The following is a 57,543-nucleotide window of genomic DNA, read 5'->3' as shown; positions in this document are numbered from 1 at the left end:
GTCCATTGAGGCATTCCCACGCAGACGGTTCGACGCCTCGACGTGGGAACGATCAGGTTGAGCGGGTTAACTCAGTTGCTCTTCACCGCATAATCCGGCTTCTTGTCGTTACCCGGAATGAACGGGCTCCACGGCTGCGCACGAATCGGCCCTTCGGTCTGCCACACGACGTTGAACTGACCGTCGCTCTGGATCTCGCCGATCATCACCGGTTTGTGCAAATGGTGATTGGTCTTGTCCATGGTCAGGGTGTAGCCGGACGGCGCGGCGAAGGTCTGGCCGCCGAGGGCTTCGCGGACCTTGTCGACGTCAGTGGATTTGGCTTTCTCGGCCGCCTGCGCCCACATGTGGATGCCGACGTAAGTGGCTTCCATCGGGTCGTTGGTCACCGCTTTGTCGGCGCCCGGCAGGTTGTGTTTCTTCGCGTAGGCTTTCCAGTCATCGACGAACTTCTTGTTCACCGGGTTCTCCACCGACTCGAAGTAGTTCCACGCCGCGAGGTTGCCCACAAGCGGCTTGGTGTCGATGCCGCGCAGTTCTTCTTCGCCCACCGAGAACGCCACCACTGGTACTTCGGTGGCTTTCAGGCCCTGGTTGGCCAGCTCTTTGTAGAACGGCACGTTGGAGTCGCCGTTGACGGTGGAGATCACAGCGGTCTTGCCGCCGGCCGAGAATTTTTTGATGTTGGCGACGATGGTTTGATAGTCGCTGTGGCCGAACGGGGTGTAGACCTCTTCGATGTCCTTATCAGCGACGCCTTTGGAGTGCAGGAACGAACGCAGGATCTTGTTGGTGGTGCGCGGGTACACGTAGTCGGTGCCGAGCAGGAAGAAACGCTTGGCGCTGCCGCCTTCTTCGCTCATCAGGTATTCAACCGCCGGGATCGCTTGCTGGTTTGGCGCGGCACCGGTGTAGAACACGTTCGGCGACATCTCTTCACCTTCGTATTGCACCGGATAGAACAGCAGGCCGTTGAGTTCTTCGAACACCGGCAGCACCGATTTGCGCGACACCGAAGTCCAGCAACCGAACACCACCGCGACCTTGTCCTGGGTCAGTAGCTGCCGACCCTTTTCCGCGAACAGCGGCCAGTTCGACGCCGGGTCGACCACCACCGGCTCCAGCATCTTGCCGTTCACCCCGCCCTTGGCGTTGATCTCGTCGATGGTCATCAACGCCATGTCCTTGAGCGATGTTTCGGAGATCGCCATGGTGCCGGACAACGAATGCAGAATCCCGACCTTGATGGTCTCGGCGGCCTGTACGGTCCAGGTCATGCCCATCGCGGCAATGGATGCCGTGAGTGTGAAAGCCTTGATCAAACTGCGACGCTTCATTGTGCGATCTCCATGAACGTTAAAGTTTTTTATGGTTGGCAGATGCGAACGACTGAAGGGGGTTTTGCAAGGGCTGTGCCCGGTCGGGTTTGGGCAGGGAAATGTCGGTTTAGAGCGGTCGCGCGCGAAGGCGGCGCACCATGAGGGGACGTGTTGCATGCAAAGGTGCAACGAGGTGCGCCAGATTGGGGCGCACCCGGAGGATTCAGCGGCGGCGCATCAGGCCGATGAAAAACAGGCCGCCGAGGGCTGCGGTGGCAACGCCGATGGGCAGGTCTTCCGGGGCAATCAGTGTGCGTGCGGCGACGTCCACCCAGACGAGGAAAACGCTGCCGAGCAACACGCACACCGGCAGCAGACGCCGATGCTCGGCACCGATCAGGCGCCGGGCAATGTGCGGCACCATCAGCCCGACAAAACCGATGGAGCCGCTGATCGATACCAGCACCCCGGTCATCAGCGAAGCGATCACGAACACCCGCAGACGCACCGCGCGGGCATTCAGGCCGAGGGTGACGGCGGTCTGTTCGCCGGCCATCAAGGCGTTCAGCGGACGGGCCATGCCGATCAGCAGAATCAGGCCGAGCAACACGCTCAGCGCCGGCACGGCCAACAATTCCCAGCGTGCCAGACCGAGGCCGCCGAGCATCCAGAACATCACCGCCGAACTGGCCCGGTGATCGCCCATGAACAACAGCAGATTGGCGATCGCCATCATCACGAACGACACCGCCACGCCGCACAGCAGCAGACGATCACTGTCCAGCCGACCCTGCCGGCTGGCGATGCCCAGCACCAGAAACATGCTCAACAATGCGCCAATGAACGCGGCGATCGGCAAAGTCAGCAGGCCGACGATTTCACCGACGTGCAGCACCACGATCACTGCACCGAGCGTGGCACCGGAAGTGACGCCGAGCAGATGAGGATCGGCCAGCGGATTACGCGTCACCGCTTGCAGCACCGCGCCGATCAACGCCAGTCCGGCGCCGACCAATGCACCGAGCAGCATGCGCGGCACGCGGATCAGCCAGACGATGTGTTCCTGGCCAGCGCTCCAGTCCGGCGCGCCGAGGCCGAACAGCTTGTGCAGCAGAATCCGCCACACCACGTCCACCGGCACCCGCGCCGGGCCGAAGCCCAGCGACACCACGCACGACACTAGCAGCACCGCGCCGAGGGCAATCAGCAGCCAGCCGTAACCACGACTGATCATTCGCCGTGGAACCCTTTGGCCAGGGTTTCAACCGCCAGCACGTTGTCGATCCCCGGCGTGGCCTGCACGTAAGGGATGACGATGAAGCGCTGGTTCTTGATCGCGTCCACCGACTGCAGAGCCTTGTTCTTCAGCAGGAATTCAATCTTCTGCTCGGCGGTGATTTCGCTGTAGTCGACGATCACGATCACCTGCGGATTGCGCTCGACCACGGTTTCCCAGTTGACCCGGGTCCAGCTCGCTTCGACGTCATCGAGAACGTTGCGCCCGCCAGCGGCGTCGATCAGTGCTTGTGGCATGCCGAGGCGGCCGGAGGTCATGGCGCGGTCTTCGCCACTGTCGTACAGGAATACTCGGGGTTTCTCGGCGGGCAGGTCTTTGCGGATGTCCGCAACCTGACTTTGCATATCGGCGATCAGCGCGTTGGCGCGGTCCTGCACGTCGAAAATCTTTCCGAGATTGCGCAGGTCGTTGTAGGTGTCGTCCAGCGTGGCGGCCGGTCGCTTCATCACGAAGGCGCAGGATTCGGTCAGCTCATAGACGTTGATGCCCAGCGGTTGCAGGGTCTGCGGCGTGAGATCGCCACCCACGCGCATGCCGTAATCCCAGCCGGCGAAGAAAAAATCGACGTTGGCGTTGAGCAGGGTTTCCACCGACGGGTACTTGGCTGCCAGTTCCGGCAACCCGTCGAGCAGCGACTGCATTTGCGGTGTCACCGACTTCCAGCCACTCACGCCGCTGTAGCCGGCCATTTTCGACTTGAGGCCGAGGGCGAGCATCATCTGGGTCATGTTGATGTCGTGGCTGACCGCGTGTCTGGGCGCTTCCTTGAAGGTCACTTCGCGGTTGCAGCTGTGGATCGTCAGCGGGTACCGGGTGGCCTCGGCGAAGGCGTGGGTGGTGCCCAGCAACAGAGCGAGGCAAAGCAGGGAGCGCACAGTCATGGTCGGGTTATCCAGGTGATTCGCGGGTAGCCGTGGAGGGGGTGAGGATCGATCAATGCTTCGACGCCGAACACGTCGCGCAGCAGGTCGACGGTCAGGACTTGTTGCGGGGTGCCGCTGGCGACGATTTGTCCGTGGTTGATCACATACAACCGGTCGCAGAATGCGGCGGCCAGGTTCAGGTCGTGAATGCTCGCCAACGTGCCGATCTGCAAACGCTTGACCAGTTGCAGAAGCTCCAGCTGATAGCGCGGGTCGAGGTGGTTGGTCGGCTCGTCGAGGATCAGCAGTTGCGGTTGCTGGGTCAGGGCGCGGGCCAGGATCACCCGTTGTTTTTCGCCGCCGGACAGCGTGGCGAAGGCGTGATCTTCGAAGCCATCGAGGCCCACCGATTTGAGGGCCTGGGTGGCGACCTGGCGGTCTTCCAGCGTGTCGCTGTCGAACAGGCCTTTGTGCGGCGTGCGACCCATGGCAACCACTTCTTCGACGGTCAGGCCGAAGGCATCCGGGAATTCCTGCAGAACCACGGCGATGCGCTGCGCACACCAGCGTGAAGGTTGCTTCCAGATGTTGTGGTGATCGAGTCTGACCTCACCGCGTTCCGGCTGACTGAAGCGATAGGCGCAGCGCAACAGGCTGGTCTTGCCGCTGCCATTGGGCCCGATCAGCCCGACAAACTCACCGGCGGCCACGTGCAACGAGGCGTCATGCAGCTGGAACTGGTGATGGCAGTGATCGTGGCCCAAGGGTGACCAGGCGAGATCGGTGAGGGACAGTGAGGTCATGTGTTGTTCAGCTTGAAGTCCATGAAGTGAATCCGGCCGTTCCATCGCCCGCAGTCGGTCAGCGCAAAAGAAAGCCCGCAGCGTGGACGGCGGGCAATGAGCTGAAATTTGGTTATACAGTAACACTTAAATCGGCCGAATATCAGGTCCGGCAGTTTAAGGACTTGTCTGAAACCTGCATCTCGCCAGTCTCATGATGAAGTTGAGGCAGATTCAGCTTGTCGGCCCAGACGCGACAGCAGCAGTCGATCCAGCACCCACACCACCACCAGCGAAGCGCCCACCAGCGGAAACACCACCGCCAGCACCAGCATGATCGCCACCCCGGTTTTCCACTTCGGCAGATCGTGGCGCAGCGGCGGCACGCCGAACTTGCCCTGTGGCCGGCGCTTCCACCAGATCACCACGCCGCTGACGGCACTGAGCAGGATCATCAGGCAGATCAGCAGCACGATGAGCTGGTTGAAGGTGCCGAACATCTTGCCTTCATGGAGCATCACGCCGATCTCGGTAGCGCGGGCAACAGCGCCGTACTGCTCGAAGCGCACATCGGCGAGAACCTTGCCGGTGTACTGATCGATGTGCAGGGTCGCGTCGTTGCGTGGGTCGTCGGCGAACACGGCGATGGTGAATACGCCGGTGGCAGTGGTCGGCAGGGTGATGCTGTAGCCCGGCTCGACCTGGCGCTCAACGGCGATGTTCTGCACGTCCTGCAGGCGGATGGTCGGTGCGGCCGGCCCGTGTTGCATGCCGCCGTGGGCCATGTGTTCGGCGTGGTCGCCCGACATCGGCATCGGAGTGTTTTCCATCGCCCAAGGCACAGTCTGGCGGGCGGCGTTGTTGAGGCTGCCGGCCTCGACGTCGGAGGTCGGCACGTTGTCCCACATCGCCGCCGGGAACACGTTCCACACCTGCGCGTACTGCTTGCCCCAGAAGCCGGTCCAGGTCATGCCGCTGAGCAGCATCACCAGCAGCAATGCCGCGCCCCAGAAACCGGTGACCGCGTGCAGGTCACGCCACAGCACGCGGCCGCGACTGCTCAGGCGCGGCCACAGAATCCCCGCGGCCTGACCGCGCGGCCACCACAGGAAAACCCCGGACACCACCAGCACCACGCCCCAGCCGGCGGCCATTTCGATCAGTCGGTCACCGACGGTGCCGATCATCAGTTCGCCATGGATCGCCCGTGCGATGGCTTGCAGGTTCTGCCTGGCATCCTGCTCGCCGAGGATGTCGCCGTGGTACGGATCGACGAACACGTTCAGCTCATGGCCGGCATTCTTCACCACGAATTGCGCGCTGCGTTCGGCGTTCGCGGGTGGCAGGTACTGGGTGACCTGGCCTTGTGGATAAGCGCTTTTGACCTTTTGCAGCAGGTCATCGGCCGGCACGGTGTGATGCCCGGCCGGGACGTTCAGCAGGCTGCTGTACATCAGCGAATCGAGCTGCGGCTTGAACAGGTAAATGATGCCGGTCAGGGCCAGCATCACCATGAATGGCGCGACGAACAATCCGGCATAAAAATGCCAACGCCAGGCCAGGTTGTAGAAATTCGGTTTGGGCTGTTTCATCACGAGTGCTCCGCTTGGCTTGGATCTTCTAGTTGTTCTGCAACCCTTGTGGGAGCGAGCTTGCTCGCGAAGGGGGCGGCACATCCAACATAAATGCCGCCTGTTACACCGCCTTCGCGAGCAAGCTCGCTCCCACAGGGGGAAGGGTTAGAAACTCATGTCCACCTTGGTCCAGAGCGTGCGCCCCGGTTCATTGATGGCTTGCGGGTCGTTGGCCGGGTAGCCGAACCCGGCGTTGCCCGCCAGGTTCAGGTGTTCGGCGTAAGCCTTGCCGAACAGGTTGTCGACGCCGGTACTGACCTTCCAGTTCTTGTTGATCCGGTAGGCACCGTTGAGCGAGAACACGCCGAAGCCCGAACTCTTGTCGTAATCCTTGCCGACCACGTTGCCCTTGTTCCGGTCGATCCGGTTTTGCGCGGCAACCACCCTCCACAGTGCGCCGGCGCTCCAGTTATCTTCGCTGTAGGTCAGGCCGAAACGGGCATCCAGCGGCGGCATCTGCGGCAGGGCCTTGCCGTCGCTGCTGTTCTTGCCCCAGGCGTAGGCCAGGGTCGCATCGGCTTTCCAGTTGTCGGTGAGCTTGTAAGCGGCACCGAGTTCACCGCCCATGATCCGCGCGTCGATGTTCTCGGCGCGGGAAGTGCTCATGCCCATCATCCCCGGGGTGTAGTCGAACAGGATGTAGTCGCGCACCTGGCCGATGTAGCCCGAGGCCCAGGCTTCGAGTTCGGCACTCTTGTAGTTCACGCCGAAGTCGAGCTGAGTGGTCTTTTCCGGCTTGATCGAATCGAACGCATTGACCGAACCCGCCGGGCCGGACTTGGGCGAAAACAGCTCCCAGTAATCCGGAAACCGTTGCGCGTGGCCGAGACCGGCGTAGAGCGTGGTCGGGCTGTCGGCGAGGTCATGCTCGTAACGGATGAAGCCGCTCGGCAAGGTGTCGGCACGGGTATCGCCGGCGGTCGGGTTCGGCCGGGACATCATTCCTGAGCCGGTGGTCTGCCGGAAATCCCTGGCCGAGGCGCGGTCGACCCGGGCGCCGGTGATCAGCCGGTCGCGGTCGGCGGCGTACCAGGTCATTTCGCTGAACACGCCGTAGTTGTGGAAGTCGGCGTCCTTGGTGAACGGCTGATCCTTGTAGGTATCGATACCCATGCCGCTGCGCTGACGGTGTTCGTTGGTCTGCGCGTCGAGGCCGGTGATCAGCTGGATATCGGCCCAGCGCCAGGTCGCCTTGATCCGCGCGCCGAGGGTGCGGCGGTCGACGTTGGACGCCATGGGCCCTGCCATCATCCCGGTGCCGGACGGCGTGCGCAGGGTGTAGTTGTCCATCACGTGGTCGGCGTAGTTGTAATAGACCTGAGCTTCGAGCTTCTCCAGCACGTCGGTGATGTTGGATTTCTCGACGCGCAGACCGAGGCTTTCACGCAGGAATTGCGAGCCGTCCATGCCGCGTCCGGCGTAGCGTGCTTCACCGTCGCCCTTGCCGGCGGTCAGTTCGATCAGGGTGTCGGCGTCCGGGGTCCAGCCCACCGCTACATCGCCGTTCCACTTGTCATAGCGCGAGGCAACGATGTCGTTGTTGCCGTCCCGGTAATCGTCGGAGTGCGCGGTGTTGCCGATCACCCGCACATAGCCCAGCGAGCCGCCGGCTGCCGCATCGACGACTTTGTCGAAGCGTCCGTGAGAGCCGGCCAGTACGCTGGCGTTCACGCGGGTGCCGAGTTCGCCGAAGCTTTCCGGCTCGCGGTCGAAGAGGATCGTGCCGGCCGAGGCGCCCGGTCCGTAGAGCACGGTTTGCGGGCCTTTGATCACCGTGAGCTTGTCGTAGGTCTCGGGTGAAATGTACGAGGTCGGCGCGTCCATCCGGCCGGGGCAGGCACCGAGCATCATGCTGCCGTTGGTGAGAATGTTCAGGCGCGAACCGAACATGCCGCGCAATACCGGATCACCGTTGGTACCGCCGTTGCGGACCAGGGCGAAGCCGGGAATCGTCTTCAGATAGTCGCCGCCATCGCTGGCGGGCACCGGTTGGCGCGGGTCTTTCGGGTTGGTGACGATGGTCAGCGGCGAGCTCGGGGCGATGGCGGTGATCACCGTCGGGCTCAATTCGTCAGCGTGGCCGGCGTGTTCGTCGGCATGGACCAGCGGGGACAGCAGGACGCCGCAAAGGACGGCGCCAGCGTGCCTGAAACGAACACGGGACTCGTTCAGGGCAAAGGACGCCGGGGCAGAACCCAAGCGTGGGACAGCAGAAAACCTGGACATGACAATTTCCATCAAACAGTCGTAAACGACACGGCCGGCAGCCTGAAGCTGTCTTCTCAACCGTGTGCAATCAGAGTCAGGTGTTTACGCTGCGACGGGCGGGGCGCGGGTGCGGGCGCCGGGGAAGAAGGTCTGCCGGGCATGGCCCAGACGCGGGGAGGGTGGGGTGAAGGTGTTGACGAGAGGAATGCTGAAAGTGGCGAAGCTGCCGCCGCCAGTCAGCGCCGGGCAATTGAACAGCAGGCTGCAATAGCCGCATTTTTCCCACAGCACGTGGTGCGAGGATTGTGGCGGACAGTGTTCGGCGGTGGGCTGTGCACCGTGCCCGGAATGATCCATCCCCGGCATGTCCATCGACATGTCCATGCTCATCGGCATGGAGGTCGAGGCGTGCTGATCCATCGGCATCGACTGGGAAATCAGCGGGCCGATGAAGATCATCAACATGGCGAACAGGGCGATCCAGCTGCCGCGAGTCAGGTGTTCAGTCTGACGACGTTGCAGGGAGGGCCTGGCGCTCAGGGGGCGCATGGGCGGAGCCTGCCGGAACGGTTACTGGGCGTGCGCGTGAGCTTGCGTGGCTTCCGGCGGCTTCTTCTGCACGGCAACTTCGACGGTCACGTCACCGGCCTTCTCGAAGTGCATCGTCAGCGGGAAGCGCTTGCCGTCGGTCAGCAGGCTGCGGTCGGTCGGATTCATCAGCATCACGTGATAGGCCATCGGCGCGAAGGTCACGTTTCCGCCGGCCGGGATGGCCACGTTCGGCACCTGTTGCATCTTCATCAGATCGCCCTGCATCACGTGCTCGTGCAGTTCGGCCGTCGGGGCGATCGGCGAGTCGACGCTGAGCAGGCGGTCAGCCGTCTTGCCGGCGTTGTGAATGATGAAATACGCGGCAACGGTCGGCGCGTTCGGCGGCAGTTCCTGCGACCACGGGTGGACGATTTCCAGCTCGCCGGCCTTGTATTCGTGGGCATGGGCGAAGCACGCCGGCAGCAACAGCGCAGCGATGACGATGAATTTGTTCAACATGACAGTTCTCCAGAACGATTTGAAACGCAGGTCAAATGCGGGAACAAATCAAACCAGAGGGGACGCGCGGGGATTGAGGCTCGGCCATTGCTGGCGCGGTGTCGGAGTTTGCAGCAAGGCGGGCGCCACGCTGCGATTGCTTTCGTATTGGGCGAAATACAGTTGCGGCGAATGCCCCGGCAACGCCACCACCGGCGCCGATCCGGAACAGCACCAGCAATGCTGCATGGTCGAATGACTGTCACCGCTCTGCGGCGCTTTCTGATCAAGGCTACCGATGTCGATCGCCACCATCTTCGTCCCGCTGCCGGTGCAGAAACTGCTCCACAGCAACTGCTCGGCCGGCGTCTGCGCCGCCTGCGCCATCGCTCCCGTCAACGGCATGGCGAGCATGTTGAACAGCACTGCAAAGCAGGCGATCCAGGCAAATGCGAGCCGGTGTCGGTTCATGGGACAGATCCGTAGGGTGGGCGATCAGGCGCGGCTATTTAGCCTGATCAGGGCCGATAAGTAAAAAAGCGTCGTGCGGTTTGGTGTCGCAGAGGATTCAGCCTGCTACGGCATGCAACCGCAAACCCAGTGCCTTCATGACTTTCATGATAGTCGCGAATTCCGGATTTCCAGTGCTGCTCAGCGCTTTATAAAGGCTTTCGCGACCCAAGCCTGCATCTCGTGCAACCTGGGTCATGCCTTGGGCGCGGGCGATGTCATTAAGTGCTGCACGGATAAGAACGCCATCGCCAGCATCTTCGTCAAAACAAGCGTTCAGGTAAGCCGCCATTTCCTCGGGTGTTTTAAGAAACTCTGCAGCGTCGAAGCGAGTGCGTCCCGAGGCAGGTTGATATTGCAAAACGTATGCTCGGGAGACTGCTGCAGGTAGTCAGTCGGGCTTTAAGTTGTTGTGCGTAGCGTCCGATTGACTGGTAGGACTCAAGTTTTTCGCTGTGAGAGCCGGCGCCATCGCGGGCAAGCCCGCTCCTACAGGATTAGCGTTGGACATCAGTTTTGTGATCGGCGTTAACCACTGTGGGAGCGGGCTTGCCCGCGAAGGCGTACTCAAGAGCGCAAAAGGCTCAGGGCTGTAAGTTGATGGTGAGTGCGCTGATGGCTTCATCCACCGTCGCAAATTCCCGATCAACCCCCGCCAACTCCGGCCGCTTCAACACCATCACCGGCACCCCGAGCTCCCGCGCCACGTCCAGTTTCGGCTCGGTCGCGGTGCTGCCGCTGTTCTTGCTGATCAGCACGTCGATCTGCCGGCGTTCGAACAGCGCCCGTTCATCCTCCAGCAGAAACGGTCCACGGGCGCCGATGACTTCGCAGCGTTCGTTGCCGGGGTAGACGTCGAGGGCGCGAAGAGTCCAGAACTGGTGCGCAGGGATTTCGTCGAGGTGTTGCAGCGGTTCGCGGCCAAGGGTGAACAGCGGGCGATGGAACGGCGCGAGAGCGGTGATCAGTTCCGCCCAGTCGGCAACTTCGCGCCAGTCATCGCCCGGCTGTGGTCGCCACGCCGGGCGGCGCAGGGCCCAGCAGGGAATGCCGGTGAGTTGCGCAGCGGTGGCGGCGTTGTGGCTGATTTGCGCGGCGTACGGATGGGTGGCGTCGAGCAAAAGCGTGATGCCTTCGTCGCGAATGAACTGCGCCAGACCTTCCGCTGCGCCGTAGCCGCCGACGCGCACCTGACACGTCAGATCGGTCGGCACCCGGCCCACCCCGGCCAGGCTGTAAATGTGTTCCGGCCCCAAGGTGCGCGCGATGGCTAACGCTTCAGTCACGCCGCCCAGCAACAGAATCCGTTTCATACAAAAGCCCCCGCATGGCCGACGATGCCGCCCTGACGATCGATCGCAAACACTTCGACCTGAACCTGCGCCGGCACCACGCTGCGGGCAAATTCAAGAGCATGGCGGCAGACCTCATCACCCAGCGCAACACCCGCCGCACTGGCCATCGCCAACGCCTGCTGGCTGGTGTTCGCCCCGCGAATGGCTTGCTGCAACGCATCGTCAGCGCCAATCGCCGCCGCCCACTCGGCCAGTTGCGGCAGGTCGATGCTCGAATGACGCGAGTGCAGGTCCATGTGCCCGGCCGCCAGTTTGCTGATCTTGCCGAAGCCGCCGCACAGGCTGAGTTTATCCACAGGCACTTTGCGCAGATGCTTGAGCACGGCGCCGACGAAGTCGCCCATTTCGATCAGGGCGATTTCCGGCAGGTCGTAAACCCGGCGCATGGTGTCTTCGCTGGCGTTGCCGGTGCAGGCGGCGATGTGCAGGTAGCCGTTGGTTTTCGCGACGTCGATGCCTTGATGAATCGAGGCGATGTAGGCCGCGCAGGAAAACGGCCGGACGATGCCGCTGGTGCCGAGGATCGACAGGCCACCGAGAATGCCCAGGCGCGGGTTCATGGTTTTCAGCGCCAGGGCTTCGCCGCCCTCGACGTTGACCGTTACCTCGAAGCCGCCGCGATAGCCGGTTTCTTCGGCGAGCAGGGTCAGGTGATCGCTGATCATCTTGCGCGGAACCGGGTTGATCGCCGGTTCGCCGACGGCCAGCACCAGCCCCGGGCGAGTCACGGTGCCGACGCCTTTGCCGGCAATGAAGCGGATTCCCGGCTCGGCTGTCAGTTGCACGCGGGAGTAAAGCAGGGCGCCGTGCGTCACGTCCGGGTCGTCACCGGCATCCTTGAGGGTTCCGGCTTCAGCGCCGTTTTCGGTCAGCCGGCAGAACTCCAGGCGCATCTGCACCTGCTTGCCCTTGGGCAACACGATCTGCACGGCGTCGGCCGATGGGCCGCCGAGCAGCAGGCGAGCCGCGGCGAGGCTGGTGGCCGTGGCGCAGCTGCCGGTGGTCAGGCCGCTGCGCAGGGGCGCGGGTTGCTCGGCGGTTTCGTCACGCATCGAAGGGCTTGACCAGATCGAGCAGGGTGATCGGCAACGCCTGGCGCCAGGTGTCGAACTCGCCCAGCGGCTGCGCCTGGGCAATGTGGATGCGGGTCAACTCACCGCCATGGCGTTCGCGCCAGTTCATCAAAGTCATTTCGCTTTGCAGGGTCACGGCGTTGGCGACCAGTCGGCCGCCAGGTTTGAGTTGTTCCCAGCAGGTGTCGAGCACGCCTTCGCGGGTGACACCGCCGCCAATGAAAATCGCGTCCGGACGCTCCAGTCCTGCGAGGGCCTGAGGAGCACTGCCGCGAATCAGTTGCAGGCCGGGAACCCCCAGCGCATCGCGGTTGTGTTCGATCAGCTGCTGGCGACCGTCATCGGCCTCGATGGCCAGCGCACGGCAACTCGGGTGAGCGCGCATCCACTCGATACCGATCGAGCCGCTACCGGCGCCGACGTCCCACAGCAAATCGCCCGGTGTCGGGGCGAGGCGAGCGAGGGTGATTGCGCGCACGTCGCGTTTGGTCAGTTGGCCGTCATGCCGAAAGGCGGAGTCCGGCAGGCCGGCCAGGCGGGACAGGCGAGGTGTCTGCGGATCGGCCAGGCATTCGATGGCGATCACGTTGAGGTCGGCAACGCGCGGATCGTTCCAGTCGTTGGCGGTGCCGTCGATCCGGCGTTCGGCGTTGCCGCCCAGATGTTCCAGCACACTAAGGCGACTGGCGCCGAATCCACGTTCGCGCAGCAATGCCGCAACCGCTGCCGGGCTTTGGCCGTCATTGCTCAGCAGCAACAGGCGCACGCCGCCGAACAGTTGTGCATTGAGAGCCGCCAGCGGGCGAGCCACCAGCGACAGCACGCTGACGTCCTGCAACGGCCAGCCCAGTCGGGCTGCTGCCAGCGAGCAGGACGACGGCGCCGGCAGGACCAGCATCTCGGCCCCCGGCACCTGCCGCGCCAGACTCGCGCCAACGCCGTAGAACATCGGATCTCCGCTGGCCAGCACGCACACCGCTTCGCCACGGCGCTCAAGCACCGGGGCCAGGGAAAACGGGCTCGGCCACAACTGGCGCTCGCCACGGATGCACACCGGCAACAGATCCAGCTGACGCTGACCGCCGATGATCCGCGAAGCGCCCATCAGGGCGCGCCGGGCATTCTTGCCCAGGCCCTTGAAGCCGTCTTCACCGATTCCTACTACTGTCAGCCAGGGTGACATCTGTAGCCCCTCAAAAAAGTGTCCGCAAACGCGCCGTTCCGACGGGCAGACTTTTCATGCCGTCGGACAAAGCAGGCATAATACCGCGCCTTCGTCCGCGAAGCGCCTTTCCCACAGAGCTGCCAGCCCTTGAACGAACGCCCGATGTCCAACGCCATACGCCCCTCGGCCTGTCCGGGGTTGCTGCGTATCGTCCAGGCGCTGGATGGCGGGATCTGCCGGATCAAGCTCGATGGCGGGTCGATCACGGCCGATCAGGCCGATGCGGTGGCCAACACCGCCGAGCGATTCGCCGGCGGGGCTATCGAAGCGACCAACCGGGGCAATCTGCAGATTCGTGGCATCGGCGATCAGTCCGCCGCGCTGATCGACAGCCTGCTGGCCGCCGGTCTCGGGCCACGAACCGCGGCGGGCGACGATGTTCGCAACCTGATGCTCAGCCCGGCGGCCGGCATCGACCGGCAGATGCGCTTCGATACCCGTCCATTGGCCGGGCAGATCCTCGAGACTTTGCAAAGCCATCCGCGCTTCCATGAACTGAGCGCCAAGTTCGCCGTGCAACTGGACGGCGGTGAAGCGCTGGCGATGCTCGAACATCCCCATGACTTGTGGCTGTCGGCATTCAAAAGCGGTGAAGACACGCTGTTGGCGTTCGGTCTGGCGGGTTGTCCGACGGACCGGCCGCTGGCTGCCGTGGCGCTGGCGGATGGGCATGCGCTGGTGGTTGCGGTGCTGGAGCTGTTCCTCGATCTGGCCCGGCCGGAGCAGACGCGAATGCGTCATCTGCTGGATGAATGCGCGGCGCCGGTGTTCCTCGAAAAACTCGGTCAACGGATCAAACTGCAAGCCGCCACAGATTGGCAGCGCGAAGCCGGACCCGAAGGTTTGCACCTCGGCATTCATCCTCAACCCTCGGCCGGTCAGGTGTATGTCGGTGCTGCTCCGGCACTCGGCCGGCTCGATCCGGACATGCTGCGTGGCGCTGCGCAACTGGCCAGAAACTTCGGCGATGGCAGCTTGCGTTTCACCTCTTGGCAGAGTCTGTTGCTGCCCGATGTGCGGGAAACCGATGCGGCTCAAGTGCTCGACAAATTGGCCAGGCTGAACCTGCTGACCCATGTCGAAGACCCGCTGTCGCACCTGATCGCCTGCACCGGCGCCAACGGCTGCGGCAAAGGCCTGGCCGACACCAAGCACGATGCCCGCCTGCTGGCTGCGCTGTTGCCACATGCCGTGGATGTGCACCTGTCCGGCTGCCCGCGCTCCTGCGCTGCTGCACACCGTGCCCCGGTCACGCTGCTGGCGGTCGGCCCCGGTCACTACGATCTCTATTTCCGCGATGCAGCGCTGCCGGGTTTCGGCGCGCTGCACGCTCACAACCTTACTATCGAAGCGGCCGCGACCCTGCTCGCCGCCCGCTCACGGAGCCCCCTTGATGCTTGATTACATCCGCGACGGTCAGGAGATCTATCGCAATTCCTTCGCGATCATTCGCCGCGAGGCCAACCTCGCGCGCATCCCGGCCGACCTGGAAAAACTTGCGGTGCGGGTGATCCACGCCTGCGGCATGGTCGAGGCCATCGACGGGCTGCAATTTTCCGAAGGAGCCGGCAAGGCGGGGCGTGATGCGCTGGCCGCTGGCGCGCCGATCCTGTGCGATGCGCGGATGGTCTCCGAGGGCGTGACCCGTGCGCGCCTGCCGGCCAACAACGAAGTGATCTGCACCCTGCGCGACGACAGCGTGCCGGAGCTGGCGCGTGAGCTGGGCAATACTCGCTCCGCTGCCGCTCTGGAACTGTGGCGTCCCCATCTGGCGGGCAGCGTGGTGGTGATCGGCAATGCGCCGACTGCGCTGTTCTATCTGCTGGAAATGCTCGACGCCGGCGCGCCGAAACCGGCGCTGATCCTCGGCTTCCCGGTCGGCTTCGTCGGCGCTGCCGAATCCAAGGCCGAGCTGGCCGCCAACAGCCGTGGCGTGCCGTTCGTGATCATGCAGGGCCGCCTTGGCGGTAGCGCCATGGCCGCCGCTGCGGTCAATGCCCTCGCCACGGAGGTCGAATGATGCAGGCTCAAGGACGTTTGATTGGTCTGGGCGTCGGCCCCGGTGATCCTGAACTGATTACCGTCAAGGCCCTGCGCCTGCTGCGCGAATCGCCGGTGGTGGCGTACTTCGTGGCCAAGGGCAAGAAGGGCAACGCATTCGGCATTATCGAAGCGCACCTGCAGGACGCGCAGAACCTGCTGCCGCTGGTGTACCCGGTGACCACCGAAGTGCTGCCGGCGCCACTGTCCTACGAGCAGGTGATCAGTGATTTCTACGATGACGCGGCAGAGGAAGTGGCCGCGCACCTGGATGCCGGTCGCGATGTGGCGGTGATCTGCGAAGGTGATCCGTTCTTCTACGGCTCCTACATGTACCTGCACGATCGTCTTGCCAGCCGTTACGAAGCCGAAGTGGTGCCGGGCGTCTGCTCGATGCTCGGCGGCGCATCGGTGCTGGGCGCGCCGCTGGTGTATCGCAATCAGAGTCTGTCGGTGCTGTCCGGCGTGCTGCCTCATGACGAGCTCAAGCGTCGCCTGGCCGATGCCGACGCGGCGGTGATCATGAAGCTGGGACGCAACTTTCCAAAAGTGCGTGAGGTGTTGGGCGAGTTGGGCCTGGCCGGGCGTGCGCTGTACGTCGAGCGCGCGACCATGGCCAACCAGAAGATCGTGCCGCTGGATGAGGTCGAGCCGATGTCGTCGCCGTACTTCTCGCTGATCATTGTTCCCGGCGAACGGTGGCAAGGCTGATGACCCATTCCACACCGGCCATCGTCATTCTCGGCCAGGGCGCGCTGGCCACGGCCCGTCGCCTGCAGCAGGTCTATCCGGCTGCACAGATTCATGGACTGAAAGGGCGCGTCGAAGGCGCCGACCTGACCTACAGCGAATTCGGTGCGACCCTGCGTGAGCTGTATCAACAGGACACGCCGATCATTGCCTTGTGCGCGGCCGGCATTGTCATCCGCACCCTGGCGCCGCTGTTGCTGGAGAAAGGCGTCGAGCCACCAGTGCTCGCCGTGGCTGAAGACGGCAGCGCCGTGGTGCCGTTGCTCGGCGGCCTCGGCGGGGTGAATGTCATGGCCCGCGAGATTGCAGCAGCGCTTGAAGTCGCTGCGGCGATCACCACCAGCGGCGAGTTGCGTTTCGGCACCTGTCTGCTCAACCCGCCGGGCGGTTACGCGCTTGGCGATCTGGAGCAGGGCAAGCGCTTTGTCTCCGACTTGCTCGCCGGCCACAGCGTGCGCATTGATGGCGAGGCGCCGTGGCTTGAGCAGGCGCAGCTGCCGGAGGATCCACACGCGCAGCGCTCGATTCATGTGGGCAGCGATGCCCGCGCGGCGAGCGCCAGTGAGTTGCTGATTTATCCGCGCAGCGTAGCGGTGGTGGTCGGTTCAGAAGTGACCGATCTGCCGCACGCAATTCGCGAGGCGTTGCAGCATGCCGGTGTGGCGATTCAATCGCTGGCCTGTCTGGTGGCGGTTGATGTTCAGATGGCCAGCCCGGTCTTGCGTGAGGCAGCGCTTGAACTGGCGGTGCCGTTGCGCTTTGTCGCGCCGGCCAGTGACATCGGTGAGCTGGCTCGCGACGCCGTCCCCGACGCTCGAATCATCACGACATCCCAAGACCTTGCCATCGCCGTGGCCGGACAGCCGCTGGACGTTTCGCGGATCGGGCGCCCGCGCGGTCGTCTGGCGGTCATCGGCCTCGGTCCGGGTGCGGCAGAGCTGATGGTGCCGGCGGTGAAAGCCGAACTGGCACGCGCCACCGACGTGCTCGGCTACGAAACCTACGTGCGCATGGCCGGCCCGTTCCGCGATGATCAGGTGCAGCATTGCACCGATAACCGCGAAGAAATGCAGCGTGCCCGTCATGCCTTCAGGCTGGCCGCCGAGGGCCGTTCGGTGATTGTCGTTTCATCGGGTGATCCGGGCGTGTTCGCCATGGCGGCGGCGGTACTCGAAGCGTTGCACGAGTCGACGGATCCGGCATGGCACAGCGTCGACCTGGAGATCCTGCCGGGTGTTTCCGCGTCACTCGCCACCGCTGCTCAGGCGGGTGCACCGCTGGGTCACGATTTCTGCGTGATGTCGCTGTCGGACAACCTCAAGCCGTGGTCGATCATCGAAAAACGTCTGGATCTCGCTGCCGAGGCCGATCTGGCATTGGCGTTCTACAACCCGATTTCCCGTGCCCGTCCGTGGCAACTGGGGCGAGCGCTGGAAATCGTCGCGCAACACCGCACGCCGGAAACGCCGGTGGTATTGGGGCGCGATATCGGCCGGCCAGGGCAGACACTGCGGGTGACAACATTGGGAGCCCTGACCCCGGATCAGGTGGACATGCGCACCATGGTGTTGATCGGCTCATCCACCACTTGCACCTTCCCGCGTGCCGACGGCCGGGAGTGGGTGTATACGCCGCGCTGGTACGGGGAAAAGCCGGCAGGCTGATGCCCCTGGCTTCCAGGGAACGCCAGGCAATAACCGACAAGGCCGCGAATTGAATATTCGCGGCCTTGTCGGTTATTGCCTGCAGGTTTATTGCTGCGATTTCCTCAATGCAAAACGGCTCGCGGTAATCTTTGAAAGTGCGGCTTCCATTTGCCTTCTTTGTGCGTTGAGTTCGCTTCGATTGAGTTTAAGAAACGCACTGCGCTGAATGAGCTTTGCAGAATTTTTGCTCCAGGACCAAAACAGGAAACTGTTCTGCTCGACGCTGGCAACCAGCTCAATATTGAAAATGGCCAGGTGCAGGTCGCCGTTTGAGTCATACCGAGTGGGTGCAACTTGAAAGCGCCGGCCTCTATGGCTCTCGTTATCGAGCGAAAGTAATGCGGGTTTGTCGGGTTTCAGGGCATCCAGAGTGTCCATCATCGCGCTGGCCTGACGGACATCATTCATTTTCTCTGCGCTGAGTACCAGAAAGTCGGCGATGCTTCCATCAAGCACTGTCGTTGTTCTGGTCGTGACAGTACCCTGATGAAGCTTCCAGCCCAGATACATTAACGTGCGTAAATATTCTTCCAGCCAGACTTCAGAATCGGAATAGCGGTTGTGGGCCATGTCGGCTGAACGGGTGGCGACGCGGGTACAGTCAGTCAGGTCGTTATAGTCTTGAAGCGACAAGTTGTCGATGCAGGAAATAATGTTGTGTTGAGTGAGTGCGCCAATTGGAGTCTCATTGTTCATCGTGTTCTCGGTTGTCAAATGGCATTTTCAATGTGCGGTGTATCTTGCAAGCTCCGGGCGGTGTTTGAAATGCAGTATTTGTAAGTATTTTGGTTTTTTAGAGTGGCGCGTGAAAGTTAATATGTTGAATTAAGTTGAGGGTGTTCGTTTGGTTGTTCGTCAGTTAGTTTTGTTTGCGCTTGAACAGTGAGCGCAAAAAAACATTACTGGTTTATGGAGTTGGAGTTGTGATGGAAAATACAAAAAACAGCGAACAATGTGTGTCGTTGGTAAAGGCACGTATCGCCAAGCGTCTGGAGTTGGGTGCTGAAGTCATGGGCACTGCGCGTGCCAAGGCCTTTTTCACGGTTGATCCGACCAGTCCGACCAAGGAGCTTGATGCAGTTGTTCTGGCGAACGCGCTGGTGGGTTATGGCGAAAATATTACCCTTGAGAACATGGCAATTATCGAGAATCTGATCAAGTTCGCCAAACTCGAAGCGAATTTCGAGGTGCCTGGGAATAATCCGGAACAGTGGTACCACGCATTCTTGCAGTGTATGGATGACCTGGGGTGTTTCGTTGCGGATTCCGGCTACACGGTTTATGAAAAGAACGCTGCGACACTGACGATGGATAACGTCGTAGTGGATATCGTTAAGTCCGGTATTGCGGCTGCGAAAGCTGCAATTCCAGGTGCTACAGCCCTTTCCGCAATCGTTGATACAACACTCGACTCCTTGAAGAAAGAGCCCGAGGCTATCAATCTTTATAATCGCGAAGTGACCAAAGACAAAGGCGTCAGAATGGCGGTCTTGCCGTGCGACCAACTGGCGAACGGTATTATTCTGACTTCCCTGTCGTCGATAGATAGCTCAGGAAGTGAAAGTGAAACTTCGCCGCTGTTTTTCAACTGGAAAACCTCTGGGCGGAGAATCTTTCGCGGCAGTGCCTATCTCACCTTCAATCCTCTGCGTTATTCGGAATTGAAGGCTGACCTGGAGGAGTACCTGGGCGAGCACTTCAAGGCGGCACTGAGCAAGCGTTTTGAACGACGCAAGAAAAAATAACCAATGGTTGCGAAGGCTGGCGAATGTGATCGCCAGCCTTGTTGCGGAGTTAAACAGATGACTTACTCGTTATATGTAAACGCGGGTGTCGTTCTGGCTGTATCGCAGGCGCTGTCCCCCGCCATTAAAAAAGATGTGCTGGATACGGTAGCTTTCGCCACGCTGGCGGCGGACGAGGATTTTCCGGGAGAGCTGAACGACGAACAATGGTTTGGTACCCACTCAGACATGCTGACTTCCTGTGGCTGGAGTCTGTTTGCTCATGAGATGGATCAGGTGCCATTGATCAAAGGGCAATTTCTTTCAGCAAGGGCCGCTATCGGGCATGTGGCTGAATTGCGATTGCCTGGTCACCAGGCTGCGGTGATCTCGGCTGCATTGGAGGCGCTGGCTTCAGTCACCAGAAGTGGTGAATTGCCCGAGCGATTTAGCCAGCATTGCCTGGTGAGTGACGCTCAGACGTCGTGGCTCAGGGCAATGGTCGGGATCGTTGAAGACGATGGGATTCTTAGCATCGTTTCCGTGTCGTTCAACACTTCGGAACAATCCGGAAAAGGGAAGGTGTCGCCGGATTCTGGTCGACGAGCTACTCGTCTTACTTATGCGGCGCGTTTCAATCAGGATCAGTTTGAAGCATTCCGGCAAGACACGATCGAATGGCTGGCCCAGGAGCCGCAACCCGCGTACATCGAAATCGGCGTGTTTTCGGGTCCAGTGTGAAAACAGGTCAGGTGCGGGCACGTAGTCGTGAACGGCAAGTTCACGACTTTTTCGTTTTATCCGAATGGTCTGGTTGTCTGGATTTTGCACGACGCCAGATTCAGGGCACCAGATAGCCCTTGATGCCGGTAAATATGATCTGGGCCGCCAAGGCACAGACAAACAACCCCATCAGTCGGCTGACAATCTGCAAACCCTGGTCTCCTAGGATCCGCTCGATGCGGTTCGACAGGTACAGCACTACGCCCACCGTGAAGCTGGCCAGCGCGATACTGAGGATCGCTGTGAGCTTGTCGTCCCAATGGGGCTGGCTCACGCCCATCACCAGGAGTGCACCGATGGTCCCGGGGCCAACCGTCAGGGGGATGGTCAGCGGGACTATGGTTACGTCCTGCTGCACGTTATCGGCTTGTACCGCAGACTTGCCCTGGGCCATCCCCAGCGCTGAGATGAACAGCACGCTGCCGGCACCGATACGGAATGCGTCCACGGTAATGCCGAATACGTCGAAAATCACTCGGCCGAACAGATAAAGCAGGACGCTGGATACCAGTGTGGCAATCGCCACTTTCCACGCCAGGCGACGTTGTTCCTTGCGCGAATAACCGCGGGTCAGGCTGATAAAGCAGGACAACACGAAGAACGGGCTGTAGAGCACCAGCATCTTCAGGTAAACGCTGAATAACACGTGGAGCATGGCGCGGGCTCGCTGGCGGGAAAGTCGTGGGCAGTCTATCAGGCGCTATCGGGTCTGTCGGCTTACGACGGTTGGGTTGTTGCGCGGTTCTGTTGATCACGCTGGGCCACCCAGTGCTCGATCAGCTCGCGCAGTTGCGACAGCTCCACCGGTTTGGCCATGTGCCCGTCCATCCCGGCCTGACGCGCACGTTCCTTGTGTTCGGCGAGGATGTGCGCGGTCAGCGCGACGATCGGCGTACGGGTGCGCTGATTGCCGACTTCCCAGGCCCGCAGTTGCTGGGTGGCGGAGAATCCGTCGAGGATCGGCATTTCGCAGTCCATCAATACCAGGTCGTAGCGCTGGGCTTTCATCGCCTGCAAGGCCTCTTCGCCATTGCTGGCGGTGTCGGGCTGCAGGTTGAGTTTGCCGAGCATGCCGCGGATGACCTTGGTCGAAATCGTGTTGTCTTCGGCCACCAGAATGCGGAAATCGCTTGGCACCTTGACCGGCGCTGCGGGACTGGCCGGCTGCGGCTGAAACACAACCTGGCCACGGTTGCGCTGGTTCAGTTCGTCGGCCAGCGTGGTCTTGAGGGTGTAGCCGGCCACCGGTTTGGCCAGGATGCGCTTGATCCCCGAGTTGCGTGCGATGATCTTGCTCGGCGCATTGCTGATGCCGGTGAGCATGATCAGCAGGATGTCGTGGTTCAGGCTCGGGTCTTCCTTGATCTTGGCCGCCAGTTGCATACCGGTCATGCCGGGCATGTTCTGGTCCAGCAGGACCACGTCGAAGTAATCACGAAGGTGCGCCTTGGTGCGCAGCAAGGCCAATGCTTCCTTGCCCGACGGCACGGCGCTGACGTTCAGGCCCCAGGCGCTGCATTGCTGCACCAGCACCTTGCGGCAGGTGTCGTTGTCGTCGACCACCAGCACGCGCGCGCCTTGCAGCGGGCTGTCGAGGTCCGAGGTCGGGTGCTCCAGGCGATCAGGGTCCAGCGGCAGGGTCAGCCACAGCGTACTGCCCTGGTTGGCGCCGCTCTTGATGCCGAATTCGCCCTGCATCAAACGGATCAATTGGCGGGCGATCACCAGCCCAAGATTGCCGCCCAGGCGGTTGGCCGACAGGAAGTGCTTGCTGTGCAGCTCGGCATGCATCAGTGCGTCGCGCTCTTCCTGATCCATGGGCTGGCCGCTGTCCTGAACGGCAATGCGCAGACGTGGCCCGGTGCTGCGTTCGTCGAGGGCGACCACCACCAGCACTTCGCCTTCTTCGGTTTTCTTCAGGGCGTTTTCCAGCAGGCTCAGCAACGTCTGGCGCAGACGCGTCGGGTCGCCGCTGATGACCCGTGGCACTTGCGGCTGGATGAAGCTGATCAGTTCGACGTTCTGTTGCTCGGCCTTGGCGCGGTAGATGCTCAGGCAATCGTCGATCAGCGCGTTGAGGTCGAACTGCACGTCGTCCAGTTCGATCTGCCCGGACTCGAGCCGCGAGATGTCGAGGATCTCGTTGATCAGGGTCAGCAGTTCGTTGCCGGCGCTGTGGATGGTCTGCACGTAGTCGCGTTGTTTGACCGACAGCGGCGTGCCGAGCAGCAGCTCGGTCATGCCCAGTACGCCATTCATCGGCGTGCGGATTTCGTGGCTGATCTTGGCCAGGAATTCGGCCTTGGCATTGATCTCGGCGTTGCTCGCGGCGAGGTCGCGGCTGATGCTGAAACGGCTTTCGGTGATGCTGCGCTGACGCTCGCCGAGGGCGATGCTCATCAACAGGCCACTGATGCAGATAAACCCCGTCAGGACCATGATCAAGCCCTGCGGCGCCACCAGGGTCAGCCCCAGCAAGGCCGGAAGGATGATCAACGTGCCGATGTTGAACACCACCATCGCGGCAACGAACAACCGGGCAGGGCGGTAGCCTTTCTGCCAGTGATAGAAACCCACCAGCAACATGCTCAGCCCGGCCAGGGCCACCAGCGCGTAGGTGATGATGTTCAGCGGCAGGGTGTTGACGAACAACAGCAGCAGGCTGCAGATCACGATGAACAGGATGTCGCCGATCAACAGCTTGTTCAGCGGATGCGGGCCGAGCGGAGCGAAGAAACGGTAGGCGAACATCAGGCCCGCAGGTGCGGTCAGCAGCAAGGCCAGGTAGGCACCGGGAGTCTGGATTGCGTGCCAGTTCGGCAGCCACGGACCGAGGAGGTTGAGCAACAGCAACAGGCTCAGGCTCAACAGGCCCTCACACACCGCGAGCCACAGGCTGCTGCGCGAGCGGGTATAGGCGTAGCGGATCAGGTTGTGCAGGATCAGCATCGCCAGACAGCCGAAGAGCAGGCCGTAGATCAGCGTCTGATTGTGATTGGCCGCGGCCATCACCGCCGACTGCAGGGTGATGTACGGGCGCAACTGGTGATCGGAAACCAGTCGCAGGTAAACGTCGAGGGGTTTGTCGCTCTGCGGCAACGGCAGCATGAAGTCGCTGCTCGGCAGCGGTCGCTCCACCTGGGGCTGGGTGGTGCCGGTGTCGCGCTGTTCGATCAGGCGGTCGCCGTCGAGGACATACAGATTGAGGTGCGACAGGTCGGGGGCGAAGATCCGCAGCACTTGTTCGTGCTTGCCGGGCGCCAGTCTGAAGCGCAGCCACAAGGCGCCATCGGGTTCGGCCGCGGTCAGGCGGTCAAGCTCGATAGGACTGAATTGATTGGTGTAGCGGGCGGAGCGGATATCGCTCAGTTGGAGGTTGCCCTGATCGTCAAGCAATACCGACCAGCCACTGCCTTGCGCGGCCTGGGCCGGCAGCATGCAGAGCATGGTCAACAGCGTGACAGTGAAGCCTATGGCAATCCTGAGCCAGCGCACGGCGAAATCCCTTCGTAGGTTGATGCCAGAATATAACGATGCGCAGCGTCGGAACAGTCCGGCAGGGGCGTTGAGCCCCTGCCGGAAACACAGCGTAGCTTATTACCGGGATTCGCCGCGTTCACGGGCAATGGCGCGGTAGCCAATGTCGGTGCGGTAGAAGCAGCCTTCCCAGTCGATGGCCTTGGCCAGTTTGTAGGCCTGCTCCTGGGCGGCACCGACGCTGGCGCCCATGGCGGTGGCGCACAGCACCCGCCCACCGGCCGTCACCACGTTGCCGTCCTTGAGCGCGGTACCGGCGTGGAAGACCTTGCCTTCCAGTGCGGCGGCTGCGTCCAGACCGTTGATCGGTGCGCCCTTGGCGTAGTCGCCCGGGTAACCGCCGGCGGCCAGCACGATGCCGACGCTCGGACGTGGATCCCACTGCGCTTCAACCTTGTCCAGCGCCTGAGCCAGTGCCGCTTCGACCAGCAGCACCAGGCTCGATTGCAGACGCAGCATCACCGGTTGGGTTTCCGGGTCGCCGAAGCGGCAGTTGAACTCGATGACCTTCGGATTGCCGGCCTTGTCGATCATCAGACCGGCGTACAGGAAACCGGTGTAGACGTTGCCTTCATCGGCCATGCCGCGCACGGTTGGCCAGATCACCTGGTCCATCACGCGCTGGTGCACGTCGGCGGTAACCACCGGAGCAGGGGAGTAGGCACCCATGCCGCCGGTGTTCGGGCCGCTGTCGCCGTCGCCGACGCGTTTGTGGTCCTGGCTGGTGGCCATCGGCAGGACGTTCTTGCCGTCGACCATGACGATGAAACTGGCTTCTTCGCCGTCGAGGAATTCTTCGATGACGACACGCGAGCCGGCATCGCCAAAGGAGTTGCCGGCGAGCATGTCACGCACGGCGTCTTCGGCTTCGGCCAGGGTCATGGCAACGATCACGCCTTTACCGGCGGCCAGGCCGTCGGCCTTGATCACGATCGGTGCGCCTTTTTCACGCAGATAAGCCAGGGCCGGCTCGATCTCGGTGAAGTTCTGGTAGTCGGCGGTCGGGATTTTGTGGCGCGCGAGGAAGTCCTTGGTGAAGGCTTTGGAGCCTTCCAGCTGCGCGGCACCGGCGGTCGGACCGAAGCAGTCCAGGCCACGAGAGCGGAACAGGTCGACGACGCCGGCCACCAGCGGCACTTCCGGACCGACGATGGTCAGGGAAACGTTTTTCTCGGCAAAGTCAGCAAGCTGCTCAAGGGCCAGCACGTCGATCGCGACGTTTTCGCACTTGGCTTCAATCGCGGTGCCGGCGTTGCCCGGCGCGACGAAAACTTTCTGCACTCGCGGATCCTGAGCCACTTTCCAGGCCAGTGCGTGTTCGCGGCCACCGCTGCCAATGATCAAAACATTCATTTCAAAAACCTCGGATGACGCTAATTCTGTTGAGCGCCGCTGGGGCGCTTTTCTGTGGGAGCGAGCTTGCTCGCGAAAGCGGATTTTCAGTCACATCTGAATTGAATGTGCCGCCGTCTTCGCGAGCAAGCTCGCTCCCACAGTGGATCGTGTACTTAGTGGCGGAAGTGGCGCATGCCCGTGAACACCATCGCGATGCCGGCTTCATCAGCAGCGGCAATCACTTCAGCATCACGCATCGAACCACCCGGCTGGATCACCGCCGTGATACCGACCTTGGCCGCATTGTCCAGGCCGTCGCGGAACGGGAAGAACGCATCGGATGCCATCACCGAACCGGCCACTTGCAGACCGGCGTGCTCAGCCTTGATCGCAGCGATACGTGCCGAGTTCACGCGGCTCATCTGGCCAGCGCCGACCCCGATGGTCTGACGGTTCTTGGCGTAGACGATGGCGTTGGATTTGACGAACTTGGCCACTTTCCAGGCGAAGATCAGGTCGTTGATTTCCTGCTCGGTCGGGGCGCGCTTGGTCACCACTTTCAGGTCGTCGGCGCCGATCATGCCGATGTCGCGGCTCTGTACCAGCAGGCCGCCGTTGACGCGCTTGTAGTCCCAGGCCGGAACGCGATCGGCCGACCACTGGCCGCAGGCCAGCAGACGCACGTTGGCCTTGGCGGCGACGATGGCGCGGGCTTCTTCGCTGACGCTCGGGGCGATGATCACTTCAACGAACTGACGCTCGACGATTGCCTTGGCGGTCTCGGCATCCAGTTCGCGGTTGAAGGCGATGATGCCGCCGAACGCCGATTCGGTGTCAGTGGCGTAGGCCAGTTCGTAGGCCTGACGGATACCGCCTTCGGCGTCCGGGCTCACGGCCACGCCGCACGGGTTGGCGTGCTTGACGATCACGCAGGCCGGTTTGACGAAGCTCTTCACGCATTCCAGCGCGGCATCGGTGTCGGCCACGTTGTTGTACGACAGTTCTTTGCCTTGCAGTTGGGTGGCGGTGGCAATGCCGACTTCGGCAGGCTTGGCCTCAACGTAGAACGCCGCGCTCTGGTGCGGGTTCTCGCCGTAGCGCATTTCCTGGGCCTTGATGAACTGGCTGTTGAAGGTGCGCGGGAATTCGCTGCGGTCTTCGGTGCTCAGGGTGTCGGCAGCCTGGTTCACGGTGCCCATGTAGTTGGCGATCATGCCGTCGTAGGCGGCGGTGTGTTCGAACGCCTTGAGCATCAGGTCGAAACGCTGGGCGTAGGTCAGGCCACCGGCCTTGAGGTTTTCCAGGACGTTGGCGTAGTCGCTGGCATTCACCACGATGGCCACGTCTTTATGATTTTTCGCCGCCGAACGGACCATGGTCGGGCCGCCGATGTCGATGTTCTCGATGGCGGTCGGCAGGTCGCAGCCTGGCTTGCTGATGGTGGCTTCGAACGGGTACAGGTTGACGGCTACCAGGTCGATCGGCTTGATGCCGTGCTCGTTCATGATCGCGTCGTCGATACCGCGACGACCGAGGATCCCGCCGTGGATTTTCGGGTGCAGGGTTTTCACCCGACCGTCCATCATCTCTGCGAAACCGGTGTAATCCGCGACTTCCACTGCGGCCACGCCGTTGTCCTGCAGCAGTTTGAAGGTCCCGCCGGTGGAAAGGATTTCCACACCCAGGGCTTCCAGCTCCCTGGCGAATTCGAGGATCCCGGTCTTGTCGGAAACACTGATCAAGGCGCGGCGGATCGGCAGGCGGGTAGTCTGGTCGGTCATCTCAATTTCCATCAAAAGCAAGGGAAGTCAGCAAAAAAGGCGGCCGGTTTTACGCGGGCGCCTTTCAGGTTTGATTGAATGCTTACAGCAGATCGTACTGCTTGAGTTTCTTGCGCAGCGTGCCGCGGTTCAGTCCGAGCAGCTCGCTGGCCTTGGTCTGGTTGCCCTTGACGTAGTTCATCACGCTTTCGAGCAGGGGAGCCTCGACTTCGGAGAGCACCAGGTTGTACACATCCGTGACGGACGCGCCCTCAAGGTGGGCGAAATAATTGTGCAGCGCCTTCTCGACACTCCCGCGAAGGGTCTGGCCTTCTTCGCTCGGGGTATTGAGGTGCTGTTTCAAATTCACGTTGTCGCTCACGGGTGTTGTTCCACTCACTAAAGTCTCGGTCATCATCGTCATGCGGCCACCCCTTCTCCGTCCCCTGCCAGGCTCTTGTAACGTTCGGCGAAGAACTCCCGAACGTTGGCGCATTGTGTTTCCGTACCATCCAAACGATTGAAGTGGGCGCGAAACTCCCTGGCGCCCGGCAAGGTTGCGAGATACCAGCCCACATGCTTGCGGGCAATTCGCACACCCATCACGTCCCCATAGAAGGCGTGAAGGGCGGCCAGATGCTCAAGCAGAATGCGTTCCACCTCAATCAGCTCCGGCGCCGGCAGTTTTTCGCCGGTACGCAGGAAGTGTTCGATCTCGCGAAAAATCCATGGCCGCCCCTGGGCAGCCCGGCCGATCAACAGGCCATCGGCACCGGTCGCGTCGAGCACGTAGCGGGCCTTTTCCGGCGATACGATGTCGCCGTTGGCAAAGACCGGAATCGACACCGCCTGCTTGATCGCGGCAATGGTGTCGTACTCGGCTTCACCGGTGTACAGGTCGGCGCGGGTGCGGCCATGCACCGCCAGTGCCGTGATCCCGGCCTGCTCGGCGATCTTCGCCACGGTCAGGCCGTTCTTGTTGTCGCGATCCCATCCGGTGCGGATCTTCAGGGTCACCGGTACATCAACTGCTGCCACAACGGCATGCAGGATTTCGGTAACCAGTGCCTCATCCTTCAACAGCGCGGAGCCGGCGGCCTTGTTGCAGACCTTCTTCGCCGGGCAACCCATGTTGATATCAATAATCTGTGCGCCCAGCTCGACGTTGGCCCGGGCCGCATCCGCCAGCATCTGCGCATCGCCACCGGCGATCTGCACCGAGCGTGGCTCGGGATCACCTTCGTGGATCATGCGCATGCGCGACTTGCGGGTGTTCCACAGGCTCATGTCACTGGTGACCATTTCCGAGACTACAAGCCCTGCGCCCAAACGCTTGCACAGCTGACGAAAGGGCTGGTCGGTGACACCCGCCATCGGGGCGAGGATCAAGCCGTTCTGCAATGTATATGGGCCGATGCGTACCGCCGACATAGGACTTCCCTGAAGTGGGGCCGGATCATGAGAGTTCGAAAAAGGGTTGGCATGATACCCGCTCTCGATGACTGGATAAAGGCTGAATTGAACAAAATCTGAACAGTTATTCTGTTATTACCGCCGGTTTGGTCATGCGCGGCGCAGTCAGAAAACTGCCGTCAATCCGGGAACGGTGAAGCGTTTCACTCGGGTGAGTGGAAACTCAGGCTGTAGTTCACCGCTTTGGGGCCTGGATCGAGGATGTCCAGAGCGATGTGGATCGGCGTCTGCGGCGGCATTTCCGCCATGCCTTCAAGGTCGCCGTTGAGGTATTCGCCGGGTTTGAAGCGACGACTGGCGATCAGGTGCCCGTTGAGGTCGGCGAAGCGCAACTCCAGCAGCGGAAACGGCTGCGAGAACGGCGCGCGGTTGTAAATGATCGCGTCCACCACCAGCGCACCGCTGAATTCCGGGTGGCTGCGCACCACCAGGTTGCTGCTCTTGATCTTGGCGATGTCCACCTTGGACGGCACCGTGCAGCCAATTTGCGGGCATATTTGCTGGAACCAAGGCCGGTACTGATCCTGGCGGGCCAGTTCATCGAAGTGATAGGCGATGTACTGTCCGCCCAGCCCGGCGGCGGCCAGCACGATCAGCAGCAGCCAGAGCAGGCGACGGCCCCAGGGCGAGCGGCGTTTCTGCCAGTCCAGTTGCAGCGGGTCGTCGGTCAGATCCTGCAAGGCTTCGGCGCGAACACTGGATTCGACGCGTTCGCGTTTTTTGCGCGCAGGTTCGATCAGTGCCAGTTCGTCGTCGATGTCGTCGCTGGCCGACAGGCGCTCGCGGCGGGCATTCGGGTCGATCGGGTCGTGCAGGCGCAGTTGCGGAATCGGCGGTTCGTCATCGAGATCCACCGGCTCCAGCGACAGCGAAGGCTCGGTGCGCTCCGGTCTGACCGGCTCGGCCTCGACAGCTTCGGGTGCCTCTTCGACGTCTGCTGCGCGCTCATCCGCCGGTTCGCTGAACAGGCTGTCCGGCCACGTCGTATCTTCCGGTTCGTGGCTGTCGCGGCGGGCACTCAGGGCGTCTTCACGCGGGCGGCCGAACTCGGTGGTCGGCTGGATTTCCCGCTGTTCAAGGCGAGCCAGTTCTTCGTCCAGATCCAGGCTGTCCAGATCCAGTTCGGCGGCACTCCATTGCTTCTGGCTGATGGCGCGCGGTTCGGGCGTTTCGACGATGGCCGGTGGCTCGACAGGCGCCGGCTCGCTGATTAACGGCGCCACCGGCGTGACCGGCGTGACCGCTTCCTTGCCTGCATGTTGCTCCAGCAATTGCTTGGCGGCATTGAACACTTGCAGGCAGGAGCCGCAGCGAACCACCCCGCGGGCCACGCTCAACTGAGCATGGCTGACGCGGAAACTGGTTTGGCAATGCGGGCACTGGGTGACGAAGCTGTCGGTCATGCGGCGGTCCGGATTGAGCAGGCGGTCATTCTAGCGCCGACGGCCGGTGATGCGCACCCAGCCATCACGATTGGCGATCGGGTCGAGATCGAAGTCTTGCGCGTAGGCAGCGGCGACTTCGTCACCTTGTTCGGCGAGGATCCCGGACAGTGCCAGGCGCCCGCCGGATTTGACCAGGCCGGACAGTTGCGGTGCCAGGGAAACCAGCGGACCGGCGAGAATGTTGGCCACCAGTACGTCGGCTTTGACCTGCGGCAGGTCTTCCGGCAGGTACAGCGCAAACAGTTCGTCAGCGATGTTGTTGCGCCCGGCGTTGTCGCGGGACGCTTCCAGCGCCTGCACGTCGATGTCGGTGCCCACGGCTTCTTTGGCGCCGAGCAGCAGGGCGGCAATCGCCAGAATCCCCGAGCCGCAGCCGAAATCCAGCACGTTGCAGTCTTTCAGGTCCTGGCCGTCCAGCCATTCCAGGCACAGAGCGGTGGTCGGGTGAGTACCGGTACCGAACGCCAGGCCCGGATCCAGCAGCAGGTTGACCGCGTCCGGCTCCGGTGCGGCGTGCCAGCTCGGCACGATCCACAGGCGCTGACCGAAACGCATTGGCTGAAAACCATCCATCCAGCTGCGTTCCCAGTCCTGGTCTTCGATCACTTCGCTGTGATGCTCGGGCAGCGGGCTGCCGGTCAGCAGTTCCAGATGGGCCAGCACCGGTTCCGGTTCGGTACCGCCTTCGAACAGCGCCAGCAAGTGGGTGTGCGACCACAGCGGCGTGGTGTTGAGTTCCGGTTCGAAGATCGGCTGATCTTCGGCGTCCATGAAGGTCACCGACACGGCGCCGACTTCGAGGAATGCGTCCTCGTAGGTTTCGGCTTGTTCCGGGGTGATGGCGAGACGGACTTGCAGCCAAGGCATGGCGGGCACCTTTGAAAATCTGTGGGGCAGCCCGAAGCTGCAAAAGCGCGCAGTTTACGCCAGGTCGCCGGCAAAGTGGACACACCGCTTGGCTGTTACACATTCGCGGCCGCGATATACCTATGTATGGCCTGAGCACTGTTGTCGGCAAATAGAGTCAGGGCTCATCTCTATGCAACAAAAGGCTGGGCGACATGGCGGATCAACAAGGGATTGTAGAAGAACTACCGGTAGCCGCTGCGTCTGCGGGGTCGGTGCAGGAGATCCTGCTGCGTATCACGCGCTGGCAGGTGATGATCGACAAGCGCTTGAACAGCCAGATGACGTTGCTCGAGGCACTGGAGCATTTCGCATTGACTGAACTGCGCAGGCATTACCCGGACGGCCATTTCGCCCCGGGTTTTGTGATTGCCCTGCTTGACGCCATTCTGCAAAAGCTTATCGACGGCCGGCCAGTCATGTTCCTGGCGCTCCAGGACGCGCCATTTCGCTGGCCGGGGGGCGCCGACCCTGGTTTGCCGTCCAGCCGTCATGAGCATGTTATCCGGACGGTGGATAGCGTTTCGCTGCATTTCCTTGACCAGTACAAAAAATACCTGCGAGAACATTGGGCGACAAAAGGGCAGGAAGCGCTGTTTGATCGTCTGGTCAAACGCAAGCTGCGGCGCTATATCAAGGACATCGAGTTGCTGTTGCACCGTGATCGACTGGCGGGCCTGACACTGGATCGATTGCGCAGCAAAATCGACCGGGTTCAGGCCCGGAGCACGCGTCGGTACCGGTTGACCGCCCTGGCAACCGGTGCAGAGAAAAAGATTCTCGAGGCGCATTCCTTCGCGCAACTGCCGTCATGGATGAAGGCGCTGAAGGAGCCGGAACGCGCCCTGTTGCGCGATTATCAGGAGCAGACCTCACTGGCCCAGTCAGCACTCGATGACCTGCTGCTGGGCTACGGCTCGTTGCGCGACTTTGCCCGCCAGCAGGCCATCGAATACATTCAGCTCAAGCTCGACATGACGGTTGAACCAGACCGGATCGACGTGCGGCTCAAATGGCGCTCGGCGGTCGGTGAGCCGACCCGCAATCGCAGCCTCAGTGATCTGCTGGCCTGCGGGCCGATCGGGCAGGACTTCGCAGCGGTACTGGAGATCAGCAGTCCTGCGCCATTGCGCAATCAGTCACTGAAGCCGACATTCGTTGCCGATATGCTGGCGATGCAGGATTACCCGGCAGACTACCTGCGAGTTCTCGCCGTGCAATATGAGCGCACAGAAGTACAAAAGGCGCTCATCGATTGGTTCGCCGCACGGCTTCGGCAGAGCGCATTCGTCGCGCGCTGCGCAGCTCATCTGTCGGATTCCGACCATGAGCGTCTGGAGCAGATGTGGTCTGGACACGCTATCAACAAACCGTTGCAAGTGGCCGCACTGACACTGCCCAACGGCATGCAATGCGCCGATCTTCTGGTGTTCTACCAGGCAGAAACCGAGCAAGTGGTGAATCACCTGGTGCTGTACGCGCCCAACAAACCGGACGGTCAGGAGTGGGTTCGGTTGCCGTCGATTGCGGCGTTGACCGGTGAAGTGTGGAGCTGGACACAGAGCGAATCCGGTCGTGAGTATCTGTTGCAGCAACTTTCGCCGACGGTACATCACGCTGCACGGGATTATCTTTTGGCCGCGGCGGCCAGCCCCGCTCTCTGGGGCATGCAGAGTGACCTTCGACGAGCGCCTCTGCCGTTTGCCGAATGCGTCGAAGCCGCTGCAAAAATGGGTCTGGCAAACAACCTGCAGCGGGTCGAGCAGGACAACTCGCTGCGCTGGTACACGACGCTGGGGCTCGAGGCCCGCCGGCACATCAGCAGTCTGAATCAGGAACTGATCGTTCATCAGCAGGTTTTCAACGAGCTGCTCGGCGGTTTCGAGGTTTTTGTTGATTTCGCCAAGCGCACGGTTGCCGCAGCGATCACGCCCTACATGCGCAGCAAGAACGTGCTGGAACCGGTCGATCCGGCCACCGTGTTGATCGATTACAACCCTGGCGTCGCCGACCGCAGGAAGCAGCAGGTGGCCACGCTGCTCGACCTGGCCATTCACGGCTACGATGACAACTCCGGCATCGAACATCCGAAAAAAGGCGTGCGATCGTCGGTTGGCCAGGATCTGAGCCTGGTGCGCAGCGCCGATCTGGCGCTGTTTCTGCGTCGGGCGGGGCTGGGTGAAAAATACGCCAGCGAGATCCGTGGCAAATATCTCGACCCGCGTGATGCAGCCTACGAACCGCGTCGCTTTGCCTATCGCAACGTACTGCTGTCAAAGATGGACCGTGATTTACGCGTGGCCAGAAGTCAGGCGCGATTGAGCGACGCGGTGTATTCGGCGCTGGTCCGTCAGGTCTCTCTGTTGAGCCAGGTGCCAGCACCGGGTGCGCATTTTCCCGGCGCGAGCATGGTCGAAAGTGACGGCGTGTTCAGGTTCACCGTGCGCCACCACGTCGTGCTCGGGGTTTATGTTCTGACCTCGTTCGACCCCGAGCCGTCCTGGTGGCTGTACACGCCTGACGCGCCCGACGGCGTTGTGGTGCGTGCATATCAATCACTGTTCGGCGATATCGCAGGCGCTTTGCATGACTACTTGATGGCGCGTACGCCGGTTGCCGCGCGCAGCGTCGTGTCGCGCACCCTGTATGCGATTGCGGCAAAAAAACAACGGGTCGATACGCTGTACGAAGCGCAGCGCCTGATTGACGCGCGCAGTGAGTTCAATGCGTACATCGAGCGCGCGGTTACGGATGTGCAGGACATCACCACCAGCCGTGCGCAAATGATCGAACGCCAAGTGGTCAAGGGGCTGATGTTTGCAGCCGCACCGTTTTGCATGGTGTTCCCTCCGTTTGCCTTGCTGCTTGATGTAGTGTTCATTGCCGTCAGCGCCGGTCGGGCGGTCGCTGCGCATCTGGAGGGTGACGTCGATGGCGCTCTCGGCCACTGGCTGGAGGCGTCGTGGGGAGCATTGTTCGCTATGGTCGGCGCTGGCAGTGCGATCAAGTGGCTGGGCAGCGCGGCCAGAAGTCTGAAGAGCACGATGAGGCCGGTCTCGTTGTTGTCAGAGCGTCTGAATACCGTGGCTCCGCTGCGCAGGGAAGCGCTGCCGGCGACCCGGGAAGTACGCTTCCATGCCAGGCAGGCCGTCAGCAAGAAGCCCGAGGGTTTGCAAAGGGTGAGCGAAGAAGGCGTCTTTTTCGGCACCTGGCGCAGCCCGCCCAGCGCTGCACAGCCGCACCCGGCCTATTACATTCGCAACAAAGGCAAGTATTTCCTGGTCAGGGAAAATCCGCATTTCGGTGGGCTGAGCCTGGTCGATGCCCGTCGCCCGAACGCGATCTATCAGCAACCGATACGTCTTGCTGCGGGCGGCAAGTGGGTACGCGCCAGGGTCGGACTCGCAGGTGGCAACGTGCGCGACCTTGGGCGCGTGAACAATTTGAATGATGCTTTTCCTGGAGGTGTCGAGCCGGTGCTGAACCGCGGCGCGCTGCAGGGCGAGGCCGTGGTGGCGGCTTTCCATCCCGGATCGCAAGATAACTACCTGTTTTCCCTGAATGCGCAGAGTTGCGTCATCGCCTCGCTGTATAACCCGACGACAAGAGCGGGGGCGGTCATTCATTTTGATCACAATATTCGTCCGTTGATCGAGCGAAGTGTCACGCAGGTGCTGGAGCGTCTGGGGGGAACACCGCAGAACATTCGCGCCACGCTGGTGGGTGGCGACTGGCTGTCGGCGGGCGCTGACATCGGCGGTCCGGTCAGGCGCGTGTTGCGCGAACAGGGCCTGCAGCCGACCTGGGATTACTGGTCATACTCGTCGTGCCTGGGCAACAGCTATGGCGTGGTGCTGAATCTGAACAATGGAGTCTCGAGAGTGTTCAAGCATTCCTCTGGTCAGATTGGCGGGCTGTACAACCCGCTTATCGCCAGATCGACCTATGCCACGGACGGCCTCTCGATACGCGCCCGAAACTTTACGAGGCGGTTCAAGCGCAGACCGTTACATGAAAACGCAGCAGGAGTGGTGGTCGATGATGCTGGCCAGCGGGCGTCTGACACAATGGTCGAGCAGCACGCGTTCTCCACGGTAATGGTCTGATGGCTTTGTTGCAGGTATAAAAAAACCCGATCCACAGGGATCGGGTTTTTCATGCCGCTTCAGCCTTACGACTGTTTGGCCAGCTTGTGCTCGAGGTAGTGAATATTCACGCCTCCTTTGCAGAAGCCTTCGTCACGGGTCAGATCACGGTGCAGCGGGATGTTGGTCTTGATCCCGTCGACCACGATTTCGTCCAGGGCATTGCGCATGCGGGCCATGGCTTCGTCGCGGGTCGCGCCGTAAGTGATCAGTTTGCCGATCAGCGAGTCGTAGTTCGGCGGAACGGCATAACCGCTGTACAGGTGCGAATCGACGCGAACGCCGTTGCCGCCTGGAGCGTGGAAGTGCTTGACCGTCCCCGGGCTCGGCATGAAGGTGCGTGGGTCTTCGGCGTTGATCCGGCACTCCAGCGCGTGGCCGCGGATGACCACATCTTCCTGGCGGATCGACAGCTTGTTGCCGGCGGCAATGCTGAGCATTTCCTTGACGATGTCGACACCGGTGACCATTTCCGAAACCGGGTGCTCCACCTGAACACGGGTGTTCATTTCGATGAAGTAGAAACGACCGTTCTCGTACAGGAACTCGAAGGTGCCGGCGCCACGGTAGCCGATGTCGATGCACGCCTGGACGCAGCGAGCGAAGACTTCCTGACGGGCCTTCTCGTCGATGCCCGGTGCCGGCGCTTCTTCAAGAACCTTCTGGTGACGGCGTTGCAGCGAGCAATCGCGGTCGCCCAGATGGATGGCGTTGCCCTGGCCGTCGGACAGAACCTGCACTTCGACGTGACGCGGGTTGGTCAGGAATTTTTCCAGATAGACCATCGGGTTGCCGAACGCTGCGCCCGCTTCGGAGCGGGTCAGTTTCGCCGAGGCGATCAGGTCTTCTTCCTTGTGCACCACGCGCATGCCGCGACCACCACCGCCGCCGGCGGCCTTGATGATCACCGGATAGCCGACTTCACGACCGATGCGCAGCGCCGTTTCCTCGTCTTCCGGCAGCGGGCCGTCGGAACCTGGAACGGTTGGCACGCCCGCTTCGATCATCGCGTGCTTGGCCGATACCTTGTCGCCCATCAGGCGAATGGTTTCGGCTTTCGGGCCGATGAAGGCGAAGCCGGAGTTCTCGACCTGCTCGGCGAAATCAGCGTTTTCCGCGAGGAAACCGTAGCCTGGGTGAATGGCGGTAGCGCCGGTCACTTCAGCGGCCGCAATGATTGCCGGGATGTGCAGGTAGGATTGCGCGGCAGAAGCCGGGCCGATGCAGACGGATTCGTCTGCCAGACCCAGGTGCATCAGCTCTTTGTCGGCCTTGGAGTAAACGGCGACGGTCTTGATGCCCATCTCTTTGCAGGCACGCAGAATCCGCAGGGCGATCTCACCGCGGTTAGCGATCAGAACTTTTTCCAACTTCGCAGTCATCAAAGGCTCTCCGCAGTTCAAACGATGGTGAACAGCGGTTGGTCGTACTCAACCGGCTGGCCGTCTTCGACGAGGATGGACTCGATCACACCGCTGGTTTCAGCTTCGATGTGGTTCATCATCTTCATGGCTTCGACGATGCACAGGGTGTCGCCTTTCTTCACGGTCTGGCCGACTTCAACGAAGGCTGGCGAGGTTGGCGAAGATTTGCGGTAGAAGGTGCCGACCATCGGCGAACGGGCAACGGTGCCGTTCAGCGCTGGAGCAGCAGCGGCAGCTGGAGCAGCGGCTGCAGCAGCAACCGGAGCGGCAGCGGCGGCAGGTGCAGCGGCCGGAGCCTGCATCGGAGCCGGTGCGTAGTACTGCTGCGCCGGGGTCTTGCTGTGACGGCTGATGCGTACGGACTCTTCGCCTTCCTTGATCTCGAGCTCGTCGATGCCGGACTCTTCCAGCAATTCGATCAGTTTCTTAACTTTACGGATATCCATGAATCATCAACTCCCAAGGGTCGGTCAGGGGCGTATAGCTTGTTGTTCAAGCTGCTCTAGTGCAGCCTCCAGGGCCAGTCGATAACCGCTGGCGCCAAGGCCGCAGATCACTCCTACTGCTACATCGGAGAAGTAGGAGTGATGGCGGAAAGGTTCGCGTTTGTGCACGTTGGACAAATGCACTTCGATGAATGGGATGCTCACTCCCAGCAGCGCGTCACGTAATGCGACACTTGTGTGTGTAAATGCTGCCGGGTTGATCAGAATGAAGTCCACACCCTCGCCACGTGCGGCATGGATGCGGTCGATCAATTCGTACTCGGCGTTGCTTTGCAGATACAGCAGATGATGGCCGGCTTCACGGGCGCGGCGTTCCAGGTCCTGATTGATCTGCGCCAGGGTGGTCGACCCGTAGGTCCCCGGTTCCCGGGTGCCGAGCAGGTTCAGGTTGGGGCCGTGCAGCACCAGTAGCGTCGCCATCTGCGTGTTCCTTGTTATGGGTGAGCCGTCGTCAGAACCCGGCGACTATGCCGCAAAGCCTTTGTGACTGTCCAGTTCTCTGCAATAGCCAGCACGATGACCGATGTTTGCGCAAAATATGTGACTGAGTGATTAAATCCGGTCATTCGCTTTGGCAACACGTTCGGCGAAGTCGCTGGCGTTGATCTCGCCGATCACCCGCACATCGCGACGTTCCACCCCGTCCTTGCCGAAGAACATCAGCGCCGGTGGGCCGAACAGGCTGTAGCGGTCGAGCAGGGTGCGCTGTTCGGCATTGCTCGCGGTGATGTCGAAGCGAATCAGCCGATAGCCCTTGAGCCGATTCACGACCGTGGCGTCATTGAGTACTTCGTGTTCGATGACTTTGCAGCTGATGCACCAGTCGGCGTACCAGTCGAGCAGCAGCGGGGTGCCGGCGGTTTTCGCTTCGAGCAGCACCCGGTCCAGTTCTGCCGGGGTGCTGACGGTCTGCCACGAACCGCCGTCTTGCGCCGACAATCCGCTGTCGGCAAGGCGCGCCGGGGCTATCGGATTCAACGGGTCGGTCTGCCCGCTGAACGCGCCGTACCAGCAGGCCAGCGCATAAAACAGCAGGAACATGCCCAGCAACTGGCCGAGGCGTTTGCGCGGCGGTTTGTAGACGAATTCCAGAGCGCCGAGGAACAGGCCGACGCCACCGGCCAGCAAGCCGATCAGCAGCAGCGTGATCTGGCCCGGCAATACCCGGCTGAGCAAACCGATGGCCAACCCGAGCAGCAACACGCCGATGCCGTTTTTCACGTACATCATCCACGGCCCGCTTTTCGGCAGCCACGCCGCGCCGCCAGTGGCCACCAGCAACAACGGCGCGCCCATCCCCAGGCCGAGCATGAACAGCTTCAGGCCGCCGCCCAGCGCGTCGCCACTGGCGCTTATATAAAGCAGCGCGCCGGCCAGCGGGGCGGAAACACACGGCGATACCAGCAAACTCGACACCACACCCAGCACCGCCGCGCCCCACAGCGAGCCGCCTTCGGTGCGCCCGGCGATCCGGTCGAGGCGGCTGCTGATGAAGTGCGGCAGTTTCAGCTCGAACACGCCGAACATCGCCAGCGCGAACACCGCAAAGAACATCGCGAACGGCACCAGCACCCACGCCGATTGCAGCCGTGCCTGCAAATTCAATTGCGCGCCGAACAGCCCCATCAAGGCCCCGAGCAGCGCAAAACAGGCGGCCATCGGCAGCACATAAGCGAGGGAAAGATTGAAACCACGCAAACCGCCGACCTGCCCTCGCAGCACCACGCCGGACAGGATCGGCAGCATCGGCAATACACAAGGCGTGAAGGTCAGCCCCAGACCCGCGAGGAAAAACAGCGCCAGGTCACGCCAGTCCCAACCCGTCACCGGAGTGGACGCGCCACTTGCCAATGCGTTGCCTTCGATGCTCAGGCGTTCGGTTTCCGGCGGATAGCATAGACCCTTGTCGGCACAGCCCTGATAGGTGACGGCCAGTGTGAACGCCCGGGCGTCATTGCGCGGCAGTTCCACGTCGAGAATGCCGTGGTAGACCTCGACGTCGCCGAAATACTCGTCGTGTTTCTGTTCGCCCTGGGGTAACTGTGCGGCACCGAGTTTCACCTCGGCAGGTTCGGCTCGAAACTGGAAGCGATGGCGGTAGAGGTAATAGCCTTCGCTGGCGACGAAGCGCAGTTTGACCGATTGCGGGGTGCTCTCGACCAGGCTCAGTTGAAAGGCTTCGCGCACCGGCAGGAAGTCGGCACTGTTGTTGACCGAGCCCAGTGTGGCGCTGGGTTTGCTGTCAAACAGACCGGCGGCGCCGGCCGGCAGGGCGAAGACGAAAAACAGCAGGCAGAGCAGACGGCGCATGACAATCTCGCGAATCAAAGGTGCGGGAATGATAGCGGACTTGGCCCTGCGCTGTGTGTCACACGCGGAACGCTTGCACGGCGGTGTGCAACTGGCCGCCCAGCAAAAGCAGGTTCTCGCCTTGCTCGCGGCCCTGGCCGATGCGCAGCAGATTGTCCCCGCCCAACTGGTGAATCCGCTCGCTGTGATCGCGAATCTCGCTGACCGCGCCGCTCTGTTGTGCGGTGATGTCGGCGATGCGGATCGCGGTGTCGGAAATGGTCTGGATTGCGCCGACAATTTTGTCCAGCGCACCGTCCGCCGATTGCGCCTGATTGGCCGTGGCCTCGGCGTGTTCGACCTGCGCGCGCATGCCCTCGACCGATTGCCTTGCGGCGGTTTGCAGGCCGGCGATCAGGGTCTGGATTTCTGCCGTGGCGCCGGCGGTGCGTTGTGCCAGCGAGCGAACTTCCTCGGCCACTACGGCAAATCCGCGACCCATTTCCCCGGCGCGGGCGGCTTCGATTGCCGCGTTGAGCGCCAGCAGGTTGGTCTGGTCGGCAATCGAGCGGATCACCGTCAGTACGCCGCCGATGGTGGCCGACTCTTCGGCCAGGTGTTCGATCATCTGCGCATTGCCCTGCACCTCGCCGACCAGCGCGTGCAGGCCGGTGAGGCTCTGGCCGATCACTTGTTGCCCGTGTTCGACGGCCAGCCCGGCATGGCGACTGGCGTCGGCAGCCTGGCGTGCATCGCCGGCCACTTGCTGGATGGTCGCTTCCAGTTCGCCGAGGGAATCACGGATCAGCGCGGTATCGCCGGCCTGATGTTCGGCACCGCTGTGCAAGTCATTACTCAGCTCGGCGAGGGTGCGACTGCTGCCCGCCACCTGCTCGGCATTGCCGCGAATGGTCCCGACCAGGTCCACCAGATAGGCACGCAGGCGATTGAGCGAGGCTTCAATGTCGTGCAGTTCGCGGTTGGTCTTGCCCAGATGAATGTCGCGGCTGAAGTCGCCTTCGGCCCAGGTCGACAGCGCCGGGGCGAGGTTGGTCAGGGTGCGGGCCAGGCGTCGTTGCAGGGTGTCGATCAGCAGCGCGATCAGCAGAATCAGGCCAATCATCACGCCTTGCATCAGGCGCACTTCACCCTGAATCTGCCCATGCTGGGCGCGCACCACCGGTTCAAGACCGGCGATGGCTTGCTGCACGGCGGCGATTTTCTGGTGGGTCGCGGTGCTCAGGTCGGTGCGTTTCTGGATCTGATCGCGGGTGCGCGCCAGCTCCGCCGGATAACGGCCGAGCAAACTGTTGAGTTCGCGTTTGAGGCCGACGCCGGCATCTTCGGCAGCGGCTTTTTCCGTGCTTTCGATGCCCATCATCGCGGCGAAGTCGTCGCTGCCGGACTCACTGCTGGCGACCACGCCGAGCAAGGGCAGGGCCTCGATTGTCTGGGCCTGGGTGCGGATGTTGCTGAGTTCGCGTTCGACATCGGCGGCCAGTTCACTGCGTCCGCTGCTGACCAGCTTGTCCCGGGCCAGCGACAGTTTGCCCAGATGTTGAGAGGCAACCAGCAGGGGCGTTAGATAGGTCGCGTTGCCGCCGGCGTAGGTGCTGAGCTGATCGAGGCTGGCGCTCAATTCGCGTTCGGCCTGCAACAGCAGAGCCTGCGGATCGCCGGCCAGTTTGCCGGCGGCCAGCAGGTCGGTCTTGCTGAATTCATCGAGGCCGGTGAGGCTCGGGCGCAAGGTGTCGGCCAGCGCCGGCGGCAGCTCGCCAAGTTCTTTCTGCAACTGTTCGATGGCCTGGCTGGCGCTGCTCAGGCGAAGGGCGTCGCCGCTGGCAAGGTAGTCCTCGACGTTGCGTGCCACGTCATTCTGAAATTGCTGCGACAGTCCCAGATAACGCTCCATCAACAGATATGGGCGCTCCAGGGCTTTCTGCGACCACCACAGCGTGGCGCCGAGGGCCACGCAGACGGCGACCAGCAACAGAGTATTGAGATTGGTGAGCAACTTCAGGCGCATGACGGCTACCAACGGCAGAACGGTAAGCGCCTGAATTTATTGCGGTTCTATTACAGGGTTATGACCGATTGGGTCGATTCCGATGAAAAAGTGGCACTTTGCTTTGAGTCGCGCGCGATCTGCACCCGATTGCGTCCTTCGCCCTTGGCGCGGTACAGCGCCTCGTCGGCCTGGCTGGCCATCATCAGGCTGTCGGAGTCGTCGTGCATTTCCACCACGCCAGCGCTGAAGGTGCACCACAGATCCTGCGGCTGGGCCGGATAGTGAATTTCGGCAAAGCGCTGACGGATTTCGTCGAGCACTTTGTGCGCCGCTTCTATATCGGTGTCGGGCATGACGATGGCGAATTCTTCGCCGCCGTAACGGCCGATGAAATCGGTCTTGCGCAGCCGCTGCTTGAGGAACAGCGCCAGGCTCTTGATCACCCGGTCGCCCATGGGATGGCCGTGGCTGTCGTTGACCCGTTTGAAGTGGTCGATGTCGAGCATCGCAAAGCTCAGCGGCTTGTTCTCGCGGCGGGCGCGGAACGAGCAGTCTTCGAGCAATTGCAGAATGTGCGTGTGGTTGTACAGGCCGGTGAGGCTGTCGCGGACCATCCGTGCTTTCAGGTTGCGCGCGCGGGCGGCGCGGTTGCGCACGGTGGTGATCAAGTGGCGCGGCTTGATCGGCTTGGTCAGGAAGTCGTCGCCGCCCTCGCTCATGGCGTCGAGCTGTTTGTCCAGATCGTCCTCGGCCGACAGATAAATGATCGGCACGCTGACATAGCGGTCGTTGTGGCGGATGACTTTCGCCAGCTCGGTACCGGTGCAGGCCGGCATGTACATATCGAGGATGATCAGGTCCGGCTGGAAATCCGCCAGCTCGGCCATCGCCTGGATCGGTTCGATCAGGGTGCGAGTGACGATCCCGGCACTGTTGAGCAGGCGTTCGGTGTGCAAGGCCTGGGCGCGGGAGTCGTCGATGATCAGCACTTTATAGGGTTCGTACTGGGCGACGCAGGTCAGGACTTCGATCTTCTCCAGCAGGCTTGAGGCTTCGAGGGTGCCGGTGAGAAATTCCTGGCCGCCGGCGCGAACCGCTGCGAGGCGGGTCGGGGTGTCGGTTTCGTGCAGGCTGAAAAACAGCAGCGGCAGCGGTTCTTCCAGACCTTGCTGAGCTTCGGCGGCGAGTTTCAGGCCGACGCCGGCGCCGCTGAAATCCACGTCCATAACAATCGCGGCGGGCAGGCGCTCGACCATCGACGAGCGAAACGCCGCCACACTGTCCAGCGCCTGAGCGATCAGACCGAAAAACTCCAGCTGTTTGGCCAGACGTTCGGCGCGGTCATGATCCTGCAGCATCACGTAGATCGGTTTGCGCAGGGGCGGCAGGAAAGTCTGGTCAAGCTGATCGCCATGGCGCAGACCGGTGCGCGACAAGCGCTGCATCAAGCGGTTGAGATCGGTGATCAGGCCGCTGCTCAGGCGTCCGCGATTGGCGTTCACCGCTTCCAGCGACTGGCTGATGTGGCGGGCCAGTTGCGTGTGTTCGGGCTGTTCGAAACGCTCGGCAAAACGCAGCAGGCGCAGATTGGCCTCGCTCAGTTCGGCGAGATCGGCAGTGGACCACTCACTGCGTTGCAGGCGCTGCCATATCTCAAGAATCTGACGTGCCTGATGAATTACCCGCTGGGCAAAGTGGTGCTTGAGGCGCTCACGGCTGGGGTCTTCTGGCTCGGTCATATCCTGACTACTAGTTAGGCTGCATGCTGAGATCGACTGGTGGCTCTATGCTAGCACCTCTTTTCCCTTACATGAGTGTCGTACGTCAATAATCTGCGGCGCGGCATCATTCAGTTTCTGACTGGTTGGTTTTGTCCGAGACTTGCTCGTCGATCAAGGGCCCGTAATCCGGGCCTTAAAGGATGTTTTCCAGAGCTCTTGAGGACGCTTCCCCTGCGCTGGATGGTCATCGTTTGTCAGGGCTTTCTGATTTTTCCAAGGTCAGCTTCACAAGGGTTTTGCGCTGGAAGGGTCAGGGAAACCCCTACGAGACATTTGTCTGAACATGACCCTGTGTCACCGGAACGCCGCGCATTTGTGCCTGCGACTATCCTTTCGTTCACTGACGAACCCCGCCTGTTTTTTTCCGCGACCCTGATCGCGGGTGCCGGGGCGAGGCACGTTGTTGTATGGTTGTGGTCGAACCGTTGAACCCAAGATTGAAAGGATATCGCCATGCTGGACTGGAAGAACCGCGCGGGCAGCGCGCCTGAACGTGCCGCCGAGCCCAAGTCGGCCGCCCGCAGCTATGTCGGCGGGCTGTTGTTCAGCCGGGCGCTGGCTACGCTGGTTGCCATTTATCTGTTGGTGACCATTGGCCTGGGCTGGTACTGGAGCCAGGAACCGGCGCTGTTTCCCGTGGCGCAGAACGCCCAGGTTGCCGCCGAGAAGGAAGGCAAGCAGATGGTGGTCGGTTACACCACCGTAGAAACCCTGAAAACCGTTGCCGGCACTTTGCTCGACAAGCCGGGTGGCTATATTTCCAACGACCGTTTCCCGCCGGGCCTGTGGATGGACAACATGCCGAGCTGGGAATACGGCGTGCTGGTGCAGGTCCGCGACCTGACCCGCGCCCTGCGCAAGGACTTCGCCCGCTCGCAATCGCAATCGGCTGAAGACGCCGATCTGGCCAAGGCCGAGCCGCGCTTCAACTTCGACAACAAGAGCTGGATCCTGCCGTCCAGCGAGTCGGAATATCAGGAAGGCATCAATTCCCTGAGCCGTTATCAGGCGCGCCTGTCCGACCCGACCCAGAAAAACGCGCTGTTCTATGCCCGCGCCGACAACCTGAACAACTGGCTGGGCGATGTCGGCACCCGTCTCGGTTCGCTGTCGCAACGCCTGTCGGCCAGTGTTGGCCGGGTCAAGCTCAACACCGCGCTGAAAACCGAAGTTCCGGCGGTGGGGGAAGTGCCGCAGGTCGACGAGGAAGTCGTCGAGACTCCGTGGATGCAGATCGACAACGTGTTCTACGAAGCCCGTGGTCAGGCCTGGGCACTGTCGCACTTGCTGCGCGCGATCGAGGTCGATTTCGCCGACGTGCTGGCGAAGAAGAATGCGACTGTCAGCGTGCGTCAGATCATTCGCGAGCTGGAGGCGTCTCAGGAGCCGGTCTGGAGCCCGATGATCCTCAACGGCAGCGGTTTCGGTGTGCTGGCCAACCACTCGCTGGTCATGGCCAACTATATTTCCCGGGCCAACGCCGCCGTGATCGATTTGCGTCAACTGCTCAATCAGGGCTGAGTCATGGATGAGCACGCCAGAGAGGCGGCCCACCGCGCCGCCTCGGATGCCGAACAGATCGCCTGGGTCGACGAGCAGGACAACCTGCTCGGCGCCCTGGTGCGTTCCGACCTGCGCGAGCGCGGGCTGATCGGTCGTGGCACCTACATCATGTTGTTCAACTCCGCCGGTGAACTCTGTGTGCATCGGCGCACGTTGAGCAAAGCCATCTATCCCGGTTACTGGGATGTGGCGGCAGGCGGCATGGTGCAGGCGGACGAGACCTACGCCGAGTCGGCGGCCCGTGAGCTGGAAGAAGAATTGGGCGTGAGTGGCGTCGAGCTGACGGCCCACGACCATTTCTACTTCGAAGACACCGGTAATCGTCTGTGGTGTTCGGCATTTTCGGCGGTGTGGGACGGGCCGTTGATCCTGCAGCCCGAAGAAGTGCTCGAAGCGCGCTTCATTCCGGTCGAACAGGTCATGCTGGAAATCCAGCAAAAGCCTTATTGCCCGGACTCTCTGGCCGCATTGAAACGCTATCTGAAGGCGCAACAGAGCGACGTCGCAAAGAACACATAAATTGGCGCCGATTGGCACTTAGCAATCGGCGTTTTTGCCGTTACACTGCGCGACCTTTTCAAGCTGTGCCGACCCGCTTTCAGGAGCTCATGGCACAGTAGCGCTGCCCCTGCCTGAGTGGGGCTTCGCGGTCGATAGCCTTGCCCAAGGCTGCGATCAGTCTTTGTCCTCCCGAGAGGATTGCCGGTGGCCAAAAAAGCCGCATCCTTCGCCGCCCTGGGCGGCCTGGTATTTTCCACCGACGCAGGTCGTCATTGCCCGGAATGCAGCAAGCCGGTGGACGCCTGTATCTGCAAGCAAACCGTGATCCCGGCCGGCGACGGCATTGCCCGCGTGCGCCGCGAGAGCAAGGGCCGTGGCGGCAAGACGGTGACCACCATCACCGGCGTGCCTCTGGCCGAAGACGCACTCAAAGAGTTGGCGACAACGTTGAAGAAACGTTGCGGCACCGGCGGTGCGTTGAAAGACGGGGTCATCGAGATTCAGGGCGACCATGTCGAGCTGCTTCTGGCCGAGTTGGTCAAGCACGGTTTCAAGGCGAAGAAGTCCGGCGGCTAGCAGCCTCTGTGAAACCCACCGGCGGCTTGATTCAGCTCCAGAGCGCCTGGGCCTGACGTCGTTTCCATGGTTTTCACAGAGCCTGTTCATGACCGGTTTCTAAACTCAACGCTGTCAGCGCGGTCTACCGCCCCGCTGACGAACCGTCATTTTCATTCTTTAGACTGCGCCGGCCTGAGATCAGGCGACGCACTATGACTTCTTTATAGGGGACTTCGATGTCCGTACGACGCACACGCAAAGACGATGGCAGCCAATGGACAGTTGCGGACAGCCGCAGTGTTTACGGGATTCGCCATTGGGGGGCCGGGTATTTCGCGATCAATGACGCCGGTCGCGTCGAAGTTCGTCCGAACGGCCCGAACAGCTCGCCTATCGATCTGTTCGAACAAGTCGACCAGTTGCGCAAGAGTGGCTTGTCCCTGCCGCTGCTGGTGCGTTTCCCCGACATCCTGCAAGACCGCGTCCGTCAGCTGACCGGTGCGTTCGATGCGAACATCGAGCGTCTGGAATACCAGAGCAAATACACCGCGCTGTACCCGATCAAGGTCAACCAGCAGGAAGCGGTGATCGAAAACATCATCGCCACCCAGAACGTCTCCATCGGTCTGGAAGCCGGCTCCAAGCCTGAGCTGCTGGCGGTGCTGGCACTGGCGCCGAAGGGCGGCACCATCGTCTGCAACGGTTACAAGGACCGCGAGTTCATCCGTCTGGCGCTGATGGGTCAGAAGCTCGGCCACAACGTGTTCATCGTGATCGAGAAAGAATCCGAAGTCGGTCTGGTGATCGAAGAAGCCGCCTCGCTCAAGGTCAAGCCGCAGGTCGGCCTGCGCGTGCGTCTGTCGTCGCTGGCGTCGTCGAAGTGGGCGGACACCGGTGGCGAGAAATCCAAGTTCGGCCTGTCGGCGGCGCAACTGCTGTCGGTGGTCGAGCGTTTCCGCGCGGCCGGGCTGGATCAGGGCATCCGTCTGCTGCACTTCCACATGGGTTCGCAGATTGCCAACCTGGCCGACTACCAGCACGGCTTTAAGGAAGCGATCCGTTACTACGGCGAGCTGCGCAACCTCGGTCTGCCGGTCGATCACATCGACGTCGGCGGTGGCCTGGGTGTCGACTACGACGGTACACATTCGCGTAACGCCAGCTCGATCAACTACGACATGGATGACTACGCCGGTGTCGTGGTCGGCATGCTCAAGGAATTCTGCGATGCGCAGAGCCTGCCGCATCCGCACATCTTCTCCGAAAGCGGTCGTTCGCTGACCGCGCACCACGCCATGCTGGTGGTGCAGGTGACCGACGTCGAGAAACACAACGACGACGTGCCGCAGATCGAGAACAAGGAGGCGCTGCCGGAAACCGTGCAGTGGCTGGTGGACCTTCTCGGCCCGACCGACATCGAAATGGTCACCGAAACCTACTGGCGCGCCACCCACTACATGAGCGACGTGGCTGCCCAATACGCTGACGGCAAGCTGACCCTGGCTGAAAAGGCCTTGGCCGAGCAGTGCTACTTCGCCGTGTGCCGGCGTCTGCACAACTCGCTGAAGGCGCGTCAGCGTTCGCACCGCCAGGTGCTGGACGAACTCAACGACAAGCTGGCCGACAAGTACATCTGCAACTTCTCGGTGTTCCAGAGCCTGCCGGATACCTGGGCGATCGATCAGGTCCTGCCGATCATCCCGCTGCACCGTCTCGACGAAGAGCCGCTGCGTCGTGCCGTTCTGCAAGACCTGACCTGCGACTCCGACGGCAAGATCAACCAGTACGTCGACGAGCAGAGCATCGAGACCAGCCTGCCGGTGCACGCGCTGAACGAAGGTGAAGACTATCTGTTGGGCGTGTTCCTGGTCGGCGCCTATCAGGAGATCCTCGGCGACATGCACAACCTGTTCGGTGACACCGACTCGGTGAACATCTACCAGAACGTCGACGGCAGCGTGTACCACGCCGGCATTGAAACCCACGACACCATCGAAGACATGCTGCGCTACGTGCACCTGTCGCCGGAAGAGCTGATGACCCACTACCGCGACAAGTGCGCCAGTGCCCGCATCAGCGCCAACGAGCGCACTCAGTTCCTCGATGCATTGCGCCTGGGTCTGACCCGCTCTTCTTACCTGTCTTCCTGAGGTCAGGTTCCGCTTTCATCTGGTTGTCTGAAATTTTTCCGCTCAGTGCGGACGTTTCAGACAACCGGGTGAGACGCTTCTTTTTCTCTTTGCGAAACGGCTTGCTTCCAGGCTGGCAAAGTGACGTCGTCTGCTTTTCGCGTAGGTCATTTCCGAATTTGTAGTTCGGCCCTCTACTCGGCCATGGGTCTCGGCGAGAATCCCCGCCCGCCCCCCTGTAGAGAATCCCCCCATGTTCGATCCAGCCGACGAGCCGTCGTTTCGTCTCGATGTAGCGGGCCTGTCCGACTCACTTGAAGTCCTCGCATTCACGGGTTGCGAAGCCATCAGCGAGCCTTTTTCATTCGAAATCGATGTGCTGGTCGATGACCCTCACCTTGACCTTGCAGGCCTGATGTATCGTTCCGCGCGCTTGTGCTTCGGACCTTGCGGCAATGGTATTCACGGCCAGTTGCACAGCCTTGTCCAGCATGAACAGCGGCGCGGTGCGCGGTTGTTTCAGGCGCGGCTCGGGCCGCGGCTTAGCTGCCTGGGCCTGCGTAACAGCCAGCGCATCTTCACTGATCTCTCGATACCGCAGATTCTTGATCAGGTGCTCAGGGAGCACGGAATCAGTGGCGCCCGACGCCGATTCGATCTGCAAGGCGCGTATCCGCCCCTGACATTCTGCACCCAGTACGGCGAGTCGGATCTGCAACTGTTGCAGCGGTTGTGCGGCCAGGCACGCATTCACTACCACTTCGAACACGGGAGCCGGGGACATTGCCTGGTGTTCGGCGACGATCCGGCCCGGCTGCCCCGCGCCGGGAGCCTGCAATTCGAGGGCGAGGAAGGGGAGCCGATTCCGACATTGAGCCGCTGGCAAGTGAGCGAGCACGCGCGCCTGCACACAGAAGGCTCGCGGCGGGCACGCTCGGCGCAGGGGCATTCCGCTTCGCCGACCCTGCGCAGTGGGCACTGGCTGACGATTTCCGGCCAGCCCCTGGAAGACTCGAATACGCACTGGCTGGTGAGCCGAATCGAACATCGGGCCGATCAGTCCCTCGAGCCGCCCTACAGCAACCGGATTTTCGCCACTGACCAGTTATCGCTGCCCCGGTCATCTATTGCAGACCGGGGGGCGCGCATGTGTAGCCCGCAACGTGCATGGGTGGTGTCGGTCGAGGAGGCGCAACCGGATCCCGTGCGGCCGGTGGCCGTTCAGTTCGACTGGCTCTATCAGGGGGAAGGGGCCCGCCCCAGCCACTGCTGGCTGCCGGTGGCGCCGGCGTTGGCCGAAATGCAGATGGCGTCATTGAAGGACGGGGTAGAGGTGGTGGTGAGTTTTCTGGAAGGTGACCCTGAGCAGCCCGTGATCAGCGGCGTCCTGCAGGTCCCGGCACTGACCGAAGTCATCGAGGATGATGCACCGTTAACGCTGCCCTCGCGTATGGCGAGCGTGGGCTTGCCTCAATGGTTGAAAGCGGCCGAGCCATTATTGCTGTTGTGCCTGATACCCGGAGGCGGCAGTTATCACCATTGCGCGGCGTCACTGTGCAGCTGTCGATTGGTCGCCGGGCTCAAATCGAGCAACGGAAGATGAGCCTCGCGACTCCCGGACGGCACGCTCAGTGGTTATTGCTGGACATCGCACAGGCGCCGCAGGCCGTGCAGACGTTACGCCATGGATTTGCCGGTGTGCACAGCCTGAAGCTGTTTGACGGTACGGAGTTTCAGCCTGTCAGTGAACAGGGCCCGTGGTTGATCGATTTGCGCGACAGCCCGGCGCTGTCGGCGCTCTGCCACACCGATCCGTTGACCTGGCAAGGTCTGCTGCTGGGCAGCGAGGCCTCGGAGCCGTCATTGCGCGAACACTTGCAGCGGATGCTGACCGTGTCTGTCGGCCTGAACCATCGGGCATTGCTCAATTTCTACAATCGGCAGACCGCCAGCTACTTTTTCGATGCCTGCGACGCCCGACAATTGAGCTGCTGGCTCGGACCGATCGGATGGCTGCGCTGGTTCGGCGGGACCTGGGCCGATCTGGCCGGCGGCAGCCAGGGCTGGCAGCAACTGCGCAATCCGGGACTGGCCGTGGAGCCGCTGCGGATCGAACAAAGCCTGACCCGCCGACAGCGCGAGCGTCTGCACCGTTGTCTGCTGGATCAGCAGGTCTGGCGCTGGAGTCAGGCGATGGGGAACGACTATCGGCTGATCTCATCCTTTCAGGAGCAAGGCCTGGAACTGGGGTTCAGCGAGCAGGCGTTGCTGGACGACTGGTTGTGGCTGCGTTTGCAGCATCCGCATGCCGAGCTGACACCGCTGCCACATGGATTGACCCCACGGGAACGGCTCGAGCTGTTGCGTCGGCGCTGGCTTGACGACCCGTCGTGAGGCGCCGCTTCAGTGAGCGGCACCGTTGAACCAGCCATCGGTGCGCCGCAGCCACCACGCCAGGCCCCCGAGCGTCAGGCTGCGCAGCACCATGAACAACAGGAATGAAATCCACAGGCCGTGATTGCCCAGACCTTGCAGCGCCCAGGCGACAGGCAGCAACAGGATCACGGTCGCCAGCATGCCGTTGCGCATTTCCCGGGCGCGGGTGGCACCGATGAACAGGCCGTCGAGCAAGTAGCTCCAGACCGCGATCAACGGCAGGACGGCGAGGTAGGGCAGGTAGATGAACGCGGTCTCGCGCACGCTCTGGATGTCGGTCTGCATTTCGATGAACAAGTGGCCGGCCAACAGAAACAGTGCCGCGAAGCCCAGGCTCGCCAGCAACGACCAGCCACCTGCAACCACCAGCGACCGGCGCAGGGCCAGACGATCGCGGGCGCCGATGGCGTGGCCGCACAGGGCTTCGACGGCGTGAGCCAGACCGTCCAGCGCGTGGGCGGTCAGCAGCAGGCCGTTGAGCAGCAGCGCGTTGGCCGCGACCGTGGCATCGCCCAGTCGCGCGCCCTGTACGGTGATCAGGAAAAACACCGATTGTAGCGCCAGGCTGCGGATGAAAATGTCGCGATTGACCGCCAGCAGCGGGCGCCAGCTCTGCCAGATTTTCAGGGCGACCCAGGCGATGTGTCCGGGATAGGCGCGCAGTGCCTTGCGAGTCATCCACAGGCCGAGCAGGGCGCCGCTCCATTCGGCGATCACCGAGGCTCGGGCCGAACCGACCACGCCCCAGTCCAGACCCATCACGAACCACAGGTTGAGCACGATGTTGATCAGGTTGGTGCTCAGCAGAATCGCCAGCGGTGCCCGGGCGTTCTGCGTGCCGAGGAACCAGCCGACCAGCGCATAACTGGCCAGCGCCGCCGGCAACCCGAACAGCCGGGTGTGGAAGAAGTCGCGGGTCAGTTGATCCAGTTCCGCCGACGGTTGCATGAAGTGCAGCGCGACTCCGCTCAGCGGTACGCCCAGGGTTCCGAGCAACAGCGCCAACCCCATCGCCAGCAACAGGCCCTGAAGCAGAATCTGCCGCAAGGCCGCGCCGTCGCTGCGCCCGGCGGCCTGCGCGGCGAAACCGGTGGTGCCCATGCGCAGAAAACCCATGGCCCAGGCCAGAAAGGTGTACAGGCTGGCGCCGACGGCCACTGCGCCCAATTGATGGGCATGAGGCAGATGCCCGATGACGGTGCTGTCGACCAGCGCCACCAGCGGCACGGAAATGTTGGAGAGGATCATGGGGGCGGCGAGGGCCCAGACCCGGTGATGGGTCGGGCGGTCGCGCCAGTCGGTGATCAGGTTGGACATGCGGGCTCCTTGGGGAGCGGCATTGTAGCGGCAGGTGTCAGTGAATGATCCAGCTCAACAGCCATAATCCCAGCAGCAACCAGATGATCCCGGCAATGATCGAGGCATTCATGAACGCGCGGATCGCCGACCACAACAGCATCAGGCCAACGATCAGCGCGATGATGCTGATGATCGATGTGTCCATGCCCAACGCCCTCGACAGCCCGTCGACGAAGTTGCCGCCGGCGTTGCCCAGCAGATTGAACAGGCCGCTGAGGCCATCGACGATGAAGCGGATGATCGAGCCGAGCGCCTGGCCCAGCCATTCGAAAAAGCTTTCTACCTGCATGTCTGTTTCCTGATGAAAGAGCTGAGCCTTGGGCCGCAGCGGAGGCGGTCGAGTTCCCTGCAAGCATAGAGGGTTTTAACGGGCGACTGGCGCTTGCCTTCGATACGCATCCCCCCGAAGCTATAAGCCTTCAGGAGAGCCCGATGAACCTTGTTGAACTGACCGAACGCCTGCACGCCATTCGCGACCGCAATGACTGGCGGCAATTTCACAGCCCGAAAAACCTGGCCATGGCCGCCAGCGTGGAAATGTCCGAACTGGTGGAAATCTTCCAGTGGCTGACCGAAGACCAGTCCCGCCAACTGCCGGCGGACAAACTCGCCCACGCCGGGCAGGAAGTCGGCGACATCGTTCTGTATCTGTTGCTGCTGTGCAGCGAATTGGGGCTGGACATGAATGAAGTGGTGCGCAGCAAACTCGCCGACAGCGAACGGCGGTTCAGCTGATGAGCGACCGTCATTTCGATCAGCTGGCGACCCGCTTCGCCGAAAAAATCTACGGTGGCGCCAAAGGCGCGATCCGCCTCGCGGTGCTGCAGGCCGACCTCGCCGAAGCCCTGCCGGATCGTCCGTTGCGGGTGCTGGACATTGGCGGCGGCCTGGGCCACATGTCGCTATGGCTGGCCGAGCGCGGGCACCAGGTGACCTTCACCGAGCCAGCCGAACCGATGCTTGAAGGCGCACGCCAGCGCTTTGCCGACGCCGGGCAAACCGCGACGTTCATTCAGGCGCCCTGGCAGGAACTGCTCGGCCAGCTCACCGAACCCTACGATCTGGTGCTGTGCCATGCGGTGCTGGAATGGCTGGCCGAACCCCACGCAATCCTGCCGGTGTTGCATCAGTTGACCAAGCCCGGCGGCTGGCTGTCGCTGGCGTTCTACAACCGCGATGCGCTGATTTACCGGAACCTGCTCAAAGGCCATTTCAAGAAAATGCGCAAGAACGACATGGCCGGTGAAAAGCAGAGCCTGACCCCGCAACAGCCACTCGATCCACGGGAACTGGCGACGCAACTCGCCGGGTTGTGGCAGGTCGAAACCCAGAGCGGGGTGCGGGTTTTTCACGATTACATGCCGGTGGAATTCCAGGCCCGCGCCGAATTGATTGATTTGCTCGAGATGGAGCTCGCCCACCGTCGTCACCCAAGCTTCGCCGGGCTTGGGCGCTACTTGCACTGGATCTGCCGGCCGATCTGATCGGAGCGAGATATGAAAGGTCATTCAGGGTTATTGCTGATCTGTCTGGGGCTGGCCGCCTGCCAGGGCAGCAACCCTTACGTGGCGCAGTCGCGGCCGTTGCCACCGGCGCCACCGCAAGCGGCGACCACCTTCGACCGCAGCGCTTATCCCGCGCCGCCTCGGGATTACGGGCGCTATCGCAGTTGGGCGTGGCTCAACGGTCAGCTGCCGCCGGGCACGGCCTGGGCGGATTCGGCGCAAGTGGCCGAAGCCGTGAGCAGTGCACTGGACCAGCGTGGTTTGCGTCCGCTGCATGACAATCGCCCGGCCGACCTGCTGGTCAGTGCCCGCCTGAGCCTGGAAACCCGCCTGCGTCAGGTGCAGGACGATTACGGTTACTACGGCGGCTATGGCGGTTATGACCGTTACGGCCGGGGTTACGGGATGTACAACACGGTGCCGATCGTGCGGACCTATCAGGAGCAGGTCGTGGTGGTGCGAGTCGATCTGTTCGACGCCGGCAGTGGTCAGCCGGTCTGGAGCGCCAGCGCCGAAACCGGTACTCAGGGCAAGCAAGGTGATCGCACCGACGCGATTCGGGAGGCTGTCGAAAAGGCCATGTCGGCGTATCCTCCCGGTTAGCTTCCCGCCAATGAGAAGCTCAGGTTCATGTCTTCCACCGGAGAAAAACCATGTTCCGCCGTCTCGCTTTACTGGCCGTGGCCGCACTGCTCAGTGCCTGTGCCGCCAACCAGGTCAATCATGACTTCGACGCCAGCCGCGACTTTGCCGCTTATCGCAGCTGGAGCTGGAAAGACCCCGCCCTGCAATACCGCCCCGACGATCCACGGATCAAGAGCGACCTGACCGAACAACGCATCCGGCAGGCCGTCGCCGATCAACTGGATCAGCGTGGCCTTCGCCCTGCCGCTTCGGGCGCCCGAGGTGATCTGAATGTACAGACCTACCTGATCGTCGAGGACCGTCAGCAACAGGTGACCACCAACTACGGTGGCGGTTGGGGTGGCCCATGGAACGGGTATTGGGGCGCCCCGATGTACAACGAAACCCGCAACATCACCTACAAGGTGGCGACCATCCAGATCGATCTGCTCGACGGCAAGGACGGCAAACTGGTGTGGCGCGGCAGCGACGAGCAAATGCTCAGCAGCACGCCGAACCCGGCAGATCGCAGTAACGCCATCCGCGAAACCGTGACGCGGATCCTGTCCAACTATCCACCGCGCTGAATTTGCTGAAAAACGACGGGAGCCCATGGCTCCCGTTTTTTATGGGCAAGTGAAACTGGCGCGTTGCCAGCAGTGTCGATGCAGCGCGTCTACACTCAAACCCACCAATGGAGGTTGCGCCCGGCCGTGCGCCGGCAAAGGAGTGCGCCATGTCGCATCATCCGCCGTTCATCGATCCTGCCCGGCAGCGGGGGGCCATAGGCCTGATGGCGGCGCTGACTCTGGGCATGGCGCTGGTGTTCATTCTGGTGGTGGTCGACAGCGGCCGCTTGTACCTTGAGCGTCGTCACCTGCAACAGATAGCCGATGTCGCTGCCCTGGAAGCCGCGACCCGTGGCGGCAATTGCAGCACCGGGGCCACGGCCAACGCCTATGCGCAGGCCAGCGTCGTGCGTAACAATTTCCCGATTCCCAGTGCAGGTCGCGCCTTGGCGGTCGCCTGCGGCACCCTGAACCTGGACGCCAGCAATCTGCGGGTGTTTGCCGCCAACGCCGCCAGCACGGATGCAATCCGCGTTGTCGTCAGTCACACCGTGCCTCAGAGTTTTGCCGGTGCCATCGGCGGGATGTTCGGCGGCGCGGGGCGCAATGCAACCATCAACCTCAGCGCCACGGCGGTTGCAGCATTGCCGCCACCATTGGCTTCACTGACCATCCGCAGCACCACATTGAGTGTCGATACAGGCCGGTCGGCCGTGCTCAATGCGCTGTTCGGCGGATTGCTGGGTGGCAACCTCACGCTCAGCGCCGCGAGCTGGAATGGTCTGGTCAACACCAACATCAACCTGCTCGGCTATCTGGACCGGTTGAAAGTCGATATAGGCCTCAGTGCCGGTGGTTACGAGCAGGTACTCGGCAACACCATCGCGGTCAGTCAGCTCGTCCAGACCGCGATCAACGTCCTTGACCCCAACGGCACCCTGAGTGCCACGGCGACTATCCTCGGGTTGCAGGCAATCAAGGCGGCGGCCGGCGCGACACAAGTAGTACTGGGCAATCTGCTGAACGTTCAGGCCGGTACTCAGGCCACGGCGCTGGCGGTGGACTTGCGGGCATTCGATCTGATTCAGGGCTTCGTGCAACTGGCCAACAAGCAGAACGGCCTGGTGGCCAGCCAGACGATCAACCTCGGTGTGGCACAAGTCACCGCCCGGGTGCAGGTGCTGGAGCCGTCGCAGTTGTCGGCCATCGGCAACCCTCGGTTGGCGGCCGCCAACCCCCTGGGACCGAACCGGATTTATGTGAAGACCGCGCAGGTGCGAACGCTGTTGTCGGTCAATCTGCCGTTGCTGGATACGATCCTGTCGCTGGTCAACGGCGTGGCCGATCTCGCCGGCCCGTTGACCAATACGTTGAATGCCTTGCTCAACCTGAACCTGGTGGGCGTGATCGATTCGCTGACGTGCGCACTCGGTGCGGCCTGCCAGACACCGTCGATCGAAGTGCTGCCCGGGCCGATTCGTCTCGATGTTGCGCTGGATGTGGCGGCGGCCAATAGCTACGTCACCGCGTTCAGCTGCCTGACGCCGACCAACAAGACCCTGACCACCAACACCACCACTTCGGTCGCTAACCTGAAAATCGGCCACATGGATCCGGCATCGGTGTTCGGCAATAACATCACGCCGCCGACCGTGGTGGTGCAGCCGTTGAAGGTGATCGATATCGGCGTGAAGACCTGCCGACGCTTCCTGGTGTTGCCGGTCAGTTGCGATCCACGCATCCCGTCTGTCGGTGGCGGGCTCGACATCTCGGCCGATACCACCATTGGCCAGAACGCCAATATCCCCCACGTTTATTCCGCGCCGCCGGCCGCCAGCCTGCCGGAGATCAACCAGCCGCCGTTCTATTACAGCTATGCTACCAGCAACATGGTCAGCAGCCTGAGCGACACCCTGACCAACATCAATCTCAACATGTACGGCCCGACGGGCAGTCTGGTCAGCGGGCTGGGGGCAATTCTGAGTTCAGTGAAGACCTTGCTGGTCACCACCATCAACACCGTGCTCAGCCCGCTGCTCGACACCCTGATCAATACCCTGTTGATGGCCCTGGGGATCAACCTCAACCAGGTCGATGTCGGCGCCAATCTGAGTTGTCAGTCGGGGCGGGCGACGCTGGTGATCTGATCGCCCAAGTCAATCGGCAATTCGATGCAGAATCGTGCGCCGTCGTCGCCGTTGCGCACGCTCAGGCGCCCGCCCATGTTCTCGACGATGCCGTAGCTCACTGACAAGCCCAGCCCGGTGCCGACGCCTACCGGTTTGGTGGTGAAGAACGGCTCGAAAATCCGCTCCAGCAAACGCGGGTCGATGCCGCCGCCATTGTCCTCGACCCACAGCCGCACCATCTGTTCGTCAAGTTCGGCACGCACACCGATCCATGGCTGGAACTCGCGATTGGATTCGCGCTTGCTCAGCAGAGCATCCCGGGCATTTACCATCAGGTTGATCAGCACTTGTTCCAGTTGATCGACGTACCCGCGCACCTGCACCTGAAAATTCGCTTCGCCGATCCGCAGCTCGACCCCCTTGCCGCGCAGGCCTTCGGACAGCAGCGAAAGGGTGCCTTCGATGGCGTCGAGCGGATTGAACGGGTGCTGTTCGATTTCCGAGCGCCGGCCGAACACCCGCATGTGATCGACCACCCGCGCCGCCCGCTGGACCTGTGCGTCGATACGGTTGAGTTTGTCGGTCAGGTAATCGATCTGTACATCGCCGTTGCCCAGGCGTTTGAGCACGTTGACGATGGCCATGCGCATCACGTTCAGCGGCTGATTGATCTCATGTGCAAGCCCCGTGGCCATCTCGCCGAGGGTGGCCATTTTCGCACTTTGGGTCAGTTGTTGCTGCGAACGCCGGACCTCGGTGTTGTCGCGGCCCACCGCTTGCACCTCAAGCAGAAGGCCCTGTTCATCGAATACTGCGCGATCCGACCAGATCCACCACGCATGCTCGCGGCCCGGCAGGCGCAGGTTGATTTCGGCGCTGCTCACTGGCGCATCGGGGGTCAGTTGCGCCAGGCGCTGGACGAACGCCTCGCGTTGTTCGTCGGACATCCAGCTGCCCAGATTCACCCCCGGCAGTTGCTCCGGGGCACATTCCAGGTACATCGCCAGTGGCCGGTTGCCGAAGGTCAGGGTCAGGTCCGGGCGATAGCGGCAGATCATCGCCGGCGAATCTTCGACGAGGATGCGGTAGCGTTCTTCGCTGGTCTTGATCCGCTCGGCAGCGAGGGTCGCGTCGGTGACATCCAGCCACAGTCCGACAGCTTCCACCGGCAGACCGAGGTCGTCGCGCAACAGTTTGGCTTCGTCGAGCAGCCAGTGGACGTTGCCTTGAGTATCGAGCATCCGGTAGCGGGTGCTCACCGAA

Annotated in this window: 49 protein-coding genes (1 of these 49 only partly in view); 18 read left to right on the top strand and 31 right to left on the bottom strand. The window is 62.0% G+C overall.

The genetic code is table 11. The features are described 5' to 3' along the window. Positions 1 to 71 precede the first annotated feature (71 nt). The 13 genes from urtA to cbiE all read right to left on the bottom strand — a co-directional run bounded on the left by urtA (position 72) and on the right by cbiE (position 13,253). The gene (urtA, locus tag AC1MDC_RS19020; protein WP_085701008.1) at positions 72 to 1,337 is read right to left on the bottom strand and encodes an urea ABC transporter substrate-binding protein; all 1,266 of its coding nucleotides are present in this window, start codon (positions 1,335 to 1,337) and stop codon (positions 72 to 74) included. A 205-nt stretch (positions 1,338 to 1,542) separates the two neighbouring features. Further along, on the bottom strand, positions 1,543 to 2,553 hold the full coding sequence (locus AC1MDC_RS19015) for a FecCD family ABC transporter permease (protein ID WP_480393495.1): 1,011 nt from the start codon (positions 2,551 to 2,553) through the stop codon (positions 1,543 to 1,545). Then, positions 2,550 to 3,497 carry an ABC transporter substrate-binding protein gene (locus AC1MDC_RS19010; RefSeq protein WP_266202080.1) on the bottom strand — a complete coding sequence of 316 codons (948 nt, stop codon included), beginning with the start codon at positions 3,495 to 3,497 and terminating at the stop codon, positions 2,550 to 2,552. Before AC1MDC_RS19010 ends, AC1MDC_RS19015 begins: the two co-directional genes overlap by 4 nt. Then, the gene (locus AC1MDC_RS19005) at positions 3,494 to 4,282 is read right to left on the bottom strand and encodes an ABC transporter ATP-binding protein (protein WP_266202079.1); all 789 of its coding nucleotides are present in this window, start codon (positions 4,280 to 4,282) and stop codon (positions 3,494 to 3,496) included. Before AC1MDC_RS19005 ends, AC1MDC_RS19010 begins: the two co-directional genes overlap by 4 nt. A 191-nt stretch (positions 4,283 to 4,473) precedes the next feature. Then, positions 4,474 to 5,853: a PepSY-associated TM helix domain-containing protein gene (locus tag AC1MDC_RS19000; protein ID WP_266202078.1), complete on the bottom strand. Its 1,380-nt coding sequence runs from the start codon at positions 5,851 to 5,853 to the stop codon at positions 4,474 to 4,476. A gap of 147 nt (positions 5,854 to 6,000) precedes the next feature. Further along, entirely contained in the window at positions 6,001 to 8,121 is a 2,121-nt protein-coding gene (locus AC1MDC_RS18995) for a TonB-dependent copper receptor (protein ID WP_480393494.1), read from the bottom strand. 84 nt (positions 8,122 to 8,205) lie between these two features. Beyond that, positions 8,206 to 8,652, bottom strand: coding sequence for a DUF2946 domain-containing protein (locus AC1MDC_RS18990; protein WP_480393493.1), 447 nt, complete (start codon positions 8,650 to 8,652; stop codon positions 8,206 to 8,208). A 21-nt stretch (positions 8,653 to 8,673) separates the two neighbouring features. After that, the gene (locus AC1MDC_RS18985; RefSeq protein WP_480393492.1) at positions 8,674 to 9,153 is read right to left on the bottom strand and encodes a copper chaperone PCu(A)C; all 480 of its coding nucleotides are present in this window, start codon (positions 9,151 to 9,153) and stop codon (positions 8,674 to 8,676) included. Positions 9,154 to 9,201: 48 nt separating this feature from the next. Continuing rightward, a complete protein-coding gene (locus AC1MDC_RS18980) occupies positions 9,202 to 9,603 on the bottom strand; it encodes a DUF2946 domain-containing protein (RefSeq protein ID WP_085701000.1) in 402 nt (133 codons plus the stop codon). Positions 9,604 to 9,700: 97 nt separating this feature from the next. Continuing rightward, positions 9,701 to 10,003, bottom strand: a complete 303-nt coding sequence (locus tag AC1MDC_RS18975) for an addiction module antidote protein (RefSeq protein WP_227234306.1) — start codon at positions 10,001 to 10,003, stop codon at positions 9,701 to 9,703. A 223-nt stretch (positions 10,004 to 10,226) separates the two neighbouring features. Further along, positions 10,227 to 10,955: a cobalt-precorrin-6A reductase gene (locus AC1MDC_RS18970; RefSeq protein ID WP_480393491.1), complete on the bottom strand. Its 729-nt coding sequence runs from the start codon at positions 10,953 to 10,955 to the stop codon at positions 10,227 to 10,229. After that, complete coding sequence (locus AC1MDC_RS18965) at positions 10,952 to 12,049, bottom strand: cobalt-precorrin-5B (C(1))-methyltransferase (protein ID WP_085703442.1); 1,098 nt, start codon at positions 12,047 to 12,049, stop codon at positions 10,952 to 10,954. The genes AC1MDC_RS18970 and AC1MDC_RS18965 overlap by 4 nt, the downstream gene beginning before the upstream one ends. Then, a complete protein-coding gene (cbiE, locus tag AC1MDC_RS18960) occupies positions 12,042 to 13,253 on the bottom strand; it encodes a precorrin-6y C5,15-methyltransferase (decarboxylating) subunit CbiE (RefSeq protein ID WP_480393490.1) in 1,212 nt (403 codons plus the stop codon). Before cbiE ends, AC1MDC_RS18965 begins: the two co-directional genes overlap by 8 nt. Before the next feature lie 144 nt (positions 13,254 to 13,397). Here cbiE and cobG point away from each other — a divergent pair, with 144 nt between their 5' ends. The 4 genes from cobG to cobJ are packed head-to-tail and all read left to right on the top strand — an operon-like array spanning position 13,398 to position 17,749. Continuing rightward, positions 13,398 to 14,696, top strand: a complete 1,299-nt coding sequence (gene cobG / locus AC1MDC_RS18955; RefSeq protein ID WP_480393489.1) for a precorrin-3B synthase — start codon at positions 13,398 to 13,400, stop codon at positions 14,694 to 14,696. After that, on the top strand, positions 14,689 to 15,315 hold the full coding sequence (locus AC1MDC_RS18950) for a precorrin-8X methylmutase (protein ID WP_085703445.1): 627 nt from the start codon (positions 14,689 to 14,691) through the stop codon (positions 15,313 to 15,315). Before cobG ends, AC1MDC_RS18950 begins: the two co-directional genes overlap by 8 nt. Beyond that, entirely contained in the window at positions 15,312 to 16,046 is a 735-nt protein-coding gene (locus AC1MDC_RS18945) for a precorrin-2 C(20)-methyltransferase (RefSeq protein WP_371917944.1), read from the top strand. Before AC1MDC_RS18950 ends, AC1MDC_RS18945 begins: the two co-directional genes overlap by 4 nt. Beyond that, positions 16,046 to 17,749 (top strand): precorrin-3B C(17)-methyltransferase, encoded by a 1,704-nt coding sequence (gene cobJ / locus AC1MDC_RS18940; protein WP_480393488.1) that lies wholly within the window; start codon positions 16,046 to 16,048, stop codon positions 17,747 to 17,749. Before AC1MDC_RS18945 ends, cobJ begins: the two co-directional genes overlap by 1 nt. Positions 17,750 to 17,836: 87 nt before the next feature. Here cobJ and AC1MDC_RS18935 read toward each other — a convergent pair whose 3' ends face one another. Further along, on the bottom strand, positions 17,837 to 18,487 hold the full coding sequence (locus AC1MDC_RS18935; RefSeq protein WP_085700992.1) for a hypothetical protein: 651 nt from the start codon (positions 18,485 to 18,487) through the stop codon (positions 17,837 to 17,839). A 230-nt stretch (positions 18,488 to 18,717) separates the two neighbouring features. Between AC1MDC_RS18935 and AC1MDC_RS18930 the strand changes: the two genes are divergently transcribed. Beyond that, a complete protein-coding gene (locus AC1MDC_RS18930) occupies positions 18,718 to 19,536 on the top strand; it encodes a hypothetical protein (RefSeq protein ID WP_480393487.1) in 819 nt (272 codons plus the stop codon). Between the two features lie 57 nt (positions 19,537 to 19,593). Continuing rightward, the gene (locus AC1MDC_RS18925; protein WP_085703449.1) at positions 19,594 to 20,256 is read left to right on the top strand and encodes a hypothetical protein; all 663 of its coding nucleotides are present in this window, start codon (positions 19,594 to 19,596) and stop codon (positions 20,254 to 20,256) included. A gap of 100 nt (positions 20,257 to 20,356) precedes the next feature. Here AC1MDC_RS18925 and AC1MDC_RS18920 read toward each other — a convergent pair whose 3' ends face one another. From AC1MDC_RS18920 to prmA, 8 genes are all read right to left on the bottom strand, one after another. Continuing rightward, positions 20,357 to 20,953 (bottom strand): MarC family protein, encoded by a 597-nt coding sequence (locus AC1MDC_RS18920; RefSeq protein WP_085700989.1) that lies wholly within the window; start codon positions 20,951 to 20,953, stop codon positions 20,357 to 20,359. Between the two features lie 62 nt (positions 20,954 to 21,015). After that, positions 21,016 to 23,793, bottom strand: a complete 2,778-nt coding sequence (locus AC1MDC_RS18915) for a hybrid sensor histidine kinase/response regulator (protein WP_266202076.1) — start codon at positions 23,791 to 23,793, stop codon at positions 21,016 to 21,018. A 102-nt stretch (positions 23,794 to 23,895) separates the two neighbouring features. After that, positions 23,896 to 25,188 (bottom strand): phosphoribosylamine--glycine ligase, encoded by a 1,293-nt coding sequence (gene purD / locus AC1MDC_RS18910; protein ID WP_085700987.1) that lies wholly within the window; start codon positions 25,186 to 25,188, stop codon positions 23,896 to 23,898. 155 nt (positions 25,189 to 25,343) lie between these two features. Then, entirely contained in the window at positions 25,344 to 26,951 is a 1,608-nt protein-coding gene (purH, locus tag AC1MDC_RS18905) for a bifunctional phosphoribosylaminoimidazolecarboxamide formyltransferase/IMP cyclohydrolase (protein WP_085703452.1), read from the bottom strand. An 82-nt stretch (positions 26,952 to 27,033) separates the two neighbouring features. After that, positions 27,034 to 27,354, bottom strand: coding sequence for a DNA-binding transcriptional regulator Fis (gene fis, locus AC1MDC_RS18900; RefSeq protein ID WP_002555375.1), 321 nt, complete (start codon positions 27,352 to 27,354; stop codon positions 27,034 to 27,036). Continuing rightward, entirely contained in the window at positions 27,351 to 28,361 is a 1,011-nt protein-coding gene (gene dusB / locus AC1MDC_RS18895; RefSeq protein ID WP_085700985.1) for a tRNA dihydrouridine synthase DusB, read from the bottom strand. The genes fis and dusB overlap by 4 nt, the downstream gene beginning before the upstream one ends. A 185-nt stretch (positions 28,362 to 28,546) precedes the next feature. Further along, complete coding sequence (locus AC1MDC_RS18890; protein ID WP_480393486.1) at positions 28,547 to 29,806, bottom strand: DUF3426 domain-containing protein; 1,260 nt, start codon at positions 29,804 to 29,806, stop codon at positions 28,547 to 28,549. Positions 29,807 to 29,836: 30 nt separating this feature from the next. Beyond that, complete coding sequence (gene prmA, locus AC1MDC_RS18885; RefSeq protein ID WP_085700983.1) at positions 29,837 to 30,715, bottom strand: 50S ribosomal protein L11 methyltransferase; 879 nt, start codon at positions 30,713 to 30,715, stop codon at positions 29,837 to 29,839. Positions 30,716 to 30,909: 194 nt separating this feature from the next. Here prmA and AC1MDC_RS18880 point away from each other — a divergent pair, with 194 nt between their 5' ends. Continuing rightward, positions 30,910 to 34,860, top strand: a complete 3,951-nt coding sequence (locus AC1MDC_RS18880; protein ID WP_480393485.1) for a type III effector 1 — start codon at positions 30,910 to 30,912, stop codon at positions 34,858 to 34,860. A 65-nt stretch (positions 34,861 to 34,925) separates the two neighbouring features. Here AC1MDC_RS18880 and accC read toward each other — a convergent pair whose 3' ends face one another. From accC to gcbA, 6 genes are all read right to left on the bottom strand, one after another. Beyond that, positions 34,926 to 36,281 (bottom strand): acetyl-CoA carboxylase biotin carboxylase subunit, encoded by a 1,356-nt coding sequence (gene accC / locus AC1MDC_RS18875; RefSeq protein WP_085700981.1) that lies wholly within the window; start codon positions 36,279 to 36,281, stop codon positions 34,926 to 34,928. A 17-nt stretch (positions 36,282 to 36,298) separates the two neighbouring features. After that, the gene (gene accB, locus AC1MDC_RS18870; RefSeq protein WP_085700980.1) at positions 36,299 to 36,769 is read right to left on the bottom strand and encodes an acetyl-CoA carboxylase biotin carboxyl carrier protein; all 471 of its coding nucleotides are present in this window, start codon (positions 36,767 to 36,769) and stop codon (positions 36,299 to 36,301) included. A gap of 24 nt (positions 36,770 to 36,793) precedes the next feature. Next, a complete protein-coding gene (aroQ, locus tag AC1MDC_RS18865) occupies positions 36,794 to 37,249 on the bottom strand; it encodes a type II 3-dehydroquinate dehydratase (protein WP_007951022.1) in 456 nt (151 codons plus the stop codon). Between the two features lie 132 nt (positions 37,250 to 37,381). Continuing rightward, positions 37,382 to 39,139, bottom strand: coding sequence for a protein-disulfide reductase DsbD (locus AC1MDC_RS18860; protein ID WP_085703456.1), 1,758 nt, complete (start codon positions 39,137 to 39,139; stop codon positions 37,382 to 37,384). 58 nt (positions 39,140 to 39,197) lie between these two features. Further along, positions 39,198 to 40,241, bottom strand: a complete 1,044-nt coding sequence (locus AC1MDC_RS18855; RefSeq protein ID WP_371857702.1) for a methyl-accepting chemotaxis protein — start codon at positions 40,239 to 40,241, stop codon at positions 39,198 to 39,200. Positions 40,242 to 41,194: 953 nt separating this feature from the next. Next, the gene (gcbA, locus tag AC1MDC_RS18850) at positions 41,195 to 42,865 is read right to left on the bottom strand and encodes a diguanylate cyclase GcbA (RefSeq protein ID WP_480393484.1); all 1,671 of its coding nucleotides are present in this window, start codon (positions 42,863 to 42,865) and stop codon (positions 41,195 to 41,197) included. Between the two features lie 495 nt (positions 42,866 to 43,360). Between gcbA and AC1MDC_RS18845 the strand changes: the two genes are divergently transcribed. The 6 genes from AC1MDC_RS18845 to AC1MDC_RS18820 all read left to right on the top strand — a co-directional run bounded on the left by AC1MDC_RS18845 (position 43,361) and on the right by AC1MDC_RS18820 (position 50,052). Continuing rightward, positions 43,361 to 44,428: a DUF2333 family protein gene (locus tag AC1MDC_RS18845; protein WP_085684934.1), complete on the top strand. Its 1,068-nt coding sequence runs from the start codon at positions 43,361 to 43,363 to the stop codon at positions 44,426 to 44,428. 3 nt (positions 44,429 to 44,431) lie between these two features. Next, positions 44,432 to 44,989 (top strand): NUDIX hydrolase, encoded by a 558-nt coding sequence (locus AC1MDC_RS18840; RefSeq protein WP_085700976.1) that lies wholly within the window; start codon positions 44,432 to 44,434, stop codon positions 44,987 to 44,989. Positions 44,990 to 45,175: 186 nt separating this feature from the next. Further along, entirely contained in the window at positions 45,176 to 45,547 is a 372-nt protein-coding gene (locus tag AC1MDC_RS18835; RefSeq protein ID WP_064379228.1) for a translation initiation factor Sui1, read from the top strand. Positions 45,548 to 45,765: 218 nt separating this feature from the next. Beyond that, on the top strand, positions 45,766 to 47,679 hold the full coding sequence (gene speA, locus AC1MDC_RS18830; protein WP_480393483.1) for an arginine decarboxylase: 1,914 nt from the start codon (positions 45,766 to 45,768) through the stop codon (positions 47,677 to 47,679). A 232-nt stretch (positions 47,680 to 47,911) separates the two neighbouring features. Then, positions 47,912 to 49,261, top strand: a complete 1,350-nt coding sequence (locus AC1MDC_RS18825) for a type VI secretion system Vgr family protein (protein ID WP_480393482.1) — start codon at positions 47,912 to 47,914, stop codon at positions 49,259 to 49,261. Next, on the top strand, positions 49,258 to 50,052 hold the full coding sequence (locus tag AC1MDC_RS18820) for a DUF4123 domain-containing protein (protein WP_085700973.1): 795 nt from the start codon (positions 49,258 to 49,260) through the stop codon (positions 50,050 to 50,052). The genes AC1MDC_RS18825 and AC1MDC_RS18820 overlap by 4 nt, the downstream gene beginning before the upstream one ends. A gap of 9 nt (positions 50,053 to 50,061) precedes the next feature. Here the strand turns inward: AC1MDC_RS18820 and AC1MDC_RS18815 are convergent, their stop codons facing one another. Then, positions 50,062 to 51,411 (bottom strand): MATE family efflux transporter, encoded by a 1,350-nt coding sequence (locus tag AC1MDC_RS18815; RefSeq protein ID WP_480393481.1) that lies wholly within the window; start codon positions 51,409 to 51,411, stop codon positions 50,062 to 50,064. 37 nt (positions 51,412 to 51,448) lie between these two features. Continuing rightward, positions 51,449 to 51,742, bottom strand: a complete 294-nt coding sequence (locus tag AC1MDC_RS18810) for a hypothetical protein (RefSeq protein ID WP_064379237.1) — start codon at positions 51,740 to 51,742, stop codon at positions 51,449 to 51,451. Between the two features lie 143 nt (positions 51,743 to 51,885). On the opposite strand from AC1MDC_RS18810, the gene AC1MDC_RS18805 reads away from it, so the two are divergent. The 5 genes from AC1MDC_RS18805 (at position 51,886) to AC1MDC_RS18785 (ending at position 56,298) form a co-directional block, all read left to right on the top strand. Then, on the top strand, positions 51,886 to 52,188 hold the full coding sequence (locus tag AC1MDC_RS18805) for a MazG-like family protein (RefSeq protein WP_007951009.1): 303 nt from the start codon (positions 51,886 to 51,888) through the stop codon (positions 52,186 to 52,188). Beyond that, positions 52,188 to 52,937 carry a methyltransferase gene (locus AC1MDC_RS18800; protein ID WP_085700971.1) on the top strand — a complete coding sequence of 250 codons (750 nt, stop codon included), beginning with the start codon at positions 52,188 to 52,190 and terminating at the stop codon, positions 52,935 to 52,937. The genes AC1MDC_RS18805 and AC1MDC_RS18800 overlap by 1 nt, the downstream gene beginning before the upstream one ends. A gap of 12 nt (positions 52,938 to 52,949) precedes the next feature. After that, on the top strand, positions 52,950 to 53,561 hold the full coding sequence (locus tag AC1MDC_RS18795; protein WP_085700970.1) for a DUF4136 domain-containing protein: 612 nt from the start codon (positions 52,950 to 52,952) through the stop codon (positions 53,559 to 53,561). Between the two features lie 50 nt (positions 53,562 to 53,611). Beyond that, entirely contained in the window at positions 53,612 to 54,169 is a 558-nt protein-coding gene (locus tag AC1MDC_RS18790) for a DUF4136 domain-containing protein (protein WP_085700969.1), read from the top strand. A 149-nt stretch (positions 54,170 to 54,318) separates the two neighbouring features. Then, positions 54,319 to 56,298: a TadG family pilus assembly protein gene (locus AC1MDC_RS18785; RefSeq protein WP_480393480.1), complete on the top strand. Its 1,980-nt coding sequence runs from the start codon at positions 54,319 to 54,321 to the stop codon at positions 56,296 to 56,298. Here the strand turns inward: AC1MDC_RS18785 and AC1MDC_RS18780 are convergent. Next, positions 56,268 to 57,543, bottom strand: the 3' end of a protein-coding gene (locus tag AC1MDC_RS18780) for a PAS domain-containing sensor histidine kinase (RefSeq protein WP_480393479.1). The gene runs 1,484 nt beyond the window's last position; 1,276 of the gene's 2,760 nt are visible here — the last part of the coding sequence; the start codon falls outside the window, past its right edge; it ends in the stop codon at positions 56,268 to 56,270. The two genes, AC1MDC_RS18785 and AC1MDC_RS18780, sit on opposite strands and share 31 nt — an antisense overlap.

Source organism: Pseudomonas sp. 1 (genome assembly GCF_056626735.1).
The sequence above is the reverse complement of the archived record's forward strand: the minus strand, read 5'-3'. Positions and strand labels throughout refer to the sequence as shown.

Bases quoted from the DNA above. Each gene is read 5' to 3' on its own strand.
- AC1MDC_RS18800 (WP_085700971.1), top strand. From the start codon at position 52,188: ATGAGCGACCGTCATTTCGATCAGCTGGCGACCCGCTTCGCCGAAAAA.
- AC1MDC_RS18880 (WP_480393485.1), top strand. From the start codon at position 30,910: ATGGCGGATCAACAAGGGATTGTAGAAGAACTACCGGTAGCCGCTGCG.
- AC1MDC_RS19005 (WP_266202079.1), bottom strand. From the start codon at position 4,282: ATGACCTCACTGTCCCTCACCGATCTCGCCTGGTCACCCTTGGGCCAC.
- cbiE (WP_480393490.1), bottom strand. From the start codon at position 13,253: ATGTCACCCTGGCTGACAGTAGTAGGAATCGGTGAAGACGGCTTCAAG.
- AC1MDC_RS19015 (WP_480393495.1), bottom strand. From the start codon at position 2,553: ATGATCAGTCGTGGTTACGGCTGGCTGCTGATTGCCCTCGGCGCGGTG.
- AC1MDC_RS18855 (WP_371857702.1), bottom strand. From the start codon at position 40,241: ATGATTGGCCTGATTCTGCTGATCGCGCTGCTGATCGACACCCTGCAA.
- AC1MDC_RS18820 (WP_085700973.1), top strand. From the start codon at position 49,258: ATGAGCCTCGCGACTCCCGGACGGCACGCTCAGTGGTTATTGCTGGAC.
- AC1MDC_RS18795 (WP_085700970.1), top strand. From the start codon at position 52,950: ATGAAAGGTCATTCAGGGTTATTGCTGATCTGTCTGGGGCTGGCCGCC.
- AC1MDC_RS18995 (WP_480393494.1), bottom strand. From the start codon at position 8,121: ATGTCCAGGTTTTCTGCTGTCCCACGCTTGGGTTCTGCCCCGGCGTCC.
- AC1MDC_RS19010 (WP_266202080.1), bottom strand. From the start codon at position 3,497: ATGACTGTGCGCTCCCTGCTTTGCCTCGCTCTGTTGCTGGGCACCACC.
- AC1MDC_RS18965 (WP_085703442.1), bottom strand. From the start codon at position 12,049: ATGCGTGACGAAACCGCCGAGCAACCCGCGCCCCTGCGCAGCGGCCTG.
- AC1MDC_RS18920 (WP_085700989.1), bottom strand. From the start codon at position 20,953: ATGCTCCACGTGTTATTCAGCGTTTACCTGAAGATGCTGGTGCTCTAC.
- AC1MDC_RS18790 (WP_085700969.1), top strand. From the start codon at position 53,612: ATGTTCCGCCGTCTCGCTTTACTGGCCGTGGCCGCACTGCTCAGTGCC.
- fis (WP_002555375.1), bottom strand. From the start codon at position 27,354: ATGACGATGATGACCGAGACTTTAGTGAGTGGAACAACACCCGTGAGC.
- purD (WP_085700987.1), bottom strand. From the start codon at position 25,188: ATGAATGTTTTGATCATTGGCAGCGGTGGCCGCGAACACGCACTGGCC.
- dusB (WP_085700985.1), bottom strand. From the start codon at position 28,361: ATGTCGGCGGTACGCATCGGCCCATATACATTGCAGAACGGCTTGATC.
- purH (WP_085703452.1), bottom strand. From the start codon at position 26,951: ATGACCGACCAGACTACCCGCCTGCCGATCCGCCGCGCCTTGATCAGT.
- cobG (WP_480393489.1), top strand. From the start codon at position 13,398: ATGTCCAACGCCATACGCCCCTCGGCCTGTCCGGGGTTGCTGCGTATC.
- AC1MDC_RS18990 (WP_480393493.1), bottom strand. From the start codon at position 8,652: ATGCGCCCCCTGAGCGCCAGGCCCTCCCTGCAACGTCGTCAGACTGAA.
- accC (WP_085700981.1), bottom strand. From the start codon at position 36,281: ATGACTGCGAAGTTGGAAAAAGTTCTGATCGCTAACCGCGGTGAGATC.
- AC1MDC_RS18845 (WP_085684934.1), top strand. From the start codon at position 43,361: ATGCTGGACTGGAAGAACCGCGCGGGCAGCGCGCCTGAACGTGCCGCC.
- AC1MDC_RS18970 (WP_480393491.1), bottom strand. From the start codon at position 10,955: ATGAAACGGATTCTGTTGCTGGGCGGCGTGACTGAAGCGTTAGCCATC.
- cobJ (WP_480393488.1), top strand. From the start codon at position 16,046: ATGACCCATTCCACACCGGCCATCGTCATTCTCGGCCAGGGCGCGCTG.
- AC1MDC_RS18890 (WP_480393486.1), bottom strand. From the start codon at position 29,806: ATGACCGACAGCTTCGTCACCCAGTGCCCGCATTGCCAAACCAGTTTC.
- AC1MDC_RS19000 (WP_266202078.1), bottom strand. From the start codon at position 5,853: ATGAAACAGCCCAAACCGAATTTCTACAACCTGGCCTGGCGTTGGCAT.
- AC1MDC_RS18805 (WP_007951009.1), top strand. From the start codon at position 51,886: ATGAACCTTGTTGAACTGACCGAACGCCTGCACGCCATTCGCGACCGC.
- AC1MDC_RS18825 (WP_480393482.1), top strand. From the start codon at position 47,912: ATGTTCGATCCAGCCGACGAGCCGTCGTTTCGTCTCGATGTAGCGGGC.
- AC1MDC_RS18785 (WP_480393480.1), top strand. From the start codon at position 54,319: ATGTCGCATCATCCGCCGTTCATCGATCCTGCCCGGCAGCGGGGGGCC.
- prmA (WP_085700983.1), bottom strand. From the start codon at position 30,715: ATGCCTTGGCTGCAAGTCCGTCTCGCCATCACCCCGGAACAAGCCGAA.
- AC1MDC_RS18945 (WP_371917944.1), top strand. From the start codon at position 15,312: ATGATGCAGGCTCAAGGACGTTTGATTGGTCTGGGCGTCGGCCCCGGT.
- AC1MDC_RS18925 (WP_085703449.1), top strand. From the start codon at position 19,594: ATGACTTACTCGTTATATGTAAACGCGGGTGTCGTTCTGGCTGTATCG.
- urtA (WP_085701008.1), bottom strand. From the start codon at position 1,337: ATGAAGCGTCGCAGTTTGATCAAGGCTTTCACACTCACGGCATCCATT.
- AC1MDC_RS18930 (WP_480393487.1), top strand. From the start codon at position 18,718: ATGGAAAATACAAAAAACAGCGAACAATGTGTGTCGTTGGTAAAGGCA.
- gcbA (WP_480393484.1), bottom strand. From the start codon at position 42,865: ATGACCGAGCCAGAAGACCCCAGCCGTGAGCGCCTCAAGCACCACTTT.
- AC1MDC_RS18860 (WP_085703456.1), bottom strand. From the start codon at position 39,139: ATGCGCCGTCTGCTCTGCCTGCTGTTTTTCGTCTTCGCCCTGCCGGCC.
- AC1MDC_RS18815 (WP_480393481.1), bottom strand. From the start codon at position 51,411: ATGTCCAACCTGATCACCGACTGGCGCGACCGCCCGACCCATCACCGG.
- speA (WP_480393483.1), top strand. From the start codon at position 45,766: ATGTCCGTACGACGCACACGCAAAGACGATGGCAGCCAATGGACAGTT.
- AC1MDC_RS18810 (WP_064379237.1), bottom strand. From the start codon at position 51,742: ATGCAGGTAGAAAGCTTTTTCGAATGGCTGGGCCAGGCGCTCGGCTCG.
- AC1MDC_RS18950 (WP_085703445.1), top strand. From the start codon at position 14,689: ATGCTTGATTACATCCGCGACGGTCAGGAGATCTATCGCAATTCCTTC.
- AC1MDC_RS18935 (WP_085700992.1), bottom strand. From the start codon at position 18,487: ATGAACAATGAGACTCCAATTGGCGCACTCACTCAACACAACATTATT.
- AC1MDC_RS18980 (WP_085701000.1), bottom strand. From the start codon at position 9,603: ATGAACCGACACCGGCTCGCATTTGCCTGGATCGCCTGCTTTGCAGTG.
- accB (WP_085700980.1), bottom strand. From the start codon at position 36,769: ATGGATATCCGTAAAGTTAAGAAACTGATCGAATTGCTGGAAGAGTCC.
- AC1MDC_RS18840 (WP_085700976.1), top strand. From the start codon at position 44,432: ATGGATGAGCACGCCAGAGAGGCGGCCCACCGCGCCGCCTCGGATGCC.
- AC1MDC_RS18985 (WP_480393492.1), bottom strand. From the start codon at position 9,153: ATGTTGAACAAATTCATCGTCATCGCTGCGCTGTTGCTGCCGGCGTGC.
- aroQ (WP_007951022.1), bottom strand. From the start codon at position 37,249: ATGGCGACGCTACTGGTGCTGCACGGCCCCAACCTGAACCTGCTCGGC.